The 57,355-nt window shown below is 67.9% G+C and carries 48 protein-coding genes (1 of these 48 cut by a window edge); 19 read left to right on the top strand and 29 right to left on the bottom strand.

The annotated features are described in order from the left end of the window. Positions 1–287 precede the first annotated feature (287 nt). Both ABL840_RS29645 and ABL840_RS29640 read left to right on the top strand, forming a co-directional pair. Positions 288–1,715 (top strand): sensor histidine kinase, encoded by a 1,428-nt coding sequence (locus ABL840_RS29645; RefSeq protein WP_093305572.1) that lies wholly within the window; start codon positions 288–290, stop codon positions 1,713–1,715. A gap of 55 nt (positions 1,716–1,770) precedes the next feature. Next, a complete protein-coding gene (locus ABL840_RS29640) occupies positions 1,771–2,628 on the top strand; it encodes an aldo/keto reductase (protein ID WP_093305570.1) in 858 nt (285 codons plus the stop codon). 114 nt (positions 2,629–2,742) lie between these two features. Here the strand turns inward: ABL840_RS29640 and ABL840_RS29635 are convergent, their stop codons facing one another. The 8 genes from ABL840_RS29635 to ABL840_RS29600 all read right to left on the bottom strand — a co-directional run bounded on the left by ABL840_RS29635 (position 2,743) and on the right by ABL840_RS29600 (position 12,428). Continuing rightward, the gene (locus ABL840_RS29635) at positions 2,743–4,233 is read right to left on the bottom strand and encodes a nucleobase:cation symporter-2 family protein (RefSeq protein ID WP_093305568.1); all 1,491 of its coding nucleotides are present in this window, start codon (positions 4,231–4,233) and stop codon (positions 2,743–2,745) included. A gap of 150 nt (positions 4,234–4,383) precedes the next feature. Then, positions 4,384–5,370, bottom strand: a complete 987-nt coding sequence (locus tag ABL840_RS29630) for an NAD-dependent epimerase/dehydratase family protein (RefSeq protein ID WP_093305566.1) — start codon at positions 5,368–5,370, stop codon at positions 4,384–4,386. A 72-nt stretch (positions 5,371–5,442) separates the two neighbouring features. Further along, entirely contained in the window at positions 5,443–7,215 is a 1,773-nt protein-coding gene (locus tag ABL840_RS29625) for an EAL domain-containing protein (RefSeq protein ID WP_093305564.1), read from the bottom strand. Between the two features lie 120 nt (positions 7,216–7,335). Further along, a complete protein-coding gene (locus ABL840_RS29620; RefSeq protein ID WP_093305562.1) occupies positions 7,336–7,875 on the bottom strand; it encodes a helix-turn-helix transcriptional regulator in 540 nt (179 codons plus the stop codon). A 20-nt stretch (positions 7,876–7,895) separates the two neighbouring features. Then, positions 7,896–8,654 carry a GntR family transcriptional regulator gene (locus tag ABL840_RS29615; protein ID WP_093199700.1) on the bottom strand — a complete coding sequence of 253 codons (759 nt, stop codon included), beginning with the start codon at positions 8,652–8,654 and terminating at the stop codon, positions 7,896–7,898. A gap of 14 nt (positions 8,655–8,668) precedes the next feature. After that, a complete protein-coding gene (locus ABL840_RS29610; RefSeq protein WP_093305560.1) occupies positions 8,669–9,406 on the bottom strand; it encodes an aspartate/glutamate racemase family protein in 738 nt (245 codons plus the stop codon). Between the two features lie 30 nt (positions 9,407–9,436). After that, entirely contained in the window at positions 9,437–10,930 is a 1,494-nt protein-coding gene (locus tag ABL840_RS29605; RefSeq protein WP_093305558.1) for an NCS1 family nucleobase:cation symporter-1, read from the bottom strand. Positions 10,931–11,243: 313 nt separating this feature from the next. Beyond that, positions 11,244–12,428, bottom strand: a complete 1,185-nt coding sequence (locus ABL840_RS29600; RefSeq protein ID WP_418116052.1) for a hypothetical protein — start codon at positions 12,426–12,428, stop codon at positions 11,244–11,246. A 155-nt stretch (positions 12,429–12,583) separates the two neighbouring features. On the opposite strand from ABL840_RS29600, the gene ABL840_RS29595 reads away from it, so the two are divergent. Beyond that, positions 12,584–12,961, top strand: coding sequence for a VOC family protein (locus tag ABL840_RS29595; RefSeq protein ID WP_418116381.1), 378 nt, complete (start codon positions 12,584–12,586; stop codon positions 12,959–12,961). 134 nt (positions 12,962–13,095) lie between these two features. Then, the gene (locus ABL840_RS29590) at positions 13,096–13,845 is read left to right on the top strand and encodes a TerC family protein (protein WP_093199713.1); all 750 of its coding nucleotides are present in this window, start codon (positions 13,096–13,098) and stop codon (positions 13,843–13,845) included. Between the two features lie 30 nt (positions 13,846–13,875). Here the strand turns inward: ABL840_RS29590 and ABL840_RS29585 are convergent, their stop codons facing one another. Next, positions 13,876–14,799, bottom strand: a complete 924-nt coding sequence (locus tag ABL840_RS29585) for a LysR family transcriptional regulator (protein WP_093305553.1) — start codon at positions 14,797–14,799, stop codon at positions 13,876–13,878. Between the two features lie 129 nt (positions 14,800–14,928). On the opposite strand from ABL840_RS29585, the gene ABL840_RS29580 reads away from it, so the two are divergent. The 3 genes from ABL840_RS29580 (at position 14,929) to ABL840_RS29570 (ending at position 17,934) form a co-directional block, all read left to right on the top strand. After that, on the top strand, positions 14,929–16,584 hold the full coding sequence (locus ABL840_RS29580; protein ID WP_093305614.1) for a sensor histidine kinase: 1,656 nt from the start codon (positions 14,929–14,931) through the stop codon (positions 16,582–16,584). Continuing rightward, a complete protein-coding gene (locus tag ABL840_RS29575; protein WP_093199718.1) occupies positions 16,581–17,267 on the top strand; it encodes a response regulator transcription factor in 687 nt (228 codons plus the stop codon). The genes ABL840_RS29580 and ABL840_RS29575 overlap by 4 nt, the downstream gene beginning before the upstream one ends. A 181-nt stretch (positions 17,268–17,448) precedes the next feature. After that, on the top strand, positions 17,449–17,934 hold the full coding sequence (locus tag ABL840_RS29570; protein WP_093199723.1) for an SgcJ/EcaC family oxidoreductase: 486 nt from the start codon (positions 17,449–17,451) through the stop codon (positions 17,932–17,934). A gap of 55 nt (positions 17,935–17,989) precedes the next feature. Here ABL840_RS29570 and ABL840_RS29565 read toward each other — a convergent pair whose 3' ends face one another. After that, entirely contained in the window at positions 17,990–19,696 is a 1,707-nt protein-coding gene (locus ABL840_RS29565; protein WP_093305552.1) for an S-layer protein, read from the bottom strand. A gap of 182 nt (positions 19,697–19,878) precedes the next feature. Between ABL840_RS29565 and ABL840_RS29560 the strand changes: the two genes are divergently transcribed. Further along, positions 19,879–21,909, top strand: a complete 2,031-nt coding sequence (locus ABL840_RS29560; protein ID WP_093199729.1) for a putative bifunctional diguanylate cyclase/phosphodiesterase — start codon at positions 19,879–19,881, stop codon at positions 21,907–21,909. Positions 21,910–21,928: 19 nt separating this feature from the next. Here ABL840_RS29560 and ABL840_RS29555 read toward each other — a convergent pair whose 3' ends face one another. Genes ABL840_RS29555 through ABL840_RS29540 form a run of 4 tightly spaced genes read right to left on the bottom strand, consistent with a single transcriptional unit; the run spans position 21,929 to position 26,616 of the window. Continuing rightward, entirely contained in the window at positions 21,929–23,155 is a 1,227-nt protein-coding gene (locus tag ABL840_RS29555) for a M20 family metallopeptidase (RefSeq protein WP_093305550.1), read from the bottom strand. 16 nt (positions 23,156–23,171) lie between these two features. After that, entirely contained in the window at positions 23,172–24,974 is a 1,803-nt protein-coding gene (uraD, locus tag ABL840_RS29550) for a 2-oxo-4-hydroxy-4-carboxy-5-ureidoimidazoline decarboxylase (RefSeq protein WP_093305549.1), read from the bottom strand. Continuing rightward, complete coding sequence (gene puuE / locus ABL840_RS29545) at positions 24,971–25,933, bottom strand: allantoinase PuuE (RefSeq protein WP_093199740.1); 963 nt, start codon at positions 25,931–25,933, stop codon at positions 24,971–24,973. The genes uraD and puuE overlap by 4 nt, the downstream gene beginning before the upstream one ends. An 8-nt stretch (positions 25,934–25,941) precedes the next feature. Further along, positions 25,942–26,616, bottom strand: coding sequence for a GntR family transcriptional regulator (locus tag ABL840_RS29540; RefSeq protein ID WP_093058863.1), 675 nt, complete (start codon positions 26,614–26,616; stop codon positions 25,942–25,944). A 94-nt stretch (positions 26,617–26,710) separates the two neighbouring features. Here ABL840_RS29540 and uraH point away from each other — a divergent pair, with 94 nt between their 5' ends. Next, positions 26,711–27,061 (top strand): hydroxyisourate hydrolase, encoded by a 351-nt coding sequence (uraH, locus tag ABL840_RS29535; protein WP_093305547.1) that lies wholly within the window; start codon positions 26,711–26,713, stop codon positions 27,059–27,061. 2 nt (positions 27,062–27,063) lie between these two features. Here uraH and ABL840_RS29530 read toward each other — a convergent pair whose 3' ends face one another. Beyond that, a complete protein-coding gene (locus ABL840_RS29530; protein WP_093305544.1) occupies positions 27,064–27,561 on the bottom strand; it encodes a hypothetical protein in 498 nt (165 codons plus the stop codon). Positions 27,562–27,617: 56 nt separating this feature from the next. Here ABL840_RS29530 and xdhC point away from each other — a divergent pair, with 56 nt between their 5' ends. The 3 genes from xdhC to ABL840_RS29515 all read left to right on the top strand — a co-directional run bounded on the left by xdhC (position 27,618) and on the right by ABL840_RS29515 (position 31,399). Next, complete coding sequence (xdhC, locus tag ABL840_RS29525) at positions 27,618–28,427, top strand: xanthine dehydrogenase accessory protein XdhC (RefSeq protein ID WP_093305542.1); 810 nt, start codon at positions 27,618–27,620, stop codon at positions 28,425–28,427. Between the two features lie 342 nt (positions 28,428–28,769). Further along, entirely contained in the window at positions 28,770–29,975 is a 1,206-nt protein-coding gene (locus tag ABL840_RS29520; protein WP_093199753.1) for a urate hydroxylase PuuD, read from the top strand. Positions 29,976–30,055: 80 nt separating this feature from the next. After that, on the top strand, positions 30,056–31,399 hold the full coding sequence (locus ABL840_RS29515) for a glycerate kinase type-2 family protein (RefSeq protein WP_093199755.1): 1,344 nt from the start codon (positions 30,056–30,058) through the stop codon (positions 31,397–31,399). Positions 31,400–31,433: 34 nt separating this feature from the next. Here the strand turns inward: ABL840_RS29515 and ABL840_RS29510 are convergent, their stop codons facing one another. Further along, entirely contained in the window at positions 31,434–32,021 is a 588-nt protein-coding gene (locus tag ABL840_RS29510) for a phospholipid scramblase-related protein (protein ID WP_093199758.1), read from the bottom strand. A 228-nt stretch (positions 32,022–32,249) separates the two neighbouring features. On the opposite strand from ABL840_RS29510, the gene ABL840_RS29505 reads away from it, so the two are divergent. Continuing rightward, positions 32,250–33,686 (top strand): NAD-dependent succinate-semialdehyde dehydrogenase, encoded by a 1,437-nt coding sequence (locus ABL840_RS29505; RefSeq protein ID WP_093199761.1) that lies wholly within the window; start codon positions 32,250–32,252, stop codon positions 33,684–33,686. Between the two features lie 16 nt (positions 33,687–33,702). Here the strand turns inward: ABL840_RS29505 and ABL840_RS29500 are convergent, their stop codons facing one another. The 3 genes from ABL840_RS29500 to ABL840_RS29490 form a co-directional block, all read right to left on the bottom strand. Beyond that, positions 33,703–34,419 carry an MgtC/SapB family protein gene (locus tag ABL840_RS29500; protein WP_093199763.1) on the bottom strand — a complete coding sequence of 239 codons (717 nt, stop codon included), beginning with the start codon at positions 34,417–34,419 and terminating at the stop codon, positions 33,703–33,705. Positions 34,420–34,505: 86 nt separating this feature from the next. Beyond that, positions 34,506–37,271 carry a magnesium-translocating P-type ATPase gene (gene mgtA, locus ABL840_RS29495; RefSeq protein WP_093305540.1) on the bottom strand — a complete coding sequence of 922 codons (2,766 nt, stop codon included), beginning with the start codon at positions 37,269–37,271 and terminating at the stop codon, positions 34,506–34,508. 229 nt (positions 37,272–37,500) lie between these two features. After that, entirely contained in the window at positions 37,501–37,704 is a 204-nt protein-coding gene (locus ABL840_RS29490; RefSeq protein WP_093305538.1) for a hypothetical protein, read from the bottom strand. A gap of 397 nt (positions 37,705–38,101) precedes the next feature. On the opposite strand from ABL840_RS29490, the gene ABL840_RS29485 reads away from it, so the two are divergent. Further along, positions 38,102–38,572 (top strand): low molecular weight protein-tyrosine-phosphatase, encoded by a 471-nt coding sequence (locus ABL840_RS29485; protein WP_093305536.1) that lies wholly within the window; start codon positions 38,102–38,104, stop codon positions 38,570–38,572. Positions 38,573–38,582: 10 nt separating this feature from the next. Here the strand turns inward: ABL840_RS29485 and ABL840_RS29480 are convergent, their stop codons facing one another. The 10 genes from ABL840_RS29480 to ABL840_RS29435 form a co-directional block, all read right to left on the bottom strand. Then, on the bottom strand, positions 38,583–39,017 hold the full coding sequence (locus ABL840_RS29480) for an acyl-CoA thioesterase (RefSeq protein WP_093305535.1): 435 nt from the start codon (positions 39,015–39,017) through the stop codon (positions 38,583–38,585). After that, positions 39,017–40,318 (bottom strand): TRAP transporter large permease, encoded by a 1,302-nt coding sequence (locus ABL840_RS29475; RefSeq protein WP_093305533.1) that lies wholly within the window; start codon positions 40,316–40,318, stop codon positions 39,017–39,019. The genes ABL840_RS29480 and ABL840_RS29475 overlap by 1 nt, the downstream gene beginning before the upstream one ends. A 61-nt stretch (positions 40,319–40,379) precedes the next feature. Then, positions 40,380–40,904, bottom strand: a complete 525-nt coding sequence (locus tag ABL840_RS29470; protein WP_418116051.1) for a TRAP transporter small permease — start codon at positions 40,902–40,904, stop codon at positions 40,380–40,382. Between the two features lie 3 nt (positions 40,905–40,907). Further along, a complete protein-coding gene (locus ABL840_RS29465) occupies positions 40,908–41,960 on the bottom strand; it encodes a TRAP transporter substrate-binding protein (RefSeq protein ID WP_418116050.1) in 1,053 nt (350 codons plus the stop codon). 47 nt (positions 41,961–42,007) lie between these two features. After that, positions 42,008–43,243 (bottom strand): alpha-hydroxy acid oxidase, encoded by a 1,236-nt coding sequence (locus tag ABL840_RS29460; RefSeq protein WP_093305530.1) that lies wholly within the window; start codon positions 43,241–43,243, stop codon positions 42,008–42,010. A gap of 3 nt (positions 43,244–43,246) precedes the next feature. Further along, entirely contained in the window at positions 43,247–44,233 is a 987-nt protein-coding gene (locus tag ABL840_RS29455; RefSeq protein WP_093305529.1) for a Bug family tripartite tricarboxylate transporter substrate binding protein, read from the bottom strand. A gap of 34 nt (positions 44,234–44,267) precedes the next feature. Then, positions 44,268–45,884 (bottom strand): indolepyruvate oxidoreductase subunit beta family protein, encoded by a 1,617-nt coding sequence (locus ABL840_RS29450; protein ID WP_093305528.1) that lies wholly within the window; start codon positions 45,882–45,884, stop codon positions 44,268–44,270. Between the two features lie 14 nt (positions 45,885–45,898). Then, positions 45,899–48,058 (bottom strand): indolepyruvate ferredoxin oxidoreductase subunit alpha, encoded by a 2,160-nt coding sequence (locus ABL840_RS29445; RefSeq protein ID WP_093305526.1) that lies wholly within the window; start codon positions 48,056–48,058, stop codon positions 45,899–45,901. A 99-nt stretch (positions 48,059–48,157) separates the two neighbouring features. After that, on the bottom strand, positions 48,158–48,799 hold the full coding sequence (locus ABL840_RS29440; protein WP_177213640.1) for a c-type cytochrome: 642 nt from the start codon (positions 48,797–48,799) through the stop codon (positions 48,158–48,160). Between the two features lie 29 nt (positions 48,800–48,828). Then, positions 48,829–50,043, bottom strand: a complete 1,215-nt coding sequence (locus tag ABL840_RS29435) for a PQQ-dependent sugar dehydrogenase (protein ID WP_418116049.1) — start codon at positions 50,041–50,043, stop codon at positions 48,829–48,831. Positions 50,044–50,183: 140 nt separating this feature from the next. On the opposite strand from ABL840_RS29435, the gene ABL840_RS29430 reads away from it, so the two are divergent. The 5 genes from ABL840_RS29430 to ABL840_RS29410 all read left to right on the top strand — a co-directional run. Continuing rightward, a complete protein-coding gene (locus ABL840_RS29430) occupies positions 50,184–51,089 on the top strand; it encodes a LysR family transcriptional regulator (protein WP_256228512.1) in 906 nt (301 codons plus the stop codon). Between the two features lie 139 nt (positions 51,090–51,228). Next, complete coding sequence (locus ABL840_RS29425) at positions 51,229–52,008, top strand: sulfite exporter TauE/SafE family protein (RefSeq protein ID WP_093305525.1); 780 nt, start codon at positions 51,229–51,231, stop codon at positions 52,006–52,008. Between the two features lie 190 nt (positions 52,009–52,198). Then, positions 52,199–53,818, top strand: a complete 1,620-nt coding sequence (gene xdhA, locus ABL840_RS29420; RefSeq protein ID WP_093305523.1) for a xanthine dehydrogenase small subunit — start codon at positions 52,199–52,201, stop codon at positions 53,816–53,818. A gap of 2 nt (positions 53,819–53,820) precedes the next feature. Then, positions 53,821–56,280 (top strand): xanthine dehydrogenase molybdopterin binding subunit, encoded by a 2,460-nt coding sequence (gene xdhB / locus ABL840_RS29415; protein ID WP_093305521.1) that lies wholly within the window; start codon positions 53,821–53,823, stop codon positions 56,278–56,280. Positions 56,281–56,383: 103 nt separating this feature from the next. Continuing rightward, positions 56,384–57,355, top strand: partial view of a LysR family transcriptional regulator gene (locus ABL840_RS29410; protein ID WP_093199808.1) — the 5' portion only. The gene runs 30 nt beyond the window's last position; the window shows 972 of its 1,002 coding nt (coding positions 1–972); the start codon lies at positions 56,384–56,386; its stop codon lies beyond the right edge, outside the window.

Raw genomic sequence — 57,355 nt, 5'->3', positions numbered from 1 at the left:
GAAAAATTCTAGAAGCGAGAAACGGGCCCGAAGAGGGGGTTCGCACCCAGTTTGCCTTGACAAAATCAGAAGGCGATGCGGAGGGGTTTCACTCTGGGGGTAGATCAATTCTTGTCACGAAGCTGACTTTGAGTTCTAAAAATTAGAAGACAAGGAGCCTGCGGGCGTCGATGTCCGAAGGCCCTTTCGCCCTCTTCATGAAGGCTTTCTGAAGCGGGCGGCCAAGCGGTGCCGGATACTCCGCGCGCTCGCGATGCGCTCCACCGGAGCCGCTCGCCCGGAGGCCCATGAATCCCTTGTCCGTTGCCGCGAAAGCGCTTGTGGGGCGCGTCAGACGATGGCTGCAGCCATCGCTCGTGCGGCGCCTGCTGCTGGCGCAGCTCGCGGTGGCCGGGCTCCTGTGGAGCGCGACGCTGGCGCTCTTCCTGTACGACTCCAACCACCTGCCGGACCTCGTGCGCTACGACAAGGTCTTCGACAGCATCATCGCGTGCGCGCAGAACCTCGCCTCCCACCCGGATCGCCAGCAGCAGACGTTGAAGGCCTTCGACATGGCGCTGCTGGAAACCTCGGGCGACTTCAGCTCCGAGCAAGACAAGGCGCCCGTGCTGCAGGTGTGGCAGATGGGGCGGCTCATCTACAACTCGTCGGCGACGGCGCCGGTCATGCACACGGCGGTGCCCGGCCGGGTGGAGAACGTGCGCGCCGGCGATCGCCTGTGGCGAGCGCGCACGATGACCTCGCCGCTGCTGGACACGCGCGTGCTGCTGGCCGAGCCGGACGTGCTGCGCCTGAACTTCACCATCGAGCACCGCAGCTACTACCTGCTGCCGCTGGCCATCAGCCTGCCCTTCGTCGTCTTCCCCGCGTGGCTCTCCGTGATGCTCGCGCTCAGGCCGTGGCGGCAGGTGACGAAGGAGACGTCCGAGCGCGGGCCGGCCGATCTTTCGCCGCTCACCTTCGAGCCGCCGCACAAGGAGCTGCAGCCGCTGGTGAGCAGCATCAACGGCCTGCTGCGCAGCGTGCGCGACCGGGCATCGCGCGAGCGCGGGCTGATCGCCGACGCGGCGAACGAACTGCGCACGCCGCTCGATGCGATGCGCGTGAACGTGGAGTCCCTGAAGGAGCAGACCGACGATCCGGGCCAGCGCGAGCTCATGGCTCACGTGCTGCGCAGCAACGACCGCGCCGCGCGGCTGGTGGGGCAGCTGCAGCAGCTGATGCGCAGCGACGAGATGCCGCAGGACGGCTTGCCGGCGACGCTTTCCTTCGATGCGCTGGTGCGGGAGCGCGTGCAGTTCGTAGAGGCGCTGGCCCGCGCGCGCGGCATCTCGCTGGATTTCGCTTCGGAGGAGGCCGCCGCGCTCCAGGTGCACGGCGAGCGCGAGAGCCTGATCTCGATGGTGAGCAACCTGGTGGAGAACGCCATCAAGTACAGCCCGGACGGCGGCGTCGTGAAGGTGCGCGTGGGGCGCGAATCGTCGGAGGTGGTGCTGCGCGTGACGGACCAGGGCCCGGGCATCCCGCCCGCGCTGCGGGAGCGTGTGTTCGACCGCTTCTTCCGCAATCCGGACCAGACGCAGTCGGGCAGCGGCCTTGGGCTGGCCATCGTCAGGTCGGTGCTGGAGAAGCACGGCGGCCGCATCGAGCTGGCCGACGGCGACGAGGGGCGCGGCCTGTGCGCCACCGTGCGGCTGCCGCTCTCGGCGGGCTGACGAGCTGGCTGACAAGCTGGCTGACAGGTGGTCGCATCCCCCTTAGGATGGCCCGATGCGAACACTCCAACTTCCTTCCGGCGGAGAGATGCCGGTACTGGGCCTCGGCACATGGCGAATGGGCGAGAACGCAAGCCATCGCGCGGCCGAGGTCAAGGCCGTGCGCGAAGCCATCGTGCTCGGCTATCGCCTCATCGACACCGCCGAGATGTACGGCGAGGGCGGCGCCGAGACCGTACTCGGCCAGGCCATCGGCGAAGCGCTGCGCGCGGGCGACGTTCGGCGCGAAGAGCTCTTCGTCGTCAGCAAGGTCTATCCGCACAACGCCAGCCGGCGCGGCACGCGCGATGCCTGCGAGCGCAGCCTCAAGCGGCTCGGACTCGACGTCATCGATCTCTACCTGCTCCACTGGCGCGGCAACCACCCGCTGCGCGAAACCGTGGCGGCGATGCACTCGCTGGTAGCGGACGGTCGCATCGGCCACTGGGGCGTGAGCAACTTCGACACCGACGACATGGAGGAACTGGTGCAGGCGACGGGCGACGGCCCGGTTTGCGCGGCCAACCAGGTGTACCTGTCGCTCGGCGAGCGCGGCCCCGAGTTCAGCCTGCTGCCGTGGCAGCGGGAGCGCGGCATGCCCCTGATGGCCTACAGCCCCATCGACCAGGGCGCGCTGGCCGAAGACGACGGGTTGGCCGATCTGGCCGCCCGGCTGGGCGTGACCGCCGCGCAGCTTGCGCTGGCCGTTGTGATCGCACGCCCCGGCGTGGCCGCAATTCCGAAGGCTGTGCGCAGCGCGCACCTGAAGGAGAACTTTGCCGCCGCCGCGCTGAAGCTCGATGCGGCGATCCTGGCCGAACTGGATCGCCTGCATCCGCCGCCGAAGCGCAAAACGCCGTTGGCGATGATCTGAAGATCGGATTTTTTCGTGGAACACCGCGGAACCGGCTTTGCCGGGCCGCAGGTGTTGCCCCCGGAAGGGGGTGGAGAAGCGAGACGAAGTGCGCGAAGCCTGGGGGGAGCTTGTTCAGTGCGCGTCCGCGTGCTTCGCAGCCGCGATGACCGCGCTCTCGTCGTGCTTCGCGCCGTTGAGGAACAGGTTCAGCAGCACCGCCGCGATCGACGCCAGCAGGATGCCCGACTCGATCAGCGAGTGGATGGCGTGCGGCATCCATTGCTTGAAGTTGGGTGCGATCAGCGGAATCATGCCGATGCCGATCGACACCGCGACGATCATCGCGTTGTGGCGGTTGTTCTTGAAGTCCACGCCCGAGAGGATGCGGATGCCGGTGGCGGCCACCATGCCGAACATCACCAGGCCCGCGCCGCCGAGCACCACGGTGGGCAGCGACTCGACCAGCGCGGCCATCTTGGGCAGCAGGCCCAGCACGATCAGGATGATGCCGCCGGCCACGCAGACATAGCGACTCTTGATGCCGGTGACGGCCACCAGGCCCACGTTCTGCGAGAAGCTGGTGTACGGGAAGGTGTTGAAGACGCCGCCGATGAGCGTGCCCAGGCCGTCGGTGCGCAGGCCGCGGGCCAGGTCCTTCTGGCTGATCTTGCGGTCGGTCATTTCGCCGAGCGCGAGGAACATGCCGGTCGATTCGATCATCACCACGATCATGATGAGGGTCATCGTGAGGATCAGGATGGGGTCGAACTGCGGCATGCCGAAGTGGAAGGGCAGCACGATGTCGACCCACGCGGCCTTGCCCACCTTCTCGTAGGTCATGAGCCCGGTGACGGAGGCGACGACGGCGCCGATCACGATGCCCAGCAGCACCGAGATGTTGGCGACGAAGCCCTTGGCGTACTTCACGATCAGCAGGATCGACACCAGCACCAGCGCGGCCACGCCGAAGCCCGAGAGATCCGCGTACTTGGGATTGGGCACCGTCGGCATGATCGCGAAACCCTTGGGCACGGCGGGAATGGAGCTGCCGGGCGAGGTCACCTCGGCGAGCCACTTCGCATACACCGGGTCGACCAGCGCGGGAGCGGTCGGGCCCACGGGGTTGCCGAAGATCCAGTTGATGCCCACGCGCATCAGGCTGATGCCGATGACCGCGATGATGGTGCCGGTGACCACCGGCGGAAAGAAGCGCAGCATGCGGCTGACAAGCGGCGCGATGAGTATCGACACCACGCCCGCGCCGATGATCGCGCCGAAGAGAAGCTGCGCGCCGTTCTGGCCGGGGTTGGCGTTGGCGATGGCGACCATCGGTGCGACGGAGGCGAAGGTCACGCCCATCATCACCGGCAGCTTGATGCCGAAGAACTGCGTGGCGCCCAGCGCCTGGATCAGCGTGGCGATGCCGCAGCAGAACAGGTCGGCCGAGATCAGCAGCGCGACCTCGTCGGGGCTGAGCTTGAGCGCGCGCCCGACGATCAGCGGCACCGCGACGGCGCCTGCATACATCACCAGCACGTGCTGCAGGCCGAGGGCCGCGAGCTTGCCCGTGGGCAGCCGCTGGTCCACGGGATGGACTGTTGAGAGGGAGTTGTCGGCCGTCATCGTGTGTCTCCTGCTGCGGCGAGAGAGAGATTGATCGAGGCGAGGCGGGCGACACGGCTCGGCATGCGCACACCCCTGTTTGTGTACGCCAAACTGTATACAACTTATGCAACAATTCGGACTCAGGAAAACCCGAATCCGGTGCAGGGCCTAGGTGGCGACGGGATAGGGCCCTTCGTCGAAGGTTTCCGCGTGGTAGCCTTTGCTGCCCACGTCGCGCGCGAGCTGGCTGCGGAAGTCGCTGCCGTCGCGCAGGCTGCGCAGCATGTGCGCGAAGTCGTGGCGCGGTTGCCATCCGAGATCGCGCCGCGCGAGCTCGTTCACGTAGACGCGATCCAGCCGGGCGGGCAGCGTCCAGCCCCGCTTCGCATAGAGCTCTTCGGCCTCGGGGAACAGGCGGCGCAGCACGGCTGGCGCGCTCTCGCGCAGCATCGGCAGGTCGTCGCGCGTGAAAGGCGTGGTGGCCGACACGATGTAGCGGCCGAAGCCGATGCGCGGCGCGCGCCTGGCTGCCAGAAGATGCGCTTCGACCACGTCCTCGATGTCCGCGCGGCGGTGCAGCAGCTCGTTGGCCTGCGCGTTGTCCAGCGAATGGAGGCTGCGCGCAGTGGCATCGTCGTCTTCTTCCGGAAAGAAGCGCGAGGTCTTCAGCACCACCACGGGCAGGCGCTGCCTGCGGTGGAACAGCTCGCACAGGCTCTCCGCCGATGTCTTCGTCACGCCGTAGATGTTCTTGGGAACGGGCACCACGTCCTCGGTGATCCATGCGGCCGGCATGCCCTCGGCGGGCGTGAGCGCGGAGCCGAAGGTGCTGGTCGTGCTCGTGAAGACGAAGGATTCGACTCCAGCCGCCACCGCCTCCTCGAGCAGCGCCAGCGTGCCCGTGATGTTGGTGTCGACGAACTCCTGCAGGCTGTGCGTCGCCACGTGCGGCTTGTGCAGCGTGGCCGCGTGGATGACGGTGCGCACGCCCTTCATGCACTCGCGCACGAAGGCGCGGTCCGCGATGGTGCCGGTGCGGTCGGTGAATTCGGAAGGAACGATGTCTATGCCGCGGGCGTCTTGCGAGGTGGCGCGAAGCGTACGCATCAGGGCCTCGCCGAGGTGGCCGGCGCTACCGGTGATCAGGATGGTCATGGCCGCAAGACTATCGCCCGTGCATGGGGCCGTCCACGCATAAGTTATGCGTTGTGCGTTGTGCGTCAGGCGTTATGCGCGGGGGCGAGCCTCGCGCACGGTGAGGCCGGATGCGGCCAGCTTCGCATCGTGCTTGGCGATGGCCGCTTCGCCGGCCACGTCCTCCGCGTGATCGAACATGCCCGGCGCGATGTGCACCGCGCCGATGGAAAGCGTGGCGCAGGGCGTGAAGCGGACCACGCCGTGCCGGTCCTCGCCTTCGACGCCACCGGCCTGGCGCGCCGCTTCGTCGTAGAGCTCGAGCGCCTGGCGGTTGAAGTCCGCGATCAGCTCCGTGCATCGCTGCAGCCAGTCGGGGCTCTGGAACATCACCAGGAAGTCGTCGCCGCCGATGTGGCCGACGAAGTCGCGATGAGGGTCCGCGTGTCGCATCGCGAGGCGCGCGAGCAGCAGGATCATCTCGTCGCCGCGCCAGTAGCCGTAGTGGTCGTTGAAGACCTTGAAGTTGTTCAGGTCGGCATAGCAGGCGACGAAGTCGACGCCGCTGGCGAGCAGGCGCGCGACGTGGATGTTGATGGGGATGTTCCCGGGCAGAAAGGTGAGCGGGTTCGCGTGCCGCGCGGCCTCGATGCGCGCCTCGGTCACGGCGCGCACGAGCTGGTCGCCGGTGCCCAGCCCCACGTAGCGCTTCTTCTCGGTCACGATGAAGCCTTCGCTCAGGTAGCGCTGGTCTTCCGACATCAGGATGCCGAGCAGGTTCTCGACGTTGTCCTCGCGCTCCACGATGCGCGGGGTGGTGCCGCTGTAGGACATGCAGGGCCGGCGGCCGTGCACCTCGCGGAAGTACAGCCGCGCGTAGTCGTTCATGAACGACTGCCGGTTGATGAGCGCCACCGGACGCCCCTGGTCGACCACGGCCAGCGCGTGCAGGTCGGGGTGCTTCTGGAAGATGTTGGAGACCTCGTCGATCGGCGTCATCGGGTGCAGCGCCGGTGCCTGTATGACGGAAAGGCTGCGCAGCACGTCGGGCTGCGAAGGCTGCGATGCATGCGGCATCACCGCGATGCGGGTGTCCCGGATGACGGCCGCCGCGGGCTCGGGCAGCGTGGGCTGCAGCGCCGGCGCGGGGCGGCCGAACAGGTAGCCCTGGCCGTAGGCGATGCCCAGGTCGCGCAGCACGCGGAGGTCCTGGGCGTCTTCCACGCCTTCGGCCACGAGCTGGGTGCCCAGCGCGATGCCCAGGCCGACGATGGCGCGCACCAGTTCCACGCTCAGCGGGCTGCTTGCGACGCCTTGGGTCAGCAGCTTGTCGATCTTGACGAAGTCGGGCCGCAGGTCCTTCCAGCGCCGCAGGTTCGAGTGGCCCTCGCCGAAGTCGTCGAGCGCCAAGCGGGCTCCCAGAGCATGCAGCGCGTTGACCGCCTGCCGCAGCGCCTCGGCATCGCCGGCCGCGCGCTGCTCGGTGAGCTCCACCGTCACGTCGCGGGCCGCGATGCCGTGCTGCGCGAGCATGCGCTCGAAGGGACATGCGCCGTTCGCGAATCCCATGGCGGCGATCAATGCGTCGGCGCTCATGTTCACGAAGAGCCTGCCCGGCTTGGCCAGCCGGCCCCAGTGAGCCAGGATGACCTCGACGCAGTGCAGCTCGAACCCGGTCAGCCGCGATTCGGCGGCGGCCAGCGCGAACAGCGCCTGGGGGCTGTGGAGCGCGGTGCCCGCCGCGCCCCGGATGAGGGCCTCGTGGCCGAGGACCGTTCCCTGGCGCAGGTCCACGATGGGCTGGAAGAACGGAGAGATCGCCGGATGCGGGGTGGGGACGGCGCTGGGCCTGATTTGCCGGGACATGCTGTGAAGGTGGTGCGTCGGCCGCGCCCGCGGGAAAAGGCGGGCGCGTAGTCCATTCGGCCTACAGCATGACGCGCTTGTGTGACAGCAAGCAGCATCGGCCCTCATGGGGCCGTGGGATCAGGCGATCGTGGTGACGATGCGCCCCGCGCTCCCGTCGGCCAGCGCGATGCGCTCCCAGAGCACGCGCCCGGGCAGGATCGGGACGATCCGGTCGGCGTTGGCCCCGGTCGCGACTTCGAGCGACGAGAGCTCGCCCGCGTGCCAGCCCAGTCGATCGAGGGTGGCCTCGGCCTCGAGGATCTCGCGGGAGGCATAGCCGATCAGCGACCGGCCCATGAATTCGCTGGCGTCGGCGCGCCATTCGGCCTGGCGCGACGGCGAGGCCGCCAGCAGCCGGTGCGTGCGGTCGCAGACCAGGTGCACCTTGCGCGCGGACGATTCGACCAGCCGCTTCAGCGCGGCGTCCTGCGCCGAATCGCACGCCGCCGCGAGCAGCCGGTGCGCCATGGCCTGCTGCGCCGGGGAAAGCGCGAGCTGGCCGCGCTCCCAGCGCGACACCGTCGCCTGGTTCACGCCCATCAGCTGCGCGAAGTGCGTCTGCTTGATGCCGCGCAGCAGCCGCATCTGGCGCAGCGCGAGGCCGAGGTTCTTGCGCATGGCCGCCTGCTCCTTCGCTGTCAGGCCAGCAGCGCCTTGACCAGGTCGAGCTGGCGGTCGGGCTTGTCGGTGCCGAGCTCGAGGCTGGCCTCGATGCGCTCCAGGTGGTCGATCATGCTCGTCACGGCGGCTTCGACGTCGCCCTTGCGGCACAGGCGCAGGAAATCGGAGTGCTCGTCCGACGAGCAATGCGGGTCGTTCGACGAGTGGTACAGCATGGCGATCAGCGAGCTGCGCGCCACCAGTTCGCGCACCAGCTCGGCCAGCGTGCGGTTGCCCGTGGCCTCGGCCAGCGCCACGTGGAAGTCGCCAAGCAGCTTCTCGCGCACCGTGCCGGTGGTGGTGGTCTGGCGCAGCGCGGCGCGCTCGAACTTGATGTGCTGCTCCAGCACCTGGTAGTCGCGCGGCCGGGCGGAGGCGATGAAAAGGCGCACCACCTCGCTCTCGAGGATGCGGCGCACGGCGAACACTTCGCGGGCCTCTTCCACCGAGGGCTGGCTCACGAAGGCGCCCTTGTCGGGAATCATCTCGATGAGCTTGTCCTTCGACAGCATCAGCAGCGCGGCGCGTACCTTGGTGCGGCTTACCGAATAGACCCGGCCCAGCGCCTCTTCGCGCAGCCAGGTGCCGGGCGGCAGGCGCTTCTCGACGATCGCGGTGGCGATGTCGTTGGCGATGCTCTCTATGGAACTGTTCTTGTCGGTCGCGGCCGTGCCGTTCTCGTCCGGAACGGCGGCGGCAGCAGGGGAAGCGGAGGGTTTGGAACTGGCGCGGGGCATGCGCGGATTGTGGCCTACCGCTCGAGGGTGAAACCCTCGAGGGCGCCAATGATGGGCTTGGGCAGGGGCTTTGCCAGCTCACCGCGCTTGCTGGTGCGCAGTTTCAGGGTAACGAGCGACTCGATGAGCTTGGTACCTGCGGCCACGCCGTCGATCACGGGCACGCCCAGCACGCCCTCGATGTGCTCGCACAGGTCGGTCATGCCGGCGCAGCCGAGCACGATGCAGTCGGTGCCGTCTTCTTCCAGCGCGCGGCGGCACTCTTCGACGATGCGCTCGCGCGCCCGCGAGCCGGGCTCCTCCAGCTCGAGCACTGGCAGCTCGCAGGCGCGCACGTTGGCGCAGAAGCGTTCCATGCCGTAGATCTCGGCCAGGTGCCAGGCCTGCCCGATGGTGCGGCCCAGCGTGGTCACCACGCTGAAGCGGCTGCCGATCATGCTGGCCAGGTGCATCGCCGCTTCGGCGATGCCCACCACGGGGCCGCGTGCCAGTTCGCGCGCGGCCTTCAGGCCCGGGTCGCCGAAGCAGGCGATCACGTAGCCGTCGACGCCTTCGCGCTCGCCCGCCGCGATCTCCTGCAGCAGGCCCGGAACGGCGAGGGCCTCGTCGTAGTGGCTCTCGATGGAGACCGGCCCCATGGCCGGGCTCACGGCGACGATCTCGGTGCCGGCGTGCGCCACCGCGCGGGCGCATGCACCGATCTTCTCGGTCATGCTCCAGGTGGTGTTGGGATTGATGATCTTGATGCGCACGGCGCGGTCCCTTTCTTTCTCTCTAGAAGTTCAAGTCTTGTCGTTGCGGTTCAGCACGGCGTAGATGATGAAGCCCAGGCCCATGCCGATGAACCACGCGTAGTTGGCGGCGCCGCGCAGCGTCGGCACCATCACGCACAGGATCGGCACGATGGCCGCCGGCACCAGCGCCTGGATCGCCTTCGGGTTGTAGCCGCCGCTGTACCAGTATTCGCCCTTGGGGCTCATGCTGTAGAGCGCGTCCACGTCGATGCGCTGCTTGCGCACGATGTAGTAGTCGGCAATGAGGATGCCGAACAGCGGCCCGATGAACGAGCCCAGCACGTCGAGCGTGTAGTGGATGACTTCGGGGCTGTTGTAGAGGTTCCACGGCGTGAGGAACACCGAGCCCACCGCGGCGATCATGCCGCCCGTGCGCCAGCTGATGTGCTGCGGCGCCACGTTGGAGAAGTCGAAGGCCGGCGAGACGAAGTTGGCGACGATGTTGATGCCGATGGTGGCGATCATGAAGGTCAGCGCGCCCAGCATGACGGCGGTGGTGCTGTCGATCTTGCCCACGGTATGCACCGGGTCGGTGATGAGTTCGCCGAACACGGGCAGCGTGGCGGCGGTGGTGATGACCGTCAGCAGCGAGAAGAACACGAAGTTCACCGGCAGGCCCCAGAAGTTGCCCTTCTTCACCGCGTCGAAGCTCTTGCCGTAGCGCGAGAAGTCGCCGAAGTTGAGCATCGGGCCGCTGAAGTAGCTCACCACCAGCGCGATGGCCGAGAGCATCACCGGCAGCGCGTCCCAGCCCTGGAACTTGATGCCGCCCAGGTTCAGGTCGATCTTGCTCCAGCCGGCCTTCCACACCAGCCAGCCGCAAAGGATGGCCATGACCACGTACACCGCCGGGCCGGCCCAGTCGATGAACTTGCGGATGGCGTCCATGCCGTGCCAGAACACGAAGGCCTGCAGCACCCACATGACCATGAACGCGACCCAGCCGAGGGCGGACAGGCCCGCGAAGCCGTACTTCGAGACCTCGGCATACGGCGCCAGTCCCGGTGCCATGTGCAGCGCCAGCACCATGAAGGCGGCCGAAGCGAGGTAGGTCTGCACGCCGTACCAGGCCACCGCGATCAGCCCGCGGATGATGGCCGGGATGTTCGCGCCCAGCACGCCGAAGGGCGCGCGGCACACCACGGGGTAGGGCACGCCCGTCACCTGGCTGGGCTTGGCCACGAGGTTGCAGAAGATCTGCACGATCACGATGCCCACCAGCAGCGACACCAGCACCTGCCAGCTCGAAAGGCCCAGCGCGAACAGGCTGCCGGCCGTGATGTAGCCGCCCACGCTGTGCACGTCCGACATCCAGAAGGCAAAGATGTTGTATTGGCCCCAGGTCTGCTTCTTCAGCGGAGCGAGGTCTTCATTGGTCAGGCGCGGGTGGTAGCCGGGCTTGATGAGGGCGTTCGATTCCGCGTGCGGCGCAATGCCGGCTTCGCTTGCCCCGGCGGGGGCGTGGCTGACGACTGTGCTCATGGTCTTTCCTCTTTCGAGTGGAGTTGGATTTGGACTCTTTTTTGACGCAAATTTCGCGCCGGACTTTCGGATGCGTTATTTGTATACAAAAATTGATCTCAATCAAGGCCATTCGAGGAATCATATATCCGTAGATTCCCTGTTGCGTCGCGCATTCGCGCGGGTGAAACGCCGGTCTATTTCCAGGCGCCCAGGCGCAAACCGGCCCCAGTCCCGGAGGGCTTGCACAGCCTTGGGTACAGGCTGTGCACCTTTTTGGGGTCGGGATAGCTGCCCGTGGCCAGGGCGGCCGCGAGGGGACGGCGCTCAGCGTTCAGTAGAGGCTGTAGTGGTAGTCGTAGCTGCGCAGCCGCAGCCCGGGCTTGCGCGGTTCGTCGAAGTGAAGCTGCAGCAGGTTGCGCGGGTGGGCGGTGTCCACCAGCAGATGGTCCGCGGATCCGGGCGAGGCCGCCGACAGAGGAAGGCGCTTGAATATGCTGGTCAGGGCTGCCTCGGCATCCCGTGGCTTGTAGTCGTCGTCCAGCAGCAGCGCGGGCTCGGCGATGTGCCCCTGGTGGAGCCAGTACCAGACGCCTTCATTCGGCGTCGCGGGCCGGGCGCCGGGGTTGCCTTCGTCTCCCGCGGTGTTGGGCGGCTCCTGCGGAACGACGCCCTCGGGGTCCCATGCAAGGGCGCCCAGGCCATCGCCGATCTCCACGAAGACGACCACGCTGCGCCGGTAGCGTGCAAGGACGGAGGGAGGCAGCAGGGCGTCCAGCGCGTGGTCGCCGCCGCTGAGGGTATGTCCACCCAGGCTCGACAGCAGATCGATGGGTGTCTGCAGGCCGTGGGGAGGCAGGAGGTAGGAATTTTCGATCCCGATGCCTGCGCCGCACAGCACTTCGCGCACCGGTGCGGGCAGCCGGACGTTCAGGCGCGTTTCCGATTCGACAAGGGCTGCTTCCGCGCCGATGCCGTCGGGCAAGCGCGGATCGCCCACGTCGATCAGCCGGGACTGCTTGCCGAAGGCCCGGATCCGGTCGGGCAGGGGCAGGCTCCTGTCGTAGAGCGGATGGGACACGGAAGCCATGTCGTACACGGTCCAGCGCTTCCTGAACGAGGTGGCTTGTCCTTGCGCGTCGATGTGCGATCCGCGCAGCTCGATCCGCTTGAGCCCGATGGGCAGATCGAAGACCACCGCGGGCAGCCTCTTCAATCCGGGGCTCGCGGCCTTGTGCTCCAGCCGGGCTACGACCTTGCCGTCGATCAGCACGTCGGCGTTCACCTGTTCGCCAGCGGCGAGCCAGGGGTGGATGCCGGCCTTGCCGCTGCCCGTTTCTCGCGGCATCGCCTGTGCGGGAGCGCTCCTGCTGAAGAGCCTCGACAGCCCTGCCCACAGCCCGGCCATCGGTGATGGCGTTTGCTGGCGGTCGTGGTCGGCAGGAGATGGTGGCGTCTCGGGCATCTTCGATATGGGCTCGGGGATTCGATGCCCCGAAGTGTCGCCTGACGGATTCATCGAAATCCGTGGAGCTCACGAGAAAAATATATCGCTTTCGATAATGAGAGACGCTGCCTAGAGTCGCATCCATCCCCTTGAACCGATGGAAAGTCATGAGCAGCACGAACACAAGCACCCGCATCCCGTTCCACCTCGCGTTCCCCGTGCGCGACATCGCCGAGGCACGTGCCTTCTACGGCGGCCTGCTGGGATGTCCCGAAGGCCGCAGCGCCCCCGAGTGGGTCGACTTCGATTTCTACGGCCACCAGATCGTGGCGCACCTTGCGCCCGAGGAGTGCGGCCATCGCCAGAGCAGCCCGGTCGATGGCCACGACGTGCCGGTGCGGCACTTCGGCGCCATCGTTCCCATGGAGCAATGGCAGGCCATGGCCGACAAGCTGGTGGCGCGCGGCACCGAGTTCGTCATCGAGCCGTACATCCGCTTCAAGGGCGAGCCGGGCGAACAGGCGACGATGTTCTTCCTCGACCCTTCGGGCAACGCCATCGAGATGAAGTCCTTCGCCGACCTGAGCTCGCTTTTCGCCCGCTGAGCGAGGGGGCAATGACCCACGGGCTCAAGGGCCCATGGGCCGCGGGGACGCTGGCGCCGGTTGCGTATGCGCCCTTAAGATGCGCACGCCCGCCGCGGTCGCCGACCGCGCGTTGACGCAACACAGCCGCGCCCATGCTCGAACTTCTTACCGATCCCCAGGTCTGGATTGCCTTCGCCACCCTGACCGCGCTGGAACTGGTCCTCGGGATCGACAACATCATCTTCATCTCGATCCTGGTCGACAAGCTGCCGCTGGCACAGCGGGAGTTCGCGCGGCGCATCGGCCTGTTCATGGCCATGTTCATGCGCATCGGCCTGCTGCTGGTGCTTGCCTGGATCGTCGGCCTGGTGACGCCGCTCTTCACCGTGTTCAGCCAGGAGATCTCGGGCCGCGACCTGATCCTCATCCTGGGCGGCCTGTTCCTCATCTGGAAGAGCACGAGCGAAGTCCACCAGTCGCTGGAAGGCGAGCACGAGCAGAAGCAGAGCGCCGCCAAGGCGACCTTCGCGTCGGTGATCCTGCAGATCATGATCATCGACCTGGTGTTCTCGCTCGACTCGATCATCACGGCCGTGGGCATGGTGGACGACGTGCGCGTCATGATCGCGGCGGTGATCGCCTCGGTGCTGCTGATGATGCTGTTCGCCGGCCCTATCGGCCGCTTCGTCTCCGCCCATCCCACCATCAAGATGCTGGCGCTTTCCTTCCTGGTGGTCGTGGGCGTCGTGCTCGTCGCCGAGGGTTTCGACAATCACGTGCCCAAGGGCTACGTGTACTTCGCGATGGCCTTCTCGCTGACCGTGGAAATGCTCAACATCCGCATGCGCAAGAAGGCCGCCCGGCGCGTGGAGCTGAACCCGCCCCGCATCCCGGGCGACTGAGACCGAGTCCGGGGCGAACTGCGGGCAAGCCTATGGCGAGCGGCGGCGCTTCCCGGGCGCCGTTGCGGCCACCTTTGCGGCCGTCTTTGCGGCCGCATCGCTCAGGCATCGGGCGAAGTGCGCCACCATGGGCGGGCTGGCCCTGGGCTTGCGCTGCAGCAGGCCGATCTCGCGGTGGAAGGTGAACTCGCCAAGCGGCACGACGCGCACGCCTTCCGGCAACGGGAGATGCGCTTCGACCATCGGCACCAGCGCCACGCCGAGGCCGCGCGAAGCCATGTGGATCAGCCCGGGAATCTCGTCGACCTCGATCGCGTCGTTGACCGAAAGACCCTCGCGGCGCAGGAACGCCTCGACCATGCGCCCCCCGAAAGAAGCCCTGTCGTAGCGAAGAAAGGGCTGTTCCTGGATCAGCGTGCGCCAGTCCCTGGTGGCGGGCAGGGACCTGGGCACTGCCAGCACGAAGGGCTCGTGCACCAGCGGCTGCCAGGTCAGGTCCGCGGGCATCCCGAAGGGCGGGCGGATGATCACGGCCGCATCTATCTTGCCGGCGTCCAGGTCGTCCATCAGGCGCATCGAGACACCGGGCGACACGTGCACGCGCACGAGCGGAAATGATTTGCGCATCTGCTCGAGCGCGCGCGCCAGCAGCGTGGGCTGCGCCGAGGCGATCGAGCCGACGCGCAGGAGGCCCTGCGCAGCGTCGCCTTGGGGAAGCTCGCCGAGGCTGGCGAAGAGGGCGCAGATCTCTTCGGCGCGCGGCAGCGTCGTCTGCCCTGCGACGTTCAGCGTGGCCGAGCGGCCGGTGCGGTCGAAGAGCTCGAAGCCCAGTGCCTCCTCGAGGCGCTTCATCTGGCTGCTCACCGCGGACTGCGTGAGACCGATGCGGTCGCCGGCGGCAGCGAAGGTGCCGAGCTTGCACACCGCGATGAAGGTCTTGAGTTCGTTGATCATCCGGGAAGCATCGCAAACATCGATGCCATGGTCAAACGAGCTTCACCAAATTCGATGAATGTCGGCCGGCGGAAGGGCATGGGCTATTCTTCGCACCCTCCAAAGCTGGTGCTCGCCTCGACCCGACCGATGCCTTCAATCAAGTTCCGCTCGCGGCTCTCGCTGGCCTTCGCGGCGCTCGTCGCGCTGGTCTGCGTGCAGGCCGTGTTCATCTATCTCGGCTCCCAGCGCGTCAACTTCTACGCCCAGCACAGCCGGCTGGCGAGCGACATCCAGTCCGACCTGCTGGAGCTTTCCGCCAACAAGCAGCGGTTGCGGGTCTGGGCCTCGCTGCGGTTGATGAACGGCGACGCACCCATAGAGGCTCGCGACCGCTGGCTGGCCGGCATGCGTTCCAGCGCGGCCAGCCTGCGGGAGCTGACGCAGCGCGACCTGGCCTGGTGGACCACTGTGAATTCGATACGCGGCACGCCGGTGCCCGAAGCCGTGACCCATCTGGCATCGAGTATCGACCTGCTCGACGCCAACATCGCCGAGGTGCAGGCCCGCCTGCTGCAGCTCGCGCCGCTGGAGCCGGGCGCGGAGTTTTCTTCGGTGTGGCAGCAGATCAACCAGGTGTTCGACGTGACGCGCGGTCGCGACCTGCGCGAGCTCGTCAACGGCGCGATCGAACGCCAGAAGCAGGCGGTGCCGGCCGCGCGCCTGGCCACCGAAAGCGCGCTGGAAGTGCTGCGCCTGCAGGCCATCGGCCTTGCCGTGCTGACGCTGGTCGCCGCCGTGCTGCTCGCCATTCGCCTGAACCGGCGGCTGCAGGCGCCCATTGCCGGCCTGCTGACCGGCACGCAAGCCCTGCAGGCGGGCCGCATGGACCATCGCATGCCGGTCGGCTCGGGCGACGAGTTCGGACAGGTGGCGGAGCATTTCAACGCCATGGCCGCCGAACTGCAGCAGCGCAGGAGCGATGCGGAAGCCGCCCGGCACAAGCTGGAAGAAGCAGTGACTGCGCGCACGGCAGAGCTGCAGACCGCCCACGTGACGCTGCAGAACATCGACCAGCGCCGCCGCCAGCTCTTTGCCGACCTGAGCCACGAGTTGCGCACGCCGGCCACAGCCATCCGCGGCGAGGCCGAGATCGCGCTGCGCGGCGTCGACAAGCCGCTGGCCGAATACAAGCTGACGCTCTCGCGCATCGTCGGCGGCGTGGAGCAGCTCGCACGTGTGATCGACGACCTGATGCTGATCGCACGCGCCGAGGCCGACCAGCTCGTCATGCGAAAGGGCCGGGTCGACCTCGGCCTGCTGGTGGGCGACGCCGCCGAGCAGGCCGAGGCGCTGGGTGCCCTGCACGGCGTCGGTGTGCGCCTCGACACCCCGCAGGACGCGCAGCCGGGCGTGCTGCACGTCCATGCCGATGCCGACCGGCTGCGCCAGGCGCTGGTCATCGTGCTCGACAACGCCGTGCGCTACTCGCATTCTGGCGGCGAGGTCAGCCTCGGCTGCCGTGAACTCGACGACGGATGCGTGGAGATCGCGGTGCGCGACAAGGGCATCGGCATCGACGCCGGCGAGCTGCCCACGGTGTTCCAGCGCTTCAAGCGCGGTCAGCGAGCGCGGGCGCACCGGGTGGAGGGCACCGGTATCGGCTTGTCGATCGCGCAGGCCATCGTCGCGGCGCACGGGGGCCGCATCGACATCGACAGCGAACCGTCGGTCGGCACCGCGGTTCGCATCCGGCTGCCCCGTGGCGATGGTGCCGCTCTTGCTGAAACGCCGGAGGTCGCATGAACAACATCCTCGTGGTCGAAGACGATCCGCGCGTGGCCGACTTCCTGCAGCGCGGCCTGCGTGCCGAAGGCTACGGCGTGCAGCTGGCCCGCACCGGCACCGAAGGCCTGGCGATGGCGCGCGGCGGCGAGCCGGCGCTGCTCATCCTCGATCTGATGCTGCCCGGCCTCAGCGGCCTGGAGCTGTGCCAGACGATGCGCGCCGAGGGCCACCACGTGCCGGTGCTGATGCTCACGGCGATGAGCTCGCTGGAAGACAAGGTCAACGGGCTGCGGCTCGGGGCGGACGACTATCTCACCAAGCCCTTCGCATTCGAGGAGCTGCTGGCACGCATCGAGGCGCTGCTGCGACGCGGACGCGAGCAGCGCGTGAAGGCCACCAGCCTGCAGGTGGCCGACCTGGTGCTGGACCGCGAGCGCATGCAGGTCACGCGGGCCGGGCAGCCGATCGCGCTGACGGCGAAGGAGCTGGCTTTTCTGGAGCTGCTGATGAGCGCGCCCGGACGCGTCTACAGCCGCGAACGCATCCTCTCGAACGTGTGGGGCACCAACGAGGACCCGCTGACCAACGTGGTCGACGTCTACGTGCGGCGCCTGCGGGCCAAGATCGACGAGGGCCATCCGCTCGCACTGCTCAAGACCGTGCGCGGCTTCGGCTACCGGCTCGACGCGCAGGAGGACTGAACGCCGCGGCCCTGCCTGGGGCGGCGTTCATCCGTTGTTCATCTGCGCTTCAACTCGCGTTCATCGCTGCGCACGGGTGTTGTTCATCCTTGCGCCGGAGACTGGATTCCTGCCTCGCGAATGCGGTGCAGCACCGGCGGATGCCGGTGTTCCACAACTACTTTCAAAGCAAGGAATCTCCGTGAAGAAAAGTCTCGTCGCCAGCGCCGCCCTCGGCGTTCTTTCCCTGACCCTCGCCACCGGTGCGCTGGCCCAGGGCGCCGCAACCGCCGCCTGCGCGCCGGCAGACGAAGCGCAGATCGGCGCGCTGTTCGACCGCTGGAACAACTCGCTGCGCACGCTGGACCCGGACAAGGTGGTCGCCAACTACGCGCCCGACGGCGTGCTGCTGCCGACCGTGTCGAACCAGCCGCGCACCAATCCGGCGGAAATCCGCGACTACTTCGTCAAGTTCCTCAAGAGCGAGCCGCAAGGAAAGATCGACAAGCGCATCGTCAAGATCGGCTGCAACGTGGCGCAGGACGTCGGCACCTACACCTTCCGCTTCAAGGACGGCGGCACCGTGCATGCGCGCTACACCTACGTCTACGAGTGGGTGAACGGGCAGTGGCTGATCGCGCATCACCACTCGTCGGCGATGCCCGAGGCGCGCGCGCCGAAGAGCTGATCGGCATCGACGGCACCCGGGCTCGAGTCGACCCGGCCCGGGTGTCGGCCGCGACTTACTGCGCGGCGACCTTCACGAACACCGGGTTCGAATAGAACCAGAGGTCGCTGTAGTTGCGTGCGTTGATGGCGTTGAAGCGCGCCACGTTGTCGGTGCCGGTGGTCTGCGCGTCGAACAGCGGCTCGCCGCCGGCAGTTTCGTTCGGCACGTCCGTTCCCAGGTTCGTGCCGCGCAGGCGGAAGTACTGGTTGTTGCCGGCCTTCACGGTGTAGCTCACGGCGAAGTAGCCGTCGGCGTCGAGCTTCCAGTCGCTGCGGGTGAAGCGCTTGAGCACGCGGGTCGACGGGTTCGTGTCGCGCGAATAGCCCGGCGTGCCCGGCAGCTCGGGGCCGGTCACGTCGCCCGCGATCAGGTCGATGTGGTCGACCACCGGCTTCACGTTGGCGAAGATGCCGCTGCCGAGCTGGTACTCGAAGTTGTTGCGCTCGGGGCTCTTGAAGCGGATCGTGATCTTCAGGTCTTCGCCCGTCCTGGCCGCCACTTCCGAGCCCATCTCGCCGGAGGCCTTGGCGCTCTGCACCTTGAAGTCGAGCGCGTCGATCAGGCCGCCGTTCACCGCGAAGAGCTTGCCCGAGCGCATGGCCGCGAGCAGCGACTTCGGATCCTTGACGTCGCCCCACAGGTGGTTCTTCGCGTACTCGCCCGGCGCGTAGCCGCTGCTGTACTGGCCTTGCGAGACGGTGAAGTGATAGTCGGAGTCGGCCACGTTCCAGATGCGACGGCCTTCGGACAGCAGAGCGTCCCAGGTGCCGCCGAGCTTGGCGACGAGGTAGTCGACGCCGCCGTAGGTGCGCGAGGGCAGGTTGGCCGGGATGTAGGCGCTGTTGTAGCCGCCGCGGTCGGGCTCCATCTGGTTGCCGACCATGCCTTCGAGCGAGAACACGATGTTCGGCGCGAGGTCGTTCATCTCGCGCAGCTGGGCGATCGTGTACTTGCCGGGGTTGCGTGACGGGTGGTTGACCTGCAGGTAGCTGGTGTCGGGGTAGTTCTTCTTGAGCCAGGCGATCGCGGCCATGGTTTCGGCGTGCGTGTTGTAGCCGGTGCCGGCCTTCGGGCCCCAGGCGGCGACGTCGGCGGCCGGGAAAAGCGCGGGGTCGCGGTTGGTGAAGAGGTACTCGAACTGGCTCGCGGCCTTGAGCGCGGCGTCGGACATCGGGTTGTCGGTCAGGATGCCGACGTTGCCGTGGTCATGCGACGGCATGTCCCATTCGAAGGCCGCGAAGATCGTCTTGTCGGCGTACTTGCCGCTGGCCTGCAGCGCCTTGATGCGGGGCACCTGGTACTTGGCCATGCCCTCCGAGAACGGAATCTGCGTCGCCAGCTTGTTGCCGGCGTTGTCATAGGAAGACAGGCGCAGGTGATCGGACAGCGCCGCCCAGTCGAGCCCGAACTGGTCGAAGGCCTTGGCCAGCACCTGGTCGAGCGTGGAGATCTGCTGCGTGTCGTCCGATTGGATCGTGTGGATGTGCAGGTCGCCCACGGTCCAGCGGCCGGCCGGTGCGGCGGGGCCGGGATCGGCGGCGGGTGTGGGAGCGGGCGCGACGGCAGGCGGAGTGCCGGTTGCCACGGGAAAGAAGGCCGGGCCGCTGGAGCTTCCGCCGCCACCGCAGCCGGCCAGCATGAGCGTGCCGACGGCGAGGGTGGAGAACAGCGAGCGGCGGAACGGGAGGGGAGTCGGGCGAACGATCGGAAGGGTAGGCATGGCGGTCAAAAAATGACGCGCACCTGAAGTGCGCGTGTCCTGGAAAGCCGCCGAGTCTGGAGGGGGGCGATGACGCTTCCATGAAATTGGAACGAAAGTTCGTTGTTTTCATGCCCATCGGAGAGATGTCGGTGGGCTTGCCGGGCCGGGGAGGCGTGCCCTCTATAAACTGTGCCCCTCCCATGATTCCCAGCGCGCCCGCAACTTCGCTTACCGCGTCCGTCGACGATGAGATGCTGTCGCGCATGGTGCGCACCGACCAGATGGTGGCGGTGCGCCGCAGCGTGCTGGCGGCCATTCCCATCAACGTGGTGCTGAGCTGCACCGCGGCGCTGGTCGCGCTCCACGCCGGTCGCGCCTTCGAAGGGCTGATCTGGCTGCTGCTTTCGCTCGCGCTGAACGGGGTGCGCAGCTACATCAGCCGCTGGCCTTTCGCGCCGTGGCCCGGCGTTGCGATCGAAAGCGGCGTCGCCACCTCACCGGACGGGCGCCCGGTCGAATGGCATCTGCGGGCCGCCGCTTTCATGGCCGGGGTGTCGGGCTGCGTGTGGGCGCTCATCCCGCTGCTGTGCGACGGCTACTCCTCGCCGCAGGCGGTGTTCTACCTGACGGTGGTGTGCGGCATCTGCGCGGGCTCCGTCACCTACGGCATCGCCTATGCGTTCGTGCCGATCAGCTTCATCACGCCGGCGCTGCTGTCGGTGGCGGGCTGCCTCGTCTTCGCGGGCGGCTTCGACAATCTGAGCCTGGCGGCCATGGTGCTGCTGTATCTCGGTGCGCTGGTGCGCGGCGCGGTGCACAGCGACAGGGCCTTCCGCGAAGGAAGCCGCATCCGCAACGAAGCCACCGCCATGGCCACCCAGCTGCGGATGGCGCACGCGAAGTCGCTGGACGCCGCGCAGCAGCTGGCTTTTCGCGCCTCGCACGATTCGCTCACCGGCCTGCTCAACCGCGAAGGCTTCACCGAGGCGGCGACGCTGCACATCACGGTGCCCGACGGCCGCCAGCACGGCCTGCTGCTGCTGGACCTGGACGGCTTCAAGGCCGTGAACGACGCCTTCGGCCACAAGGCCGGCGACCGCGTGCTGCAGGACGTGGCCTCCTGGCTGCAGCGCGAGACCGCGGACATGCAGGCCGTGCTCGGCCGCTGGGGCGGCGACGAATTCGCGGTGCTCTACTGCCTGCGCGACGAGCGGCAGGCGCCAGCGGCGATCGCCCAGGCGCTGATCCGCTCGATCTCCTTCGCCACGTCGCACTACGGCGGTCACCTGGGCGTGAGCATCGGCATCTCCGTCTCGGGCGAGGCGGGCTTCGCCGACATGATCAGCTTCGCCGACGAGGCCCTGCATGAGGCCAAGCGCACCGGACGCAACCGCTACCAGGTCTTCGACAACGCGCTCAACCAGCGCCTGGCCACGCGCCGGGACGTGGAGCGCGACCTGCTCCAGGCCATCGGGGCGCGCGACATCGGCGTGTGGTACCAGCCGATCATGACCAGCGACGGTCGGGAGGTGCACAGCCTCGAGGCGCTGATGCGCTGGAACCACCCGCGCCACGGCCACATCGCCCCGGAAGACGTGATCCACGCAGCCGCGAGCACCGGCGTGGCCGAGCCGCTGCTGCGGCACCTGGTCGACGAGGTCTGCCGGGGCATGCGCCAGCTGGAGGCGGCGGGCTCGAGCCTGGCGAGCGTGCCGGTGGCGATCAATGTCTCGCCGCGCGAGATGGCGCAGCTCGCGGTGGACGACATCGTGCTCGGAATGCTGAAGCTGCGCGGCATCGCGCCGCGCCGGCTGCAGATCGAGATCACCGAGGAGGTGGCGCTCGACACCCATGCCACGCGCGGGCGGCTGAGCGCGCTGTCGGCCGCGGGCGTGGTGATCGTGGTCGACGACTTCGGGGTGGGCTTCTCGTCGCTGGCGTCGCTGCGCAGCGAGTACGTGCGGCAGGTGAAGATCGACCGCAGCTTCATCCTCGACCTCTCGTCCTCTCCCGGCAACGAGGTGCTGGTGGACTCCATCGTCCAGCTCGGCCACTCGCTGGGCGTCCAGGTGGTGGCAGAGGGTGTGGAGACGCAGGCCGAGCTCGACGTGCTGCGCCACCTGGGCTGCGGGCTGGTGCAGGGCTATCACCTGGCGCGGCCTGCGCCGCTGGCCGATGTGATGGCGTGGGCCGCCGCGCGTTCGGCGACCGCCCACGCCAGGGTGGGCTGAGGATCCCAGCCCCGGCCGGTCAGGCCAGCAGGTCGCTGAGCGTGCGCGCGATCACCTTGGTGGCGCGGCGCAGGTCTTCGAGCACCACGCGTTCGTCGCTGCGCTTGGCGTGCGATTCGAGCACCGTGCGCGGCCCCGCGCCGTAGATCACGCCCGGAATGCCGGCCTCGACGTACAGGCGCACGTCGGTGTACAGCGGTGTGCCCATGGCCTTGATCGGCTCGCCGAAGAGTTCGCCGCCATGCTTCTGGATCGCGTCGACCAGCGGCTTGTTGCCCGCCAGCGGCTTCATCGAGTTGGCCAGCAGCAGGCGCTTGATCTCGACCGTGATGCCTTCGCTCTCGGCTGCCGCGTCGGCGATCACCTTGCGGATGGTGGCTTCCACTTCCACCGGGTTCTCCTCGGGGATCATGCGGCGGTCGAGCTTGAACACCACCTTGCCCGGAACCACGTTGGTGTTGGTGCCGCCCTCGATGCGGCCGACGTTGAGGTACGGGTGCGTGATGCCCTCGACCTTCGACGTGACCTGCTTGTAGAGCGTGTTCTGCGCGTACAGCGCGTTCAGGATCTTCGTCGCGCCCTGCAGCGCGTCGATGCCGGTGGCCGGCACGGCGGCGTGGGCCATCTTGCCGTGCACCGTCACTTCCATCTGCAGGCAGCCGTTGTGGGCAGTGACCACTTCGTAGCTGAAGCCGGCCGCGATCATCAGGTCGGGCTTGGTCAGCCCCTTTTCGAGCAGCCAGCCCGGGCCCAGGATGCCGCCGAATTCCTCGTCGTAGGTGAAGTGCAGTTCGATGCTGCCCTTGGTGGGCTTCGCGACTGCTTCCAGCGCGCGCAGCGCGAAGGTGAAGCTGGCGAAGTCGCTCTTGCTCACGGCTGCGGCGCGGCCGTAGAGGCTGCCGTCGACGATCTCGCCGCCGTAAGGGGCGTGCGTCCAGCCTTCGCCGGGAGGCACCACGTCGCCGTGTGCGTTCAGCGCCACCGTGCGGCCGCCGTTGCCGTACTTGCGGCGCACGATCAGGTTGGTGATCGACTCGAGGCCGTAGTCCTTCACTTCCTGCGCGGGCACGGCGTGCTTCTCGGCCTCGAGGCCGAAGTCGTTCAGCAGCTCGGCGGTGCGCTCGGCGTGCGGCGCGTTGTTGCCGGGCGGGGTGTCGGTGGGCACCTGCACCAGTTGCTGCAGGAATTTCACTTCCTCGTCGAAGTGGGCGTCGATCCAGGCGTCGAGCTTTGCGTAATCGGTCATGATTTTTTTCTGTGAATCAGTGGGCTTGTTCGGTGGCGAGGTTGTCCAGCAGGAGCTGGAAGGCCTGCACGGCGAGCTGGATGTCGTCGTTGGTGCTCGATTCGAGCGGGTTGTGGCTGATGCCCGAGTTGATGCCGCGCACGAACAGCATCGCCTGCGGCATCACCTCGTGCAGCTTCATGGCGTCGTGGCCGGCGCCGCTGGGCATGCGGAAGAGCGGAATGCCCAGCGCGTCGACTGCCTTCTCCCAGCGCTGCTGCCACGCAGGCGCGCTGGGCGCGGCGGCGGCGCGCATGGTTTCCTCGAGCTCGTAGCGCACGCCGCGGCGCTCGCAGATGTCCTTCAGCGCGGCGACCACGTCGGTGGCCAGCGCGTCGCGCTGCGCGTTGTTGGGCGCGCGCAGGTCGAGGCTGAACTTGCAGCGTCCCGGCACCACGTTGATGGAGCCGCTGGGCACTTCGAGCATGCCGACGGTGCCGACCGAGTCGCCGTCCTTCGCCGCGCGCTGCTCGGTGTAGAGGATCAGCTCGGCCACGGCCGCTGCCGCGTCGCGGCGGCGGTCCATGGGCGTGGTGCCGGCGTGGCTGGCCATGCCGATCACTTCGCCCACGTAGCGCACGCTGCCGTTGATGGAGGTGACGATGCCCAGCGGCAGGTCGAGCTCGGTGAGCACCGGGCCCTGCTCGATGTGCACCTCGACGAAGCCCAGGTAGCGCGCCGGGTCGCGCTGGATCTTCGGGATGTCTTCCTGCTTCAGGCCCGCGTGCTGCATGGCCTCGCGCATGGTGACGCCGTCGGCGTCCTTCTGGTCGAGCCAGCGCTGGTCGAAGTGGCCGATGAGCGCGCCCGAGCCCAGGAAGGTCGCCTTGTAGCGCTGGCCTTCCTCCTCGGCGAAGCCCACCACCTCGAAGGCGAAGGGCAGGCGCTTGTTCTGGCGCTTGAGTTCGCGCACGCAGGCCATCGGCACGAAGATGCCGAGGCGGCCGTCGTACTTGCCGCCGTTGCGCACGGTGTCGTAGTGCGAGCCGGTGAGAAGGGTCTTGGCGTCGGGCGTCGCGCCAGAACCTTCGATGAAGCCTGCGGCTTCATAGCGGCCGACCACGTTGCCGACCGCGTCGATGTGCACCGAGTCGAAGCCCACGTCGCGCATCCAGCCCGAGATCTGCGCGGCGCAGGCGCGGTGCGCGTCGGTCAGGTAGGTGACGGTGAGCTGGCTCTTCTCGGCATAGCCGGGGTCGGTGTGCACCGAGAGCTGCTCCTGCCAGTCCCATACGTCGTTGCCGAGCGCAATGTTGGCGGCGAACTTGTCGTCCAGGCGGATCTCGGCGATGCGATGGATGTTGCGCAGTGCCTCGCCGAGTTCGAAGTCGGGGTGGTTGTGCAGCCGGCGCGCGAAGGTCTCGATGATCTCGCGCTTGGCCAGCCCCGTACCGCGCGGGCCGCGCACCGCGAGGATGAAGGGAAAGCCGAACTTCGCGTTGTAGTCGGCGTTGAGCTGCTGGATCTTCGCGAACTCCTCGGGCGTGCAGTCGGTCAGGCCGGCCTTGCTCTGCTCGTTGGTCGATTCGGCCGTCAGCGTCTTGCTGACCATGGCCTTGCCGGCGAGCTCGGGGTGGGCGCGGATCAGGCCGATCTGCTCGTCGGCCGACGAACCGGCCAGCGCCTGCACAAGCGCGTGCTTGAGGTGCGCGAGCGAGCGGAAGGGGCGAGCGGCGAGGGCGCGCTCGGCGATCCAGGGCGAGTGCTCGTAGATGCCGTCGAGCAGAGCGACGGCTTCGGCCGGTGCTGCGGCGTTGAGTTGGGCGATGGTGAGGCTCACGATGCGGCTCCTGCTTCGAAGGGGTGCGCCTGCTTCCAGTGGCGCGCGATGTCGACGCGGCGGCAGACCCACACCTTGTCGTGCTTTGCGATGTGATCGAGGAAGCGCTGCAGCGCGGTGATGCGTCCGGGCCGCCCGAGCAGGCGGCAGTGCATGCCGATGCTCATCATCTTCGGGCTGTTGTCGCCGGCGGGGTCGCCTTCGGCATAGAGCGCGTCGAAGGTGTCCTTCATGTACTGGAAGAACGGATCTGCGTGCGAATAGCCCTGCGGCAGCGCGAAGCGCATGTCGTTGCAGTCGAGCGTGTAGGGCACGATGAGCTGCGGCACCACGGTGCCGTCGGTCTTCTGCACCTTCATCCAGAAGGGGAGGTCGTCGCCGTAGTAGTCGCTGTCGTACTCGAAGCCGCCGTAGTCGGCCACGAGGCGTCGGGTGCGGGGGCTGTCGCGGCCGGTGTACCAGCCCACCGCGCGCTCGCCGGTGAGCTTCTCGATGGCTTCCATGCCAAGGCGCATGTGCTCGCGCTCGGTGGCTTCGTCGATGTTCTGGTAGTGGATCCAGCGCCAGCCGTGGCAGGCGATCTCGTGCCCCAGCTCCTTGAAGGCGGCGGTCAGCTCGGGGTAGCGTTCCAGCGCCATCCCCACGCCGAACACGGTGAGCGGCAAGCCGCGCTTCTCGAACTCGCGCAGGATGCGCCACACGCCGGCACGCGAGCCGTACTCGTAGATGCCTTCCATGCTGATGTGCCGGTCGGGAAAGCTCGCCGGGTTGAACATCTCGGAGAGGAACTGCTCGGAGCCCGCATCGCCGTGCAGCGTGGCGTTCTCGCCGCCTTCCTCGTAGTTCAGCACGAACTGCACGGCGACGCGCGCGCCGCCGGGCCATTGCGCATGGGGCGGGTTGCGGCCGTAGCCGATCAGGTCGCGCGGGTAGGGCAGGGTGGAGTCGTAGACGGTCATTGTGTGGATCAGGACAGCGCCAGCGAGATGTCGTTGGTCGGGACCTTGCGGTCGAAGGTGAGGTTGGCCTCGACGTGCTCGAGGTGTTCGGTCATGAGGCGCACGGCGCGCTCCTCGTCGCGCGCGGCCAGCGCCTTCACGATGTCGGCGTGCTCGTCGTTGGAGTGCTCGGCCGCGCTGGCGCTCTGGTACATCAGCGTGATGAGGGCGCAGCGCGAGATGAGCTCGCCCAGGATCTGCGCCAGCACCTGGTTGCCCATGAGCTCGGCCATGCGCACGTGGAAGTCACCGAGCAATTCGGTACGGCCGGATATGTCTTCGCCCGACACGGCGGACTTCTCGAGCGCCACGTGCTCCTTCAGCGCCTTGATCTTGGCCGGCGTGACGGTGCGAACGAACTCGCGCGTCATCTCGGCCTCGAGCATGCGGCGCACCGCGAACACCTGCTTGGCCTCGTCGACCGCCGGCGCGGCCACGAAGGCGCCGCGCGCGGGCTCGAGCCGGATGAGCTTGTTCTGCGAGAGCTGGAACAGCGCTTGGCGCACCAGCGTGCGCGAGACGCCGAAGTGATCGGCCAGCTTCTGCTCGGCCAGTTTGGTGCCGGGCTGAAGCCTGTGCTCGACGATGGCCTTCGTGAGGGCATCGACGATCGAACGGGTGGTGGAGGACTCCATGTTTTTCATGATAGACCCAAAGCCGGTAACTGTATACACTTTTGTCCACCGGAATTTCCCGCACCCACCGATCCGACTCTTTCGGACTTCCAAGGAGAGCCCCATGGGCCTGAGCACTCACGTACTGGACACGATGCATGGCGGCCCCGCGGCCGGCATGGAGGTCGCGCTCTACACCACCGACGGCGAAGCCGCCACGCTGGTGAAGCGCTTCACGCTGAATTCGGACGGCCGCAGCGAGGGGCCGCTGTACGACAACAACTCGCTGAAGGTCGGCACCTATCGCCTGGTGTTCGACGTGGCCGGCTACTTCAAGACCCTCGGCGTCAAGCTGCCGGAGCCGAACTTCCTGAACAAGGTCTCGCTGGACTTCGGCGTGGCGCACACCGACCAGCACTATCACGTGCCGCTGCTCGTGAGCCCGTGGAGCTATTCCACGTACCGCGGCTCCTGAGGTCAGTCCCCTTGTTGCTGGCCTTCTGTCAGTGTGTCGAGCTGGAAGCGGCCGCTCTCGTCCCACAGCCAGGTGTCCGTCCAGGTGACGGTGCCCAGGCGCGTCGCCGGCGGGAAGGGCGAGGCCTTCAGCACCATGCGCTCGATCTCGGCGATGACTTCGGGCGCGTGCTTGGGTGCGCGCAGCCAGCGCATCGATCGCACCTTGCCGCCCGCGTCGATGTTCACCTCGAGGGTGCCGACGGCGTAGAGCACCGGGGGCAGCTGGCCCTTGTAGATGTGCGAGCGGTTGGTTTCGTAGATGTGGCGCGCCGCGTCGCGGCGGTAGTCGCGTGCGGTCGACGCATTCGAGGTGCGCGGCACGGGGCCTGCGCCGACGTCGCCGCTGGCCCCGCTCAATTGGCCGGGCACCGACCCGGTGGAGCCGCAGCCGGCGAGCCAGAGGGCCGAAAGAACAGAGGCTGCAAGGGCGAGGCGGCGAGGCGTAAGCTGGCGATTCATGGCCGGGTTTATACCGTGAGTCCTTGCATGCCCGGCAACCGAAGGTGTCACGAGCAATGAGCGGTGCGGTCGATCAACTGCTGGCACGTCTGCGTCATGAAGACGGCGTGCTCGTGCGCGTCGAGTCCACGCAGGGCTCGGCGCCGCGCGAGGCCGGCACCTGGATGGCCGTGTGGGCCGACGGGCTCACGGCCACCATCGGCGGCGGGCAGCTCGAATTCCAGGCCACGAAGGAAGCGCGCGACATGCTCGCCGGAACGCGCAAGCCCTTCGACGGCATCCAGCGCTATCCGCTCGGGCCCAGCCTGGGGCAGTGTTGCGGCGGGGTGATGTTCCTGTCGTACCAGCGCATCACCGTGGCCGATGCGCCGGCGTTGCAGCGTGAACTGGTCGCGCAGCTCAAGCCCGTGGCACTCTTCGGCGGTGGGCACGTGGGCGCGGCGCTGGCCCGCCTGCTGTCGGCGCTGCCGTTCTCGGTGCGCTGGATCGACAGCCGCGATGGCGTTTTTCCAGACGAACTGCCCGCGCAGATCGACACCGAGCATTCCGAGCCCGTGCAGGACGCCGTGGCCGCGCTCGTGCCGGGCAGCCGGGTGCTCATCATGAGCTTCAGCCATGCCGAAGACCTGGACATCGTCATCGCCTGCCTCAGGCGCCTGCGCGAGCGCAACGACCTGCCCTACGTCGGGCTGATCGGCAGCAAGACCAAGTGGGCCACCTTCAGCCATCGGCTGGAGGCGCGGGGCTTCACGGCCGACGAGCTGGCCCGCATCACCTGTCCGATCGGGGTGCCCGGCATCACGGGCAAGGAGCCCGAAGTGATCGCCGTGGCGGTGGCGGCACAGTTGTTGCAATCGCTGGGCTGAACAGGGTTTTCCCGGCGGTCGCGCCTGAAAAAACCGCCCCGTCCCTTGCCAAAACTGTATACACTTTCGGTCCACAACAAGCCGCAGCGGAGCGAGGCCCATTTGTCCATGGAGCCTGCGTTCGCGGCACTTTCTCTGCTTACAGCGCCCGCGGTGGTGAGCAGGCTGAAACCCTTTCCCGGCGCCCCCACGCGCCGGGCGGGTTGCGCAGATGTGAAGGAACCGTAGCGAGCGACCCGAGGTCGCGTCGAGGACCGCAACCGTACCCAGGTACGGTGAGGACCGCAGATGCGAGATCGGGACGCGCAGTAGGTTCATTCACATCTGATGAGAGAGAAGCATATGGAAAGCTATTACCTCGACTGGGCCAACCTGCTGCTGCGCTGGGTCCACGTCATCACCGCCATCGCCTGGATCGGCGCCTCCTTCTACTTCGTGATGCTGGACAACAGCCTCGAGAAGCCGCAGGACCAGGAATCGCTCGACAAGGGCGTGGGCGGCGAGCAATGGGCCGTGCACGGCGGCGGCTTCTACAACATGCAGAAGTACGCGCTGGCGCCCAAGAAGCTGCCGGACCACCTGCACTGGTCGTACTGGGAGAGCTATTCGACCTGGATCACGGGTTTCACGCTCTTCACGATGTCGTACCTGTGGAACGCGAGCACGTACCTCATCGACAAGTCGAAGATGGACTGGCAGCCCGGCGCCGCCATCGGTGTGGCGCTGGCCTTCTTCGTCGTGTTCTGGATGGTCTACGACGGCATCTGCCAGATCTTCGGGCGCCGCAAGCACGGCGACACCATCGTCGGCGTGCTGATCGCGATCTTCATCGCCTTCGCGACATGGCTGGCCTGCCAGTGGTTCGCGGGCCGCGCGGCCTTCCTGCTCGTGGGCGCCATGATGGCCACGACCATGAGCGGCAACGTGTTCTTCTGGATCATCCCCGGCCAGCGCAAGAACGTGGCGGCGCTGCGCGAAGGCAAGCCGGTGGACCCGGTGCACGGCCAGCGCGGCAAGCAGCGCAGCGTGCACAACACCTACTTCACGCTGCCGGTGCTGTTCGCGATGCTGAGCAACCACTACAGCTTCGCCTACACGCACAAGTACAACTGGATCGTGCTGCTGCTGATCATGCTCGGCGGCGCGGCCATCCGCCAGTTCTTCGTGGTGCGCCACCGCTTCAAGCTGGGCAACGCGGGCAATCCGCTGCCCTATGCGCTGGTGGGCATCGTGGTGCTGGGCCTGACCATCGTCTGGATGAAACCCGAGCCCGTCGCCGCCCCCGCGGTGGCGGCCGCGGCGCCGGCGGTGCAGTACAAGGACGTGCAGAAGGTGCTGGAGCAGCGCTGCTTCATGTGCCACGGCGCCGCCGTGCAGATGAAGAACGTGCGGGTCGATTCGCCCGAGCAGGTGACAGCGCATGCGCAGGCGATCTACCAGCAGGTGGTGGTCACCAAGATCATGCCGATGAACAACGCCACGGGCATCACCGACGAAGAGCGGGCCCTCATCAGCCGCTGGTTCCAGGCCGGCGCAAAGACCAACTAGTCAGATAGAAGAAGTTGACCGGCGGCAAGGGGGCGGGTCACGGTCCGCAGCACAATCGCCGGATTGGAGACAAAGCAGCAATGACGACCGCATCGACCCCATCCTTCGGCCCCGCCCCCGATCCGCGCGAAGCCCCGCGCGCCTTCCTTGAACATCTCTACCGCGTGGCGGTGGACCGCGCGCTGCCGCTGTCCACGCTGGGCCCCCATCTGCCGCCGCCGCCCAAGGGGCGCACGCTGGTGCTGGGCGCGGGCAAGGCCGGCGGCTCGATGGTGCAGGCGCTGGAGGCCCTGTGGCCGGCCGATGCGCCGCTCTCGGGGCTGGTCGTCACGCGCTATGACCACATTCCGCCGCGCCCCGAAGGCGTGCCGCAGCGCATCGAGCTCGTCGAGGCCGCGCACCCCGTGCCCGACGCTGCGGGCCAACAGGCCGCCGAGCGCATCCTCGCGCTGACGAAGGGCCTCACCGCCGACGACCTCGTGCTGTGCCTGATTTCCGGCGGCGGCTCGTCGCTGCTGGTGCTGCCCGCCGAGGGGCTGACGCTGGCCGACAAGCAACGCATCAACAAGCAGCTGCTCGAAAGCGGCGCCGGCATCGGCGAGATGAACTGCGTGCGCAAGCACCTCTCGCGCATCAAGGGCGGCCGGCTGGCCGCGGCATGCGCGCCGGCCCGCGTGGTGACGCTGACCATCAGCGACGTGCCCGGCGACGACCCGGCCGTCATCGCCAGCGGCCCGACGGTGCCCGACGCCACCACCTGCGCCGACGCGCTGGCCATCCTCGACCGCTACGGCATCGAGGTGCCCGCGCCGGTGCGCGCCCGGCTCGAGAGCGGCGAGCTCGAAACGCCCAAGCCCGACGACGCAGTGTTCGAGGGCCACGAGACGCACATGATCGCCACGCCGCAGCAGTCGCTGGAGGCGGCGGCCAAGGCGGCGCGCGAGGCCGGCATCGAGGCGCATATCCTCAGCGACGAGATCGAGGGCGAGTCGCGCGAAGTCGGCAAGGTGCACGCGGCGCTCGCTCGCGCCGCCGCGCATCGCGGCCAGCCGTTCGCGCGGCCCTGCGTGATTCTTTCCGGTGGCGAGACCACGGTGACGATCCGTCCGCGCCAGCCGGGCCAGGCCAAGGGCCGGGGAGGGCGGGCCGGCGAGTTCTGCATGGGACTGGCGGGCGCGCTCATGGGCCAACCCCAGGTGTGGGCCCTGGCCGCGGACACCGACGGCATCGACGGCGTGGAGGACAACGCCGGCGCCTTCGTCACGCCCGACACGCTGGCGCGTGCCGGTGCGGCGGGAAAGAAGTTGTCGGACCACCTCGACCGCAACGACGCATATGGCTACTTCGACGCCATCGGCGACCTGTTCGTGACGGGGCCGACGAACACCAACGTCAACGACTTCCGCGCGCTGCTGGTGCTCTGAAGCAAGGGGCCGCGGGAGAGGGCTCCCGCTGCCGCTACTCCTTCAGCACCATGTCGATGCACATCACGGCCGCCACGATCAGCAGCCGGCGCTGGTCGTTGGCCGGCACGCCCGGGTCGATCGACAGCATGTAGTTGTCGGCGGAGGTGAAGAGCTCCTTGCCCAGCCCCGCCCATTTCTTCGACACGGCGGCAAGCTCGGCGCTGCCCTGCACGAAGCGGAAATCCCAGCTGGTCCACTTGCCCTTGAGCGTGCAGGCGACCTGCTCCTGCGCATCGAGCACGTCGAACTTGCCGCCGATGGAGAAGAACTTCTGCTTGAAGAAGCCGACGACCCGGTCGCTCTCGTCGAGAACCTCCACCTTCGACAGGAAGATGGAAACGCCGCGCCTGACCGACAGCACCTTCTGCCCCTCGGGTGTCGACACCACCACGTTGAAGGGCGTGAAGCGCTTGTAGTCGGTGAAGCGCAGCAGCTTGCTGAAGAAGCCGAGGTCCGGCTCGCGGCACTCCAGGATCTTCTGCTGCGAGTGCGGGTCGAAGATGTCGTAGTTGTTGGCGGCCTTGAAGATGCCGACGTGTTCCTTGATGAAAAACAGGTTGTTGCGCAGCGCCGCGTGCATGGATTTCCCTCGTCCTCTGTGTGTTGGAGTGGCGGGATTATGTTCGGCGTGCATGACGGCCCCAGCCGCCGCCCGTAGCCGCCGGCGGACGGGGTTTGCGAACTCGGGTTAATCTATGCCCCCGGCGGTCCCAGGGCCGCCATTTGTCGACAGCGCACTCCCCCGGGGTGCCGCGCCGGACACCCAGATTCCCCTTTCAATCTCCAGTCTTCGAAGGAAAAGTTCGCCATGACCTACATCGACACCCGCCTGCTGATCGACAACGAGTGGGTCGACGCCACCGGAGGCAAGACGCTGGACGTCGTCAATCCCGCCACCGGCAAGGCCATCGGCAAGGTGGCGCATGCCAGCATCGCCGACCTCGATCGCGCCCTGGCCGCCGCGCAACGCGGCTTCGAGACCTGGCGCAACACCCCCGCCAACGAGCGCGCCGCCGTCATGCGCCGCGCAGCGGGCCTGATCCGCGAACGCGCTCTCGAAATCGCCAAGCTGCTCACGCAGGAGCAGGGCAAGCCGCTGGGCGAAGCCAAGGTCGAGACGATGGCCGCCGCCGACATCATCGAATGGTTCGCCGACGAAGGCCGCCGCGTCTACGGCCGCATCGTGCCCTCGCGCAACCTGGCCGCGCAGCAGCTGGTGCTGAAGGAGCCGCTGGGCCCCGTCGCCGCGTTCACGCCCTGGAACTTCCCGATCAACCAGATCGTGCGCAAGCTCGGTGCCGCGCTGGCCACGGGTTGCTCGTTCCTGGTGAAGGCTCCCGAGGAAACCCCGGCCTCGCCCGCCGCGCTGCTGCGCGCCTTCGTCGACGCGGGCATCCCTCCCGGCGTGGTCGGCCTGGTGTTCGGCAACCCCGCCGAGATCTCGAACTACCTGATCGCCCACCCGATCATCCGCAAGGTCACCTTCACGGGCTCGACTCCGGTCGGCAAGCAGCTGGCCGCGCTGGCCGGCCAGCACATGAAGCGCGTGACGATGGAACTCGGCGGCCATGCCCCGGTGATCGTCGCCGAAGACGCCGACGTGGCGCTGGCCGTCAAGGCCGCCGGTGCCGCCAAGTTCCGCAACGCGGGCCAGGTCTGCATCTCGCCGACCCGCTTCCTGGTGCACAACAGCCTGCGCAACGAGTTCGCGAGCCTGCTGGTGAAGCACGCCGAAGGCCTGAAGCTCGGCGACGGCCTCGCAGAAGGCACCAACATCGGCCCGCTGGCCAATGCGCGCCGCCTCACGGCCATGGCCTACGTGCTGGAAGACGCCCGCAAGAAGGGCGCCACGGTCGCCACCGGCGGCGAGCGCATCGGCGATGCCGGCAACTTCTTCGCGCCCACGGTGCTGACCGACGTGCCGCTGGACGCCGACGTGTTCAACAACGAACCCTTCGGCCCCATCGCCGCCATCCGCGGCTTCGACACGCTCGATGAAGCGATCGCCGAAGCGAACCGCCTGCCTTTCGGCCTGGCCGGCTACGCCTTCACCAAGTCGATCAAGAACGCCCACCTGCTGAGCCAGAAGCTCGAACTGGGCATGCTGTGGATCAACCAGCCCGCCACCCCGTCGCCGGAAATGCCGTTCGGCGGCGTGAAGGATTCGGGCTACGGCTCGGAAGGCGGCCCCGAGGCGCTCGAGGCCTACCTGAACACCAAGGCGGTCTCGATCCTCGGCGTCTGAGCCCGCTTGGGCTCAATCACTCCTCGGCTGTGGCATTCCAGAAGGCCTGCTGTACGCCGTCGAGTGCTTCCAGATCCTCGATGACACGGTCGAGCTCCGCGGGCTCGACCGCCGTCGCATAGAGCGTCGCGCCGATCTCGGTGTCGGCCGGCCCGAAGGGGTGCTGGTCGACATCGCGCACCGGATAGTTCGCGGCCTCGAGCAGCAACAGCAACTGGTCCAGTACCTCGGGCCGCGCCGCGCGCGAGCAGATCACGCGCACCACGTACGTCGCCTCGCTGGCTTCCTCGCTGATCGGCTGGCGGTTGATGCGGTTCACCACGGGCCGCAGCAGCGTGTTGCTGGCCAGCACGAAGAGCGCCGCTATCAGCGCCTCGCCCAGCAGGTCGGCACCCGCGCAGGCGCCTACCGCCGCCGACCCCCACAGCGTTGCCGCAGTGTTCAGCCCCGTGACGTTGGCACCTTCCTTCATGATTGCGCCCGCGCCCAGGAAGCCGATGCCCGACACCACATAGGCCACCACGCGCACCGCGCCGCCGCTGCCATCGAGCCGGTAGGCCATGTCGACGAACACCGCCGCGCCCACGGCCACCAATGTGTTGGTGCGCAGGCCGGCCGTGCGCTGGCGTATCTGGCGCTCCAGGCCGATCACCGAGCCGAGGATGAACGCAGCCGCGACGCTGACGAAGGTGTCGAGCAACGAGAGCAGGTTGATGTTCTGGATGGCTTGCATCGATGGATTCCTTTTTCTTGTGATGCCTCAGTTTGCAGTCGCCGGGTGTCATGTGCGTGTCATGAAGTTCACGACACCCCGAGCGCTCACTGCCACCCATACCGCCGCGCATACCACCCCTTCACGCCTTGCGTCAGCAGCGCATAGCCCAGCAGCATCGCCACCAGCCACGGGAAGTACATCAGCGGCAGCGCCTGCAGCTTGAAGTAGTGCGACAGCGGCCCCATCGGCAGCCAGATGCCCACGGTGGCGATCGCGGCGCCCATGATCAGCAGCGGCCATGCGGCGCGGCTTTGCAGGAACGGGATCTTGCGGGTGCGGATCAGGTGCACGATCAGCGTCTGCGACAGCAGGCCCTCGACGAACCAGCCCGACTGGAAGAGCGTCTGGTGATCCACCGTGTTGGCCGCGAAGACGAACCACATGACCGTGAAGGTGAGGATGTCGAACACCGAGCTCAGCGGACCGAAGAACACCATGAAGCGGCCCAGGTCGGCCGGGTTCCAGCGCTGCGGGCTCTTGAGGAACTCGTCGTCCACGTTGTCGAACGGGATCGCGATCTGCGACACGTCGTACAGCAGGTTCTGCACCAGCAGGTGCAGCGGCAGCATCGGCAGGAATGGCAGGAAGGCGCTCGCCACCAGCACCGAGAACACGTTGCCGAAGTTCGAGCTCGCGGTGAGCTTGATGTACTTGAGCATGTTCGCGAAGGTGCGGCGGCCTTGAATGACGCCTTGCTCCAGCACCATCAGGCTCTTCTCGAGCAGGATGATGTCGGCCGATTCCTTGGCAACGTCCACCGCGCTGTCCACCGAGATGCCGATGTCCGCGGCGCGCAGCGCGGGCGCGTCGTTGATGCCGTCGCCCATGAAGCCCACCACGTGCCCGTTGGCATGCAGCGCGTGCACGATGCGCTCCTTGTGCGCGGGCGTGAGCTTGGCGAACACCTGGTGCGCCTCGACCACCAGCCGCAGGTCGACGTCGACCATCTCCTCGATCTCGCCGCCGAGGACGATGCGGCCGACTTCCAGGCCCACGTCGGCGCAGACCTTGCGCGTGACCAGTTCGTTGTCGCCGGTCAGCACCTTCACCGCCACGCCGTGCTCGGCCAGCGCGCGCAGGGCGGGGGCGGTGGATTCCTTCGGCGGATCGAGGAAGGCCACGTAGCCGAGCAGCGTGAGTCCCGACTCGTCGGCCACGCCGTAGGCCGGCTTCTGTTCCTCGACCTTCAGCGAACGGCTGGCCACGGCCACCACGCGCAGGCCCTGGGCGTTGAGCTCCGACGCCACGCTGTGGATGCGCGCCAGCACGTCGGCGTCGAGCGACAGCACTTCCGCGCCGCGTTCGACCGAGGTGCACACAGACAGGATCTCTTCCAGCGCGCCCTTGCAGATCAGCAGGTGCTCGCTGCCGCCGTTGGCCACCACCACCGACATGCGGCGGCGCGAGAAGTCGAAGGGCACTTCGTCGATCTTGCGATAGGCCGTCTGCAGGCGTGTCTCGAGCTGCATCTCGGCGTGGCTCAGCACGGCCTTGTCGAGCAGGTTCTTCAGGCCGGTCTGGTGAAAGCTGTTGAGGTAGGCCAGCTGCAGCACGTGGTCGGACTGCTCGCCCCATGCGTTGGTGTGGCGCTCGAGCACGATGCGGTCCTGCGTCAGCGTGCCGGTCTTGTCGGTGCACAGCACGTCCATCGCGCCGAAGTTGTGGATGGCCTCGAGCCGCTTCACGATCACCTTCTGGCGCGACATCACGACCGCGCCCTTGGCCAGCGTGGCGGTCACGATCATCGGCAGCATCTCGGGCGTGAGTCCCACCGCGATCGACAGCGCGAACAGAGCCGCCTCCCACCAGTCGCCCTTGGCCACGCCGTTGATCACCAGCACCAGCGGCGCCATCACCAGCATGAAGCGGATCAGCACCCAGCTCACGCGGTTGATGCCGGCCTGGAAAGCGCTGGTGCCGCGGTCGGCTGCAGTGACGCGCTGCGCCAGCGCGCCGAAGAAGGTGCGGTCGCCCGTGTGCACGATCACCGCGGTGGCGGTGCCGCTGATCACGTTGGTGCCCATGAAGAGCAGGTTCTCGCGTTCGAGCACGCCCGCTGCATGGTCGCCGCGATCGACCACGAACTTCTCGACGGGCATGGCTTCGCCCGTCAGCGCCGACTGGCTGATGAACAGGTCTTTCGCCGTGATCAGCCGGCAGTCGGCCGGGATCATGTCGCCGGCGGAGAGCGCGATCACTTCGCCGGGCACCAGGTCGCGCATCGGCACCTCGACGCGCAGCGTGCCGGCGTGCGTGGTGTCGAAGCCCTCGTCGCCGGCCGTGCCCGCCTTGTGGCCCGGCGCGGGGCGCAGCACGGTGGAGGTGTTGCTCACCATCGCCTTGAGCCGGTCGGCGGCCTTGTTGGAGCGCGACTCCTGCAGGAAGCGCAGCACCGTCGACAGCACCACCATGCTGCCGATGACGAGCGTGGCCTTCATGTCCTCGGTGACGTAGGAGACCAGCGCCAGCACCGTCAGCAGCAGGTTGAACGGATTGCGGTAGCACTGCCAGAGGTGCTGCCACCAACGAAGCGGCTGCTCGTGGCGAACTTCGTTGGCGCCAAGGCGCTTGCGCAGCACCTGCGCATGGCCCTCGCTGAGGCCGCGCGGCGAGCTGCCGAGCCTGACGAGCATCTCGCCGGCATCGGTGCGCGAGGCTGCGTTCAGCGCCTTCGCGATGTCGGGCGGCATGCTCACGGAGCCGGTTCCGACGGGCTTCGAGCCCAGCAGCGTCTGCCAGCGCTCGAAGTGGTGCAGCATGTGGCGGCTGCGCAGGAAGCTTTCGAAAAAGGACTTGAGGACGTTCTTCATGGTGTTCTCCTTCGGGGCGGCCGCCACTGCCGCCCGCCCAAGGAGAACCCCGGCGCATCAATCAGCCTGCCGGGAGCAACCCCTTGAGAGGCGCGGCAGCGGACCGCGTCTTTGTTGGAATCGATATGGACGAAGGGGGCGCGCTATGGCGCCAACAAGAGGCGGGATCCATGGTGTGCTCCTGGGTTGCTTGCAGGTTGATGGAGAAAGAAGGGCTGCCGGTCGCGGCTCAGCGACGGGGCGTGCAGGTCGGCTGGAGCAGCAGGAAGCTGCGGATGCGGCGCGTGGTCCAGAGCGCCGCGGCCTGGTCGAGCGCGGCATCGACGACGGGGGCTGCTTCCGCCGCCGCTACTGCGGGAGCGGACGCAACCACGTGGGCCGACGGACGAACACGCTGTTCGTGCGGCTGACGACGAAGATGAAAGTGACGCATGACAAGGCTCCTTCGCACAGAAGGGCCTCGCGCACGGACGCACGCAAGCTGACTGAAATAGTCAGTGACGAGAACGACGGGGATCGGGAGGAGGAGAGCCTCTTGCCGCAAGGGCGAGAGGGTCACGCTGTGTGCACACCGACGGCACGCAGCGCGGGAAGCCTGCGCTAGAGGGCCGGATGTGTCACGCCTGCCGAGGCACGCGTCTTGTCACTGATCCAACTGGCACTGTCCACGCACGGGGCTCCGAAATGAAGATTTCCGGATTGTTGCACCGCGGCATGGGAGCGTCAACCCGCGGGACGGTGTTTTACGATGCGATTCAGAGGCTTATTGCCTCAATGTTGCGATTGGACCGCAACATTCGACGCGAACCTTTCAATCTGCATTCAATTCGATGAAGACACCGTCAGTCTTGTTCATCTGCACCGGCAACATCTGCCGCTCCCCCACAGCCCACGTGCTCCTCATGCACAAGGCCCGCGCAGCCGGCTTCGAAATAGATGTCGACAGCGCAGCCATCTCCGACGAAGAGCGCGGCAACCCACCCGATCCGCGTTCGGTGGCAGAGGCAAGGCGCCGCGGCATCGAGATGCACGCTCATTGCGCGCGGCAGGTCCGCAAGTCCGACTTCGATCGCTTCGACCTGATCATCGGCATGACCGCCCAGCATTGCGCCGCCCTGCGCAGGCTCGCACCCGCCGGCGCGGCCGGCAAGATCCACCTGTTCACCGAGTACGCCGACGGCATCGAAGGCGACGTGCCTGACCCGTGGTACGGCGGGCAGAAGGATTTCGTCGAGGTCTTCGACCTGATCGACCGGTGCGTCGACGGCCTCCTCGCAAGGCTGCGGGCCGAAGCACGCTGAGCCTCTGCCGCTACTCGCAGAGCACCCGTATCGAAGGCGGAATCGCCACCGCCCGGATCCCTCCGCCTTCGCGCTTCGCGCCGAAGATGCGCACCTCCTCGCACTCGAGAATGAGGTCGTCCCCGCGCGTCACGCGGTAGGTCTGCACGAAGCTCTTCTCGCGCCACTCGGTGATGCGCACCGCGATCTGCAGCGTGTCGCCGTAGCTCGCGGACTTCACGAAGCGCGTGTGCGTGTCGACCAGCGGCGTGCCGATCACGCCCAGCGTCTGCGTGGTCTCTTCCCAGCGCGGCACGCCGCACTCCGCGAAGAAGTGGCGCGATGCCGCGTCGATCCAGCGGAAGAAATTGGGAAACCAGACGATGCCGGCGGGGTCGCAGTCGCCGAACTCGACGCGTACCGTGTAGACGACTTCCTTGTTTGCGGTTGTGCTCGTATTGCTCATCAGCCCATTCTCGTCGGCAGCCACAAGGCAATGATGGGGAACGCGATGAGGATCACCAGCCGCACGATGTCGGTCACGATGAACGGCAGCACGCCCTTGAAGATGGTGGTGAAGCTCACGTCCTTCACCACGCTCTTGATGACGAACACGTTCATGCCCACCGGCGGATGGATCAGCCCGAGCTCCACGGTCATCACGATGATCACGCCGAACCAGATGGGGTCGAAGCCCAGGTGCACGATCACCGGATAGATGATGGGCACCGTGAGGATGATCATCGCCATCGCGTCCATCAGGCAGCCCAGCACCAGGTACATGAGCATGATGAGCGCGAGCACGCCATAGCGGCCGATGCCCAGCCCGGTGAGGAATTCGGTGAGCTTCTGCGGGCTCTGCGCGATGGTGAGAAAGTAGCCGAACAGCAGCGCGCCGATCAGCACCGTGAACACAGCCGCCGCCGTGCGCGTGGCCGACAGCAGCGCCTCGCGGATCTTCGGGCCGTCGAGCTTGCGCCGCACCAGCCCGAGGATGAACGCGCCGCTCGCGCCCACGCCGCCCGCCTCGGTCGGCGTGAAGAAGCCGCCGTAGAGGCCGCCGATGACGAACACGAAGAGCACCAGCGGCGCCCACACGTTCTTCAGATCCTTCAGGCGTTCCGACCACGGCTTGACCTCGCCGCCGGGCAGCCAGCCGGGCCGCGTCTTCACGATGACCGCGATGGTCAGCACGTACATGGCCATCGCGAGGATGCCCGGCACGATGCCCGCCATGAAGAGCTTGCCGATGTCCTGCTGCGTGAGGATCGCGTACACCGCGAGCACGGTCGAGGGCGGCAGTATCGCGCCCAGCGTGCCGCCCGCGGCGATCACGCCGGTGGAGAACGACTGCGGATAGTTGAAGCGCCGCATCTCCGGATACGCCACCGCCGAGAAGGTCGCGGCCGTGGCAACCGACGAGCCGCAGATAGCGGCGAAGCCGCCGCATGCCACCACGGTGGCCACGCCGAGCCCGCCGCGCAGGTGGCCGATCATCGAGTTCGCGGCCTTGAAGAGCTCGCGGCTCACGCCCGACACCGACACCAGCGCGCCCATCAGCATGAACATCGGGATCACGCCGAAGGTGTAGTCGGTCACGGTGCGCATGGAGGTCTGGCCGACCAGCTTCAGCGCCGGGCCGGGCCCGACGAGGTAGCTGTAGCCCACCACGCCCACCAGCCCCATCGCCATGCCCACCGGCACGCGCAACAGCATCAATGCAAAGAGGGCGACAAAGCCCAGGATGGCAACTGCGTCCGGATTCATTGAAAAACCTCCGTGCTTCGCACTGCGGTGCGAGCTTGCTTGGGGCGGCCCGGCGCGGCGCTCATTCGTCGGCTTTCTGTTCTGCGTGGACTTCCTCGAGCTGCTCCGGATGGAAGATCAGCCTGTAGGTGCGGATGGCGATGAGCAGCACGGCGCACACGTCGCCGGCCCAGGCCACGGCGTAGAAGGGCCAGGTCGGGATGTTGAGGTCGTAGGTCTGCACGTTGTCGACATACGTGCCGCGCACCTTGTCGAACAGCATGATGGTCTGCACCGCCACCACGAACAGCAGCACCAGCGTGGCGAACACGTCGATCACGCGCTTCATGCGCGGGCCCGCCGCCGTCCACACCAGGTCGACCGTGATGTGGCCGCCGCGGTAGCTGGTGGCCGCGATGCCCCAGAAGATCAGGATGCCCAGCAGCATGCGGCCGAAGTCGTAGGCGTCGGGAATCGAGGTGTCGAAGAACTTGCGCAGCACCACGGCCACGAAGATGTTGAGCGCGACGATCCCCACGAAGATGGCGGCGAGCCATTCGATCGTGTTGATCGCGCGGTCCATGTAGCTGGCGGACCGTGTAGCCATCGCTCAGAGCGCCGATTTGTACTTGGCGAGGCTGGCCTTCAGGGCGTCCATCACCGTCTTCGGGTCTTCGCCGGCCTTCTTCACGCCCTCGGCCCATTGCGCTTCGGCGGGCGCCGCTGCCTTGCGCCATGCATCCAGTTGCTCGGGCGTGAGCTTGTAGATCTCGTGACCCGAGAGCGCCGCCATCTTGGCGTGCCCCGCGAACTCGAAGTCGGCCCATGGCCCCGCCACCTTCTGCGCCCATTCGCTGGTGCAGTGGTCGTCGATCACCTTCTTCTGCGCGACGGACATCGCGTCGTACTTGCCCTTGTTCATCACCCACACGAAAGGCGTGACGTACAGCGGAACGTCCATGTGGTACTTCACGACCTTGTCGATGCCGAAGAGGCCGATCGAACCCCACGGGAAGGTGATGGCGTCGGCCACGCCGCGCTCCAGCATGTCGCGCGACTCGGGCGCCGAGGCCTGCACGTTGGTGCCGCCCAGCGAGGTGATGAGCTGGCCCACGGTGCTGGTGGCCGGGCGCACCTTCATGCCCTTGACGTCACCGGGCACGGTGATCTTCTTGCGCGAGTGGAAGGTGCCGGGGTCGTGCACGAACGCGAAGCAGTACTTCACGTCCTTCATTTCCTTGGCTGCGTAGTTGCGGTACCAGGCGTCGATGGCGGCCGAGCCCTCCTTGCCGTTGGCGAACAGGAAGGGCAGCGACGCGCCTGCCATCACCGGGAAGCGGCCCGGCTGGTAGCCGGGATTCACGTACGAGAAGTCGGCGATGCCGTCGCGCGCCATGTCGTAGTGGTCGAAGGCCTTGCCCAGCTGCTCCGACGGGAAAAGGATCGCGGTGATGGTGCCGCCCGATTCCTTCTTGATGTCGTCGGCCCACGCCTGCAGCGCGGGGTTGAGCGGATGCTGCGCGGGCACCCAGCTCGACAGCTTGAGCTGCACCGGCTTGTCCTGCGCCTGCACGGCGGGAGCGGCAAGCACGAGGGCTGCGGTGGCCGTTGCGAGGGCCGAGGCCAGGCGACGGGACGGACGGGGTTGGCGAGTGGCTTTCATGGTCTCCTTCGTTGTGTTGTGTGTGTGTCTACGAGTGAATACGCAATCTAGGCAGCGGCATGCGCGGGGTAAATGGAGGCTTTCCCGTGCGCCGGTACGGGTGCATGCACGACGTGTTCGGTGTGCGAACGCGGTACATGCATTTCGACGTGCCTGCGGCCGAGCTCGCCGACTCGCGTGGCGCCCAGCAAGGTCATCGTGCGTTCGGTTTCCTGCGCGAGCAGTTGCATCACCGAGAGCGCGCCCCGTTCGCCGTCGCATGCGAGGCCGTAGACCGGCGTGCGGCCGACGAGCGCTGCGCTGGCTCCGAGCGCGAGTGCCTTGACGATGTCGCTGCCGCGCCGCATGCCGCTGTCCACCAGCACCGGGATGCGGCTACCCACCGCATCGAGCATGGCCGGCAGCGCGGCGATGGTGGCCGGCGCCGCATCGAGCTGGCGGCCGCCGTGGTTGGAGACCACGATGCCGTCGGCGCCGTGTCGCAGCGCACGGCGCGCGTCTTCCGCACCGAGCAGGCCTTTCACGAGCAGAGGCCCGCTCCAGAGCTTGCGCAGCCAGCCCAGGCTCTCCCAGGTGAGCGTGCGGTCCATGGCGCGCGAGAGCAGCGCGGCCTGTGTCTGAGCGGAGACCGGCGCGCCGTCGTCTTCGTCCGGCAGCAGGTTCGCGAACTGCGGCATGCCGCCGCCGGCCAGCCGCAGCAGCCATGCGGGGTGACGCGCCATGTCGAGCACCGTGCCCGGCGTGAGGCGCATGGGCACGCGAAAGCCGTGCCGCAGGTCGCGTTCGCGCAGGCCGCTGACGGGCACGTCCACGGTGAGCACCAGCGCCTCGAAACCCTCGTTGCGCGCGCGGCGCACGATGCGCTCGGCGATGGCGCGCTCGCCCATCACGTAGAGCTGCATCCACAGCGCAGCGTCGGGGGCCGCGTTGCGCACGTCCTCGATGCGCGTGTTGGAGGCGGTGGAAAGGATGAAGGGCACGCCCGCAGCCTGCGCGGCGCCGGCCAGCAGGGCGTCGGCGCGCGGCCTCACGAGGCCGGCCAGGCCGATGGGCGCGATGGCGAAAGGCGCGCGCCAGCGGCGGCCGAAGAGTTCGGTGCCGATGTCCACCTTGCTGGTGTCGCGCAGGCATTCGGGAATCAGCGGCAGCGCTTCGAGCGCGTCGCGGTTGCGCCGCAGGCAGCGCTCGTCTTCCGCGCCGCCATCGATGTAGTCGAACACCAGTCGCGGCAGCGCACGGCGCGCCTGGCGCCGGTAGTCCTCCACGTTGAGCAGCAATGCCATCGCTCAGTCCGCCACGATCCGGCGCTCGCGGATCAGCGCGCCGAAGCGCTGCGAATCGGCAGCCGCGCGCTGCTGGAATGCCGCGGGCGAGCCCGGCTGCGCCTCGCCACCGATGGACGCGATGCGTTCCTGCACGGCGGGCAGCGCGAGCGCGCGGTTGATCTGCGTGTTGAGCTGCGCCACCACTTCCGGCGGCGTGCCCACCGGGGCGTAGAAGCCGAACACGGTATCCGCGTCGAAGCCGCGCAGTCCGGCCTCGTCGAGCGTGGGCACGTCAGGGAAGAGCGGTGAGCGCTTCGGGCTCCCCACGGCCAGCAGCCGCAGCTTGCCCGCGCGCACCTGCGTCAGCGCGATGCCGGGGTCGAAGGCGTAGTCGATCTGGCCGGCGAGCAGGTCCTGCAGCGCGGGCGCGGCACCGCGGTAAGGCACGTGCAGCGCGAAGAGATTGGCCTGTGTCTTGAACATCTCGCCCGCCAGGTGCGGCGAGCTGCCGCTGCCCGGCGAGCCGTACGTCAGCTTGCCCGGGTTGGCCTTCACGTACGAGATGAACTCCTTCACGTTCGCCGGCGGCAGCGAAGGCCGCGTGACCAGGAACACCAGCACGCGCGCGGCGGCAGCCACCGGCACGAGGTCCTTCGCGGGGTCGAAGCTCATGCGCGAATAGAGGTGCGGGTTCACCGACACCATGCCGCCCGAGCTCATCAGCAGCGTGTAGCCGTCGGCCGGCGCGCGTGCCACGGCCTCGCCGCCGACGTTGCCGTTGGCGCCTGCGCGGTTCTCGATCACCACCGGCTGCTTCAGCGACTCCTGCAGCGGCTGCGAGATGGCGCGCGCGATCTGGTCGGCGGCGCCGCCCGCGGGGAAGTTGACGATCACCTTGATCGGCTTGGCCGGCCAGTTGTTCGTGTTGTTCGCATGCGCGGGGGCCACGAGGGCGGCGGCGGCGAGCCAGAGCAGGCATCGCCGCAAGGGGAGGGTGGGGTGTGTCATCGAATGTCTCCTTGTCTTTTTCTTTACTGTCGTTTCAGGCCTTGACCGAAGGCGGCCGCTTCATCCACCGGATCGGCTGTGCCTGCACCGGCCGTGGCGCCGCGCCGTGCGCAGTCAGCGCTGCATCGAGCGCCTTGCCGCCTTCGTCGGCCAGCGCCGCTTCGCGCGCCGCCGCGATGGCCGTAGCCCGCGCCGTGGCGGGCAGGGCGGTGCGGCCCGCGAGCTCGCCGGTCACGTGCAGCAGGTTGTGCTTGCCGCGTTCGTTGGTGCTGCCGTAGCCCTTGATGAGCCGTCCGCACAGCGCGACTTCATGTCCCAGCGCCCAGGTCTCGCGCGTGCCGGCCTCCACGGCGGTGAGCCAGCGTTCGATGAGCGCCTGCTCCTCGGCGAAGCGGCTGCCGCGCCGGCGCAGCCAGCGCAGAGAAGCCAGCAGCCGCAGCGAGGCCATGCCGAACACCGAATGGCTGCCCACCTTCAACGGCAAGGCCCACGGCGCGAGGCCGCGTGCCTGCCGGCCACGGTCCCATGCCGTGACGCGGCGGGCGAACGACGGCGGCAGCAGCGCCGCGAACTCGGCCGCGCCGGGTTTGAAGTGGTCGTAGACCTTCACGAGGTCTTCTTCGCCGGCGCGCACCTCGCGCCGCACGCGCTGCGCACGGCTGGCGCGGCCCTTGAGGGCGGCCACGCGCACGATGTCGTCGAAGGCCATCCACAGCGCGAGCCAGCGCGCGGCCTCGCGGGTGATGGCGAAGCCCCGCGCGCCGGCCGGATCGGCGGCGCGCTCGGCGTCGAGCACGCGGCCGAGACGTCGCGCGTAGAGCTCGCCGTAGGCGGCATCCTGGTAATCGAGCACTCGGGCGTGGCCGAGAGCGAGCATGTCGTGCACGGCCGGCGGAAAGCGGCTGGCCAGTTCGGCGGGCAGCGGCGCGGCCTGCGGCGGCGCATCGTTCCCCTCGCCGGCCATTACGCTGCTCACGAAGGCGGCCTGCGCGCGTGGAGCGTTCACCGCGTCGAAGGCCGATGCAAAGCCGCGCAGGCTGGCGGCTGCCATCTTGCTGAGCTTCTCGGGCGCGCTGGTGTCGCCGCCGCGCACCACGTGCTCGTAGGCCTCGCGCGGGAACGGAAACAGCCCGCTGCCCGCGATGGCACCCAGCATCACGGCGCTGACCACCGTGCCGCTTTCGCGCGCGATGGCGTTCATGTCGAACACATGGTGCTCGCGGCTGAATGCCTTCACCACGTCGAGCAGCCGCTGCGCGTCGGCGCGGCCGTCGCCGAGCTGCATGCGCTCGGCCGTCGTGAAGATGCGCGCCGACGAGCTGATGACCAGCGTGCGCTGCGGCGCGCTCATGCCGTTGCCGACCTGGCGCGCGGTTTCCAGCAGCTCCGAGGAGACGATGGCGTTGAGCGCGCCCGGCACCGGGCTCAGGCTGAACACCGGCCGGCGTCCGCCGAGCTGTGCGAGCGGCACCGGAAAGACTTCGATGTAGTAGGTGGTGGCGCCGGTGCGCTGCGCCACGCCGGGAATCGACGTGCTCTGCGCCGCGTAGCCGGCATGGCGCGCGGTGTCGACAAGCCATTCGGTGAGCACGCCGCCGCCTTCGCCGCCGAGGGCGCAGACGAGCAATGTGATGGGGCGGTTCTGTTCCATGGTTTCCTCGCCTCTCATGCCGGTTGCAATGCGCGAACGACCGCGCCGCGCAGTCCGTGCAGCAGCCGCTCGTGCCACTTCGGGTTCTGCACCACCTCGGCCCGGTAGAAGCTCGGGCACAGCGTGGCCGCATGTGCGTTCGCGCCGCACAGGCCGCAGCCCACGCAGCCGTCGATCACCGTGGCCACAGGGTCCACCTTCAGCGGGTCGGGGTTGTCGCGCAGCGTGAGCGTGGGGCAGCCCGACAGGCGGATGCAGGCGTGATCGCCGTTGCACACGTCCTCGTCCACGCCGTACTTCACGCGCACCACGCGCTCGCCCCTCTTCAGCAGGCCGGCGATCCACGGCTTGATGCGGCGCTGGCGTTCCAGCTGGCACTCGCCTTCGGCAATCACCACCTTCAGGCCGTTGAAGTCGCTGGTGAGCGCCTCGGTCAGCGTCTTGCGCATGCGCTCGACGTCGTAGGTGGTCACGGTGCGCATCCACTGCACGCCGAGGCCCTTGAGCGTGGCCTCGATGGTCTGGTTCTTGTCGACCAGGCTCTGCTGCTTGTCCTCGGCGCGTTCCTTGATCTCGTCGTCGGGCGTCGAGATGATGTCCTGCGTGCCGGTGGCCGAGGTGTAGCCGTTCTTGAAGATCAGCAGCACTGCGTCGTCGCCGTTGAAGAGCGCGCTCTGCACGCCGGTGAGCAGCCCGTTGTGCCAGAAGCCGCCGTCGCCCATGATCGACAGGGTGCGCCGGTTCATCATCGGCGCCACGCCCGCGCGGCTCGCGAGGCTCATGCCGTAGCCGAGGATGGAGTGGCCCATCGAGAAGGGCTCGAAGGTGCCGAAGGCGTGGCAGCCGATGTCGGCCGCCACGTGCACCGGCCCGGTCTCCTGCTGCGCCAGCTTGAGCGCCGAGAACACCGGCCGCTCGGGGCAGCCGACGCAGAAGCTCGGCGGACGGTTGGGCAGCGGCGTGCCCAGCCGGCGCGCGACGGCCTCGCGGCGCTCGCGGTTGCCCGCCAGCCAGGCCTCGGCCGATGACGATGCCTCGTCCGCCTCGATGTATTTGGCGGCGAAGGCGCCGATGCCGCCCGCCAGCACTTCCACGCCGTACTCGCCCGCCAGCGGCAGCATGTCCTTGCCGTGCAGCGGCGTCTGGATGTCGCGCCGGCGCAGCAGCGTGGCGATGTCCTGCTCGATGTACTCCGGCTGGCCTTCTTCCACCACCAGCACCGCGCGCTTGCCCACGCAGAAGTCGGCGACCTGATCGGGCACGAGCGGGTAGGTCACGTTGAGCACGAGGATCGGGATGTCCGTCTCGCCGAAGGCATCGGCCAGGCCCTGCTGCTGCAGGCTGCGGATCAACGCGTTGTAGAGCCCGCCCTGCACCACGATGCCGAGGTCGGCATGGCGCCGCCCGGGCATCAGCTCGTTGAGGCCGTGCTCGGCGATGTAGCTGCGCGCGGCCGGAATGCGCGCCTCGCCCTTGAGCTTCTCGTGCCTGAAGGTGACGGGCGGATGGGCAAGGCGCATGTAGTCGAAGCCGGCGGGTTCGTCCATCAGCGAGCGGGTGGACACGGCAGGCTGGATGTTGTCCTTGCACTCGAAGCTGCCGCGCACGTGGCAGGTGCGGATGCGCAGTTCCATCAGGCAGGGCATGTTCGAGCTTTCCGACAGGCGGAAGCCTTCCTCCACCATGCGCACCATCACGCCGAGGTCGGGGCGCGGATCGAGCAGGCACATGCTCGACTTGAGGGCGTAGGCATGCGTGCGCTCCTGGATCACGCTGGCGCCTTCGCCGTAGTCCTCGCCCACCACGATGAGCACGCCGCCGGTCACGCCGGGCGAGGACAGGTTCGACAGCGCATCGGCCGCCACGTTGGTGCCGACGATGGACTTCCAGGTCACCGCGCCGCGCAGCGGGTAGTGGATGGAGGCGCCGAGCATCGCCGCGGCCGAGGCTTCGTTGGAGCAGGCCTCGACGTGCACGCCCAGCTCGTCCATGTAGGCCTTGCCCTGGACCATCACGTCGAGCAGGTGCGACACCGGCGCGCCCTGGTAGCCGCCGACATACGCCACGCCCGACTGCAGCAGGCCCTTGGTGATCGCGAGGATGCCCTCGCCGTGAAAGGTGTCGCCTGCGCCGAGGCGCAGCATTTCCACTTCCTTGCTGAATGAAACTTCCAAGAGATTCGGCTCCGATGTTGGTGGGGTTTGCAGGATTTGGGGTGAGCAGTGCCCGCACCGCGCTTCTTCTTGCTGGTGCAGCACGTCGGGAGATGGCGTTTATCTGGGGGGCGTGGAGGAAGGCTTTGCCGTGGCGCCCGGGAAGCGCGCCACGTAGTAGGCAAGGGTGTCCAGGTCCTCCGGCGACATGCGACCCACCGCCTCGCCCATGGCCTGCGTGTAGCCCGGGCGCTTGCCCGTGCGGAAGCCCTGCAGGGTGAGCTGCAGGTAGTCCTCGTGCTGCTGTGCGATGCGCGGCACCTGCTGGCCGCCGCTCAGGTCGGCGCCGTGGCAGAGCAGGCAGCGGTTTTCCTGCGCGAGCGCCTGGCCGCGCGCCATGCGCGCCGCGTCGGGCGGTGTGGCCGGTGGTGGTGCGGGCACGGCGGGCAGGGTGGCGATGAAGTCGGAGAAGCCGCGCAGGTCTTCGTCCTTCATGGTTTTCGCAACCGCCGTCATCGCCGGGTTGTCGCGGCGGCCTTCGCGGAACAGGTAGAGCTGCGTGATCGCGTAGAACGAATGCTGCCCGGCGAGCACCGGTGTTCCGGCCATGTCGCTGCGGCCGTTGGCGCCATGGCACGAGGCGCAGAGTTCGGCGTAGCGCTGGGCGTAGGGGCTGACTTTCGTGCCCGGCGCGCCTTGTGCGCCCTTCGTGCCTTGCGCACCAGCCGGCGATGCTGCTGCCATCACGATCATTGCCGCCATCGCGTATCGGAAGAGAAGGCTCGCAGGTGTCATCGGCCGCCGTAGCTGATGCGGTAGATGGCGCCGGCGTGGTCGTCGCTCACGAGCATCGAGCCATCCTTCAGCACCAGGAAGTCCACCGGACGGCCGAGGTAGTTGTTGTTCTCGACGAAGCCGGTCATGAAGGGCTCGACCTTCGCGCCGCCCTTGCCGTCGGGCCAGGCGACAGCGACATCGGCGTACTTGACGGTGCGGTTCCACGGGCCGTGGCGCGCGATGAACATGGCGCCGCGGTACTTGGCCGGGAACATCTTCCCGTTGTAGAAGGCGAGGCCCAGCGCCGCGGCGTGCGGGCCGAGCAGGGCGGCGGGCTTCTGGTAGTCGTTGCAGCTCTTGCCCCAGCCGAACTCGGAATCGAGGATGTTGCCCTGGTGGCAGTACGGATAGCCGAAGTGCTGGTCGGCCTTGGTGACCACGTTCAGCTCGTCGTTGGGCAGGTCTTCGCTGAGCCAGTCGCGGCCGTTGTCGGTGAACCAGAGGTTGCCGGTCTTCGGGTCGAAGTCGAAGCCCACCGTGTTGCGCACGCCGCGCGCCACGGTCTCGATGCCGCTGCCGTCGGGGTTCATGCGGAAGATGCGCGCGTGCGCGTCGTCGGGCTCGCACAGGTTGCAGGGCGCGCCGACGGCGTAGTAGAGCTTGCCGCCGTGCATGCGCAGGTAACGCCAGCTGTGGTCCTGTCCACCGGGCAGCTTGTCGTTGAGCACCACGGGCGCGCCGGGGTTGTCGAGCTTGTCCTCGATGCCGTCGTAGCGAACGATCTGCTTGTGCGTTGCGAGGTAGAGCGAGCCCTTGTCGAACTCGATGCCGGTGGCGAACTCGGTCTTGTCGATGATGGTCTTCGGCTTGCGGTCGCCCTTCTCGGCGATGGCGTAGACCTTGTTGCCCACGAAGAGCGTGCTCACGAACACCGTGCCCTTGGCGCCCTGGCGCAGTTCGCGCGCATCGAGCACGCCCGAGGCCCAGGTCTCGACCTTGAAGCCCGGCGGGAGCTTGAACTTGGAAGTGGGCAACTGGTCGGGCGCGGTCGGAATCGGGAAGGCGGGCACGGGCGCCATGCGCGTGGCGGCCTCGCTCTTCGGCCGGCCCTTGGCCCAGCCCGGCTCCTCGGCGGGCGGCTGCTGGGCCCATGCGGTGACTGCGGCACAGAGGAGGGCGGCGAACGCCGCATGCGCGCGGAACGCGCGGGGTGCACGAATCGGGGCCATGTCTCGTCTCCTTCTTGTCGTGGGGTGCCGGCCGTTCGCCAGCCTGGAAAAGGACGAGGGCGAACCGGACAACGCCCGCCAGTGTGCGTGGCGGGGGCCCCGCGCTCAATAAAATGATCGAGCTAAGCAATATGAATGGCATGCATATGGAAGCGCTTGACCTCAATCTGCTGCGTCTCTTCGACGCGGTCTACCGCGAGCGCAACGTGAGCCGCGCGGCCGAATCGCTGGGCCTCACCCAACCGGCCGCCAGCCACGGCCTGGGCCGGCTGCGGCTGCTGCTGGCGGACGCGCTCTTCACGCGCGCCCCCGGCGGCGTGGCCCCCACGCCGCGCGCCGACCGCCTGGCGGTGGCGGTGCAGGCCGCGCTAGCCACGCTGGAAGAGGCGCTGCACGAGCCCGACCGCTTCGAGCCCCAGGTGTCGCGCAAGACCTTCCGCATCCACATGAGCGACATCGGCGAAGGGCGCTTCCTGCCGGCGCTGATGGCGCGGCTGCGCGAGCTGTCGCCGGGCGTGCGGGTCGAGACCATGCCCCTGGCGGTGGGCGACATCGCCACCGCGCTCGACAGCGGCAAGGTCGACTTCGCCTTCGGCTTCCTGCCCCGCGTGAAGGACACCCAGCGCGCCCAGCTGCTGCGCGACCGCTACATCGTGCTGCTGCGCCGCGACCATCCCTTCGTGAAGCGCCGGCGCAGCGGCCAGGCCCTGCTCGAGGCGCTGCAGGAGCTCGACTACGTGGCGGTGCGCACGCACGCCGACACCCTGCGCATCCTGCAGCTGCTGAACCTCGAGGACCGGGTGCGCCTGACGACCGAGCACTTCATGGTGCTGCCGGCCATCGTGCGCGCCACCGACCTGGCGGTGGTGATGCCGCGCAACATCGCGCGCGGCTTCGCGGAAGAGGGCGGCTACGCCATCGTCGAGCCATCGTTTCCGCTGCGCGACTTCACCGTGTCGCTGCACTGGAGCAAGCGCTTCGAGGCCGATCCGGGCAACCGGTGGCTGCGGCAAGTCATCACCGAGCTGTTCTCGGAGAAACCATGATGTGAAGCGGGGCGGGGTTATTCTCGGTAGCGCCTGCCGCTGTTCCGATTGCCTCGAATGCTTCCCGTCCCGTCTCCCGTTCCCCCCGAAACTCCCTCCCGCCTCGTGTTTCCCGACGCGCCCTGACAAGGGGCCGCCGGTGCAAGCGATCCTTTCCCAGGCCGGCCCCGTGCTGGTCTTCATGGCCTGCGTGGCGCTGGCCACCTACGCGCAGAACCTCACGGGCTTTGCATTCAGTCTGATCCTGCTTGGCCTTGTGTCGGTGCTCCACGTCGCGAGCGTGGGCGACACGGCCAACGCCGCCACGGTGCTGAGCCTCATCAACGCATGGACCTACTTCCGCGCCCGGCCCGGCGTCGTGCCCTGGCAGCTGATGAAGCCGGCGCTCAACGGCAGCACGGTGGGCGTGATCGTGGGCCTCATGCTGCTCACCTGGCTCAGCGGCGGCGCGGTCGACTGGCTGCGCGGCCTGCTGGGCGTGTCGATCCTGGGCTGTGCCGTGCTGCTGGTGATGCAGGGCAAGCCGCTGCCGGTGGTGTCGGGCCGCGCCAGCTTCGCCCTCATCGGCGGGCTGTCGGGCGTGCTGGGCGGGCTGTTCTCCAGCTCGGGGCCGCCCATCGTCTTCCACATGTACCGCCAGCCGCTGGACCGCGAGCTGGTGCGCCGCGCGCTGCTGCTGATGTTCGCCTTCAACTCGCTCGTGCGGCTGGTGATCGTGGTGCCCACAGGCCACTTCTCGATGCGCTCGGCGCTGCTGGCCGGATGCGCGATGCCGGTCGTCTACGGCGTGACGCGGCTGCATCACCGCCTGCCCAACAAGCTGAAGCCGCGCACGCTGAAATGGCTGGTCGGCGGCCTGCTGGCGGCGGCGGGTTCGACGCTGATCGCCACGGCCTGGGTGGCCATCGCGAGCGGCTGACGGCTGCCCCCGGGGCCGCCCGGAAAATCGCCGCGTGGCCCGGGAATTGCAACCTCCACGCAAGGGTTTCCCCGTACGTGGCATACCGGCCCCCACATACGCGTTATGGGCACCTGCGTATGCAAGAGGCCGGACAAGCCGCTAACGTCCATGACTGACCCATGACGGGTCCCCCACGAGCCCAAGAAGCATGAGCACCGACAGCAGCAGCAAGATTCAACCGATCCGCTTTTTCCATCGCGGAAAGATCGTCGACGTCACCGGCGTCCACCCGACCCGTTCCGTGCTCGACTGGCTGCGCGAGGACGCGCGCTGCACCGGCACCAAGGAAGGCTGCAATGAAGGCGATTGCGGCGCCTGCACCGTCGTCATCGGCGAACTGGCCGCCGACCCCCATGCTCCCGGCACCGTCGACGGGCTGAGCCTGCAGACCGTCAACGCCTGCATCCAGTTTCTTCCCACGCTGCACGGCAAGGCGCTGTTCACGGTCGAGGACCTGAAGGGCCAGTGCAAGGTCGAGAAGGCCACCGAGAAGACCACCGAGAAGAAGGCGCACCCGGTTCACACGCTGCATCCGGTGCAGCAGGCCATGGTCGACTGCCACGGCTCCCAGTGCGGCTTCTGCACGCCCGGCTTCGTGATGTCGCTGTGGGCCACCTACGAGCACCATCAGGCCGAGGGCACGCAGCCCACCCGCCAGCAGCTGGCCGACGACCTCTCCGGCAACCTGTGCCGCTGCACCGGCTACCGCCCGATCCTCGATGCCGGCCAGCGCATGTTCGACCTGCCTTCGGTGCGCCTCGACACGAAGCCCGTGGTCGACGCGCTCACTGCCCTGAAGAACGACGGCCTCGACTACGCCGCCGCGCTGGGCGCCCGCATCGACCATTTCCATGCCCCGAAGACGCTGGCCCAGCTCGCCGCGCTGCGCGAGCAGAAGCCGCGGGCGCAGCTGCTGGCCGGCTCCACCGACGTGGGCCTGTGGGTCAACAAGCAGTTCCGCGACCTGGGCGACATCATCTACGTGGGCGACGTGGCCGAAATGAAGACCATCGAGGACCGCAAGGACAACGCAGGCGAGCTCTACATCGGCGCCGGCGCCTCGCTCGAATCCGCCTTCGCCGCGCTGGTCGAGCGCGTGCCCAGCCTGGCCGAGGTGTGGCTGCGCTTCGCCTCGCCGCCGATCCGCCATGCCGGCACCATGGGCGGCAACGTGGCCAACGGCTCGCCCATCGGCGATTCGCCGCCGGTGCTGATGTCGCTGGACGCGCAGATCGAGCTGCGCCGCGGCGAGGTCGTGCGCCGCATGCCGCTGCCCGAGTTCTACCTGGACTACATGAAGAACCAGCTGCAGCCGGGCGAGTTCGTCCAGGGCCTGGCCATTCCGCACGCCGCGATGAAGCGCCAGGTGCGCGCCTACAAGATCAGCAAGCGATTCGACTGCGACATCTCGGCGCTGTGCGCGGGATTCGCCATCGAGCTCGAGGCCGGCAGCGACACGGTGAAGGCCGTGCGACTGGCCTTCGGCGGCATGGCCGCGACGGTCAAGCGCGCCGCGAACGCCGAGGCCGCGCTGGTCGGCAAGCCGTGGACGCAGGCCAGCGTAGCCACCGCCAAGATCGCGCTGGCGCAGGACTTCAAGCCGCTGTCCGACATGCGCGCATCGGCCGACTACCGGCTGCTGGTGGCGCAGAACCTGATCCAGCGCCTGTGGCTCGAAACGCGGGCGGAGGAGGCGCTGTCCATCGAGGAAACCAGCGTCTGGAGCGTGATGCCCCATGCCGTCAATGCGACTGCGGAAGGAGTCTGACCATGAACAAACCCATCGACGCCCGTCTCCTGCAGCCCGCCGAGGCCTTTGCCGACTACCTGACCAACACCGCCGCGCGCATCGACGTGGGCGCCGAAGCGCTGGCGCACGAGCGCGGCATGCGCGTGGGCATCAGCCGCCCGCACGAGTCGGCGCACCTGCACGTGGCCGGCGAGGCCACTTACATCGACGACATTCCCGAACTCACGGGCACGCTGCATTGCGCGCTGGGGCTGTCGCCGGCCGCCAACGGGCGCGTCACGGCGATCTCGCTGGACGCCATCCGCGCGATGCCGGGCGTGGTCGCGGTCATCACCGCCGACGACATTCCGGGCACCAACGACTGCGGTTCGATCATCCACGACGACCCGATCCTGCTGCCGGTGAACGACGGCGGCGAGATCCGCTACCTCGGCCAGCCGGTGTTCGCCGTGATCGCCGAGACACGCGACGCCGCCCGCCGCGCCGCCGCGAAGGCCAAGGACGCGCTGACCATCGAGGCGCAGCCGCCCGTGCTCACGCCGCAGGCCGCGCACGAGCGCGGACAGTACGTGGTGCCGCCGATGCACATCGTGCGCAGCGGCGGTGCCGCCAACGAGGGCGACGAGGCGGCGGTGCGCGCGGCCATCGCCAAGGCGCCGCGCCGCATCAAGTCCACGCTCGACGTGGGCGGGCAGGAGCAGTTCTACCTCGAAGGCCAGATCAGCTACGCCATTCCGAAGGAAGGCGGCGCGCTGCACATCCACTGCTCCACGCAGCACCCGAGCGAGATGCAGCACCTGGTGGCGCATGCGCTGCACCTGCAGTCGAACGAGGTGCATGTCGAATGCCGGCGCATGGGCGGCGGCTTCGGCGGCAAGGAGTCGCAGTCGGCGCTGTTCGCCTGCGTGGCGGCCGTCGCCGCGCGTCAGCTGCAGCGCCCGGTGAAGCTGCGGCTGGACCGCGACGACGACTTCATGGTCACGGGCCGGCGCCACTGCTTCTGGTACGAGTACGAAGTCGGTTTCGACGACGAAGGCCGCATCCTCGGCGCGGAGATCACGATGGTCTCGCGCGCCGGCCACTCGGCGGACCTCTCGGGCCCGGTGATGACGCGCGCGCTGTGCCACTTCGACAACGCCTACTGGCTGCCCAACGTGGCCATGCACGGCTTCTCGGGCAAGACCAACACGCAGAGCAACACGGCCTTCCGCGGCTTCGGCGGCCCGCAGGGCGCGATCGCCATCGAAAACATCATGGACTCGGTGGCCCGCGAACTGAAGTGCGACCCTGTCGACGTGCGGCGCGTCAACTTCTACGGCAAGACGGAGAACAACGTCACGCCGTACCGCCAGACCGTGACCGACAACATCGTCCACGAACTCGTGGCCGAGCTGGAGCAAAGCAGCGACTACCGTGCGCGGCGCGAGGACATCGCCGCCTTCAACAAGAAGAGCACGGTGCTCAAGCGCGGCCTGGCGCTGGCGCCGCTGAAGTTCGGCATCTCTTTCAACGTGAAGCACTTCAACCAGGCCGGCGCGCTGGTGCACGTGTACACCGACGGCTCGATCCTCGTGAACCACGGCGGCACCGAGATGGGGCAGGGCCTGAACACCAAGGTGGCACAGGTGGTGGCACACGAACTGGGCGTGAGCTTCGAGCGCGTGCGCGTCACGGCGACCGACACCACCAAGGTGGCGAACACCTCGGCCACGGCCGCATCGACCGGCGCCGACCTGAACGGCAAGGCCGCGCAGGACGCGGCCCGCCAGATCCGCGAGCGCCTGGCCGATTGCGCGGCCGAGCGCCACGGCGGCAAGGCGAGCGAAGTGCGCTTCGCCAACGACAAGGTCGAGGTCAACGGCCGCTCGCTGGCCTTCAGCACCGTGGTGGGCGAGGCGTACCTCGACCGCAAGCAGCTGTGGTCCGACGGCTTCTACGCCACGCCCGGCCTGAGCTGGGACAAGGACAAGATGCAGGGCCGCCCGTTCTACTACTACGCCTACGGCGCGGCGGTGAGCGAGGTGATCGTGGACACGCTCACCGGCGAATGGAAGCTGCTGCGCGCCGACATCCTGCACGACGCGGGCAAGTCGCTGAACCCGGCGGTGGACATCGGCCAGGTCGAGGGCGCCTTCATCCAGGGCATGGGCTGGCTCACCACCGAGGAGCTGGTGTGGCATCCGCAAAGCGGCAAGCTCACCACGCACGCGCCCAGCACCTACAAGATCCCGACGGCCAACGACTGTCCGCCGGTGTTCAACGTGCGCCTGTTCGAGGGCCAGAACTTCGAGGATTCCATTCACCGCAGCAAGGCGGTGGGCGAGCCGCCGCTCTTGCTGCCGTTCTCGGTGTTCTTCGCGATCCGCGATGCGGTGTCGGCCGCGGGCGACCACAAGGTCGATCCGCCGCTGAAGGCACCGGCCACGAGCGAGTCGATTCTTCGCGCCATCACGGTGGTGCAGGCGGCATCGGCCGAATGACCGCGGGCCGTGCTCGCACGGTCCGAGCTTCACTCCCCTACCGAGTCTCGCCAAATGCCGCGCTGTATAACTGTTCGCACAGACAGGAAAGGTGTGAACAGCCATGAGAGACCAGGCTCTTTTCGACAAGATCGATCTGCACCTCATCAGGGTGCTTCACACCGTGCTGACCGACCGCAGCGTGTCGCGGGCGGCCATCCGGCTGGGCATGTACCAGCCGGCGGTGTCGGCGGCGCTGAAGCGGCTGCGCGAGCTCTCGGGCGATCCGCTGCTGGTGCGCTCGGGCTCGGGCATGGTGCCGACCGACGCGGGGCTGCGCATGATCGAGCCGGCGGCCAGCATCCTGCGCGCGGCGGAAATGCTGTTCTCGGATGCGCGCGGCTTCGATCCGCAGTCGGCGGCCACCACCTTCCGCATCGCGGCCAGCGACTACATGGACCCGCTCTTCCTGCCCATGCTGGTGGCACAGGTCAAGCGCGACGCACCGCTGTGCCAGATCGAGATCCATGCGCTTTCGCCCGACTCCGACTACCACGGGCACCTGGCGCTCGGCCAGGTCGACCTGGTGATCGGCAACTGGCTCAAGCCGCCGGAAGACCTGCACATGGCGCGGCTCTTCGGGGACGACGTGGTCTCGCTGGTCAACAAGGACCATCCGGCGGTGCGCCGCGGCTGGGACCTGGAGACCTGGCTGGCCGCCGAGCACATCGCGCCCACGCCCATGCATCCGGGCGGGCGCGGCATCATCGACCAGATGCTCGACGAGCTGGGGCGGCAGCGAAACATCACGGCGCGCTGCGCGCACTTCGGCCTGATTCCCGACATGGTGGCCTCCAGCCTGCTGGTGCTGACCACCGGGCGCCAGTACTGCGAGCGCTTCGCCTCGCGGCTGCCGCTGAAGATTCTCGAATGCCCGGTGGCGCTGCCGCGGCTCATGTACTACCAGCTCTGGCACGAACGCACCCATTCGTCGAGCTCGGCGCGCTGGCTGCGCGAATGCATCAAGGAGGTGGCGGCGTCGCTGCGGCCTCCGGTTTCCGCCATACCGGGTCTATCCGACGCCGTCGCGCGTCCG

The sequence above is a fragment of the Variovorax sp. NFACC27 genome (assembly GCF_048301545.1).
GTDB classification, from domain to species: Bacteria; Pseudomonadota; Gammaproteobacteria; order Burkholderiales; family Burkholderiaceae_C; genus Variovorax; species Variovorax gossypii.
This window is presented reverse-complemented; position numbering and strand designations above follow the sequence as displayed.

Excerpts from the sequence above, each read along its gene's own strand:
- ABL840_RS29645 (WP_093305572.1), top strand. The coding sequence starts at position 288 with ATGAATCCCTTGTCCGTTGCCGCGAAAGCGCTTGTGGGGCGCGTCAGA.
- ABL840_RS29640 (WP_093305570.1), top strand. The coding sequence starts at position 1,771 with ATGCGAACACTCCAACTTCCTTCCGGCGGAGAGATGCCGGTACTGGGC.
- ABL840_RS29635 (WP_093305568.1), bottom strand. The coding sequence starts at position 4,233 with ATGACGGCCGACAACTCCCTCTCAACAGTCCATCCCGTGGACCAGCGG.
- ABL840_RS29630 (WP_093305566.1), bottom strand. The coding sequence starts at position 5,370 with ATGACCATCCTGATCACCGGTAGCGCCGGCCACCTCGGCGAGGCCCTG.
- ABL840_RS29625 (WP_093305564.1), bottom strand. The coding sequence starts at position 7,215 with ATGTCCCGGCAAATCAGGCCCAGCGCCGTCCCCACCCCGCATCCGGCG.
- ABL840_RS29620 (WP_093305562.1), bottom strand. The coding sequence starts at position 7,875 with ATGCGCAAGAACCTCGGCCTCGCGCTGCGCCAGATGCGGCTGCTGCGC.
- ABL840_RS29615 (WP_093199700.1), bottom strand. The coding sequence starts at position 8,654 with ATGCCCCGCGCCAGTTCCAAACCCTCCGCTTCCCCTGCTGCCGCCGCC.
- ABL840_RS29605 (WP_093305558.1), bottom strand. The coding sequence starts at position 10,930 with ATGAGCACAGTCGTCAGCCACGCCCCCGCCGGGGCAAGCGAAGCCGGC.
- ABL840_RS29600 (WP_418116052.1), bottom strand. The coding sequence starts at position 12,428 with ATGAATCCGTCAGGCGACACTTCGGGGCATCGAATCCCCGAGCCCATA.
- ABL840_RS29590 (WP_093199713.1), top strand. The coding sequence starts at position 13,096 with ATGCTCGAACTTCTTACCGATCCCCAGGTCTGGATTGCCTTCGCCACC.
- ABL840_RS29585 (WP_093305553.1), bottom strand. The coding sequence starts at position 14,799 with ATGATCAACGAACTCAAGACCTTCATCGCGGTGTGCAAGCTCGGCACC.
- ABL840_RS29580 (WP_093305614.1), top strand. The coding sequence starts at position 14,929 with ATGCCTTCAATCAAGTTCCGCTCGCGGCTCTCGCTGGCCTTCGCGGCG.
- ABL840_RS29575 (WP_093199718.1), top strand. The coding sequence starts at position 16,581 with ATGAACAACATCCTCGTGGTCGAAGACGATCCGCGCGTGGCCGACTTC.
- ABL840_RS29565 (WP_093305552.1), bottom strand. The coding sequence starts at position 19,696 with ATGCCTACCCTTCCGATCGTTCGCCCGACTCCCCTCCCGTTCCGCCGC.
- ABL840_RS29560 (WP_093199729.1), top strand. The coding sequence starts at position 19,879 with ATGATTCCCAGCGCGCCCGCAACTTCGCTTACCGCGTCCGTCGACGAT.
- ABL840_RS29555 (WP_093305550.1), bottom strand. The coding sequence starts at position 23,155 with ATGACCGATTACGCAAAGCTCGACGCCTGGATCGACGCCCACTTCGAC.
- puuE (WP_093199740.1), bottom strand. The coding sequence starts at position 25,933 with ATGACCGTCTACGACTCCACCCTGCCCTACCCGCGCGACCTGATCGGC.
- ABL840_RS29540 (WP_093058863.1), bottom strand. The coding sequence starts at position 26,616 with ATGAAAAACATGGAGTCCTCCACCACCCGTTCGATCGTCGATGCCCTC.
- uraH (WP_093305547.1), top strand. The coding sequence starts at position 26,711 with ATGGGCCTGAGCACTCACGTACTGGACACGATGCATGGCGGCCCCGCG.
- ABL840_RS29530 (WP_093305544.1), bottom strand. The coding sequence starts at position 27,561 with ATGAATCGCCAGCTTACGCCTCGCCGCCTCGCCCTTGCAGCCTCTGTT.
- xdhC (WP_093305542.1), top strand. The coding sequence starts at position 27,618 with ATGAGCGGTGCGGTCGATCAACTGCTGGCACGTCTGCGTCATGAAGAC.
- ABL840_RS29520 (WP_093199753.1), top strand. The coding sequence starts at position 28,770 with ATGGAAAGCTATTACCTCGACTGGGCCAACCTGCTGCTGCGCTGGGTC.
- ABL840_RS29515 (WP_093199755.1), top strand. The coding sequence starts at position 30,056 with ATGACGACCGCATCGACCCCATCCTTCGGCCCCGCCCCCGATCCGCGC.
- ABL840_RS29510 (WP_093199758.1), bottom strand. The coding sequence starts at position 32,021 with ATGCACGCGGCGCTGCGCAACAACCTGTTTTTCATCAAGGAACACGTC.
- ABL840_RS29505 (WP_093199761.1), top strand. The coding sequence starts at position 32,250 with ATGACCTACATCGACACCCGCCTGCTGATCGACAACGAGTGGGTCGAC.
- ABL840_RS29500 (WP_093199763.1), bottom strand. The coding sequence starts at position 34,419 with ATGCAAGCCATCCAGAACATCAACCTGCTCTCGTTGCTCGACACCTTC.
- mgtA (WP_093305540.1), bottom strand. The coding sequence starts at position 37,271 with ATGAAGAACGTCCTCAAGTCCTTTTTCGAAAGCTTCCTGCGCAGCCGC.
- ABL840_RS29490 (WP_093305538.1), bottom strand. The coding sequence starts at position 37,704 with ATGCGTCACTTTCATCTTCGTCGTCAGCCGCACGAACAGCGTGTTCGT.
- ABL840_RS29485 (WP_093305536.1), top strand. The coding sequence starts at position 38,102 with ATGAAGACACCGTCAGTCTTGTTCATCTGCACCGGCAACATCTGCCGC.
- ABL840_RS29480 (WP_093305535.1), bottom strand. The coding sequence starts at position 39,017 with ATGAGCAATACGAGCACAACCGCAAACAAGGAAGTCGTCTACACGGTA.
- ABL840_RS29475 (WP_093305533.1), bottom strand. The coding sequence starts at position 40,318 with ATGAATCCGGACGCAGTTGCCATCCTGGGCTTTGTCGCCCTCTTTGCA.
- ABL840_RS29470 (WP_418116051.1), bottom strand. The coding sequence starts at position 40,904 with ATGGCTACACGGTCCGCCAGCTACATGGACCGCGCGATCAACACGATC.
- ABL840_RS29465 (WP_418116050.1), bottom strand. The coding sequence starts at position 41,960 with ATGAAAGCCACTCGCCAACCCCGTCCGTCCCGTCGCCTGGCCTCGGCC.
- ABL840_RS29460 (WP_093305530.1), bottom strand. The coding sequence starts at position 43,243 with ATGGCATTGCTGCTCAACGTGGAGGACTACCGGCGCCAGGCGCGCCGT.
- ABL840_RS29455 (WP_093305529.1), bottom strand. The coding sequence starts at position 44,233 with ATGACACACCCCACCCTCCCCTTGCGGCGATGCCTGCTCTGGCTCGCC.
- ABL840_RS29450 (WP_093305528.1), bottom strand. The coding sequence starts at position 45,884 with ATGGAACAGAACCGCCCCATCACATTGCTCGTCTGCGCCCTCGGCGGC.
- ABL840_RS29440 (WP_177213640.1), bottom strand. The coding sequence starts at position 48,799 with ATGGCGGCAATGATCGTGATGGCAGCAGCATCGCCGGCTGGTGCGCAA.
- ABL840_RS29435 (WP_418116049.1), bottom strand. The coding sequence starts at position 50,043 with ATGGCCCCGATTCGTGCACCCCGCGCGTTCCGCGCGCATGCGGCGTTC.
- ABL840_RS29430 (WP_256228512.1), top strand. The coding sequence starts at position 50,184 with ATGCATATGGAAGCGCTTGACCTCAATCTGCTGCGTCTCTTCGACGCG.
- xdhA (WP_093305523.1), top strand. The coding sequence starts at position 52,199 with ATGAGCACCGACAGCAGCAGCAAGATTCAACCGATCCGCTTTTTCCAT.
- xdhB (WP_093305521.1), top strand. The coding sequence starts at position 53,821 with ATGAACAAACCCATCGACGCCCGTCTCCTGCAGCCCGCCGAGGCCTTT.